Origin of the sequence: Allobosea sp. RAF48, assembly GCF_052114025.1 — a bacterium.
Classification (GTDB): domain Bacteria; phylum Pseudomonadota; class Alphaproteobacteria; order Rhizobiales; family Beijerinckiaceae; genus Allobosea.
The window spans coordinates 275756-333010 of the sequence record NZ_JBFRDZ010000001.1; the positions used below are offsets into that span (position 1 = coordinate 275756).

Annotated in this window: 53 protein-coding genes and 1 pseudogene (1 of these 54 running past the window's edge); 16 read left to right on the forward strand and 38 right to left on the reverse strand. The window is 66.0% G+C overall.

Annotated features, from left to right (window positions below):
• Positions 1 to 92 precede the first annotated feature (92 nt).
• From AB4Z10_RS01410 to AB4Z10_RS01430, 5 genes are all read right to left on the reverse strand, one after another.
• Positions 93 to 350 (reverse strand): transcriptional regulator, encoded by a 258-nt coding sequence (locus AB4Z10_RS01410; protein WP_441468574.1) that lies wholly within the window; start codon positions 348 to 350, stop codon positions 93 to 95.
• A 36-nt stretch (positions 351 to 386) separates the two neighbouring features.
• Positions 387 to 758 (reverse strand): DUF6481 family protein, encoded by a 372-nt coding sequence (locus tag AB4Z10_RS01415; RefSeq protein ID WP_441468575.1) that lies wholly within the window; start codon positions 756 to 758, stop codon positions 387 to 389.
• 14 nt (positions 759 to 772) lie between these two features.
• Positions 773 to 1036, reverse strand: coding sequence for a 30S ribosomal protein S21 (rpsU, locus tag AB4Z10_RS01420; protein ID WP_441468959.1), 264 nt, complete (start codon positions 1034 to 1036; stop codon positions 773 to 775).
• Positions 1037 to 1172: 136 nt separating this feature from the next.
• On the reverse strand, positions 1173 to 1382 hold the full coding sequence (locus AB4Z10_RS01425) for a cold-shock protein (protein ID WP_441468576.1): 210 nt from the start codon (positions 1380 to 1382) through the stop codon (positions 1173 to 1175).
• Positions 1383 to 2113: 731 nt separating this feature from the next.
• Entirely contained in the window at positions 2114 to 2629 is a 516-nt protein-coding gene (locus tag AB4Z10_RS01430; RefSeq protein WP_441468577.1) for a GNAT family N-acetyltransferase, read from the reverse strand.
• A 333-nt stretch (positions 2630 to 2962) separates the two neighbouring features.
• Between AB4Z10_RS01430 and AB4Z10_RS01435 the strand changes: the two genes are divergently transcribed.
• The 8 genes from AB4Z10_RS01435 to AB4Z10_RS01470 all read left to right on the forward strand — a co-directional run bounded on the left by AB4Z10_RS01435 (position 2963) and on the right by AB4Z10_RS01470 (position 14157).
• The gene (locus AB4Z10_RS01435; protein WP_441468578.1) at positions 2963 to 5353 is read left to right on the forward strand and encodes a phosphoketolase family protein; all 2391 of its coding nucleotides are present in this window, start codon (positions 2963 to 2965) and stop codon (positions 5351 to 5353) included.
• 343 nt (positions 5354 to 5696) lie between these two features.
• On the forward strand, positions 5697 to 6407 hold the full coding sequence (locus AB4Z10_RS01440; RefSeq protein ID WP_441468579.1) for a helix-turn-helix domain-containing protein: 711 nt from the start codon (positions 5697 to 5699) through the stop codon (positions 6405 to 6407).
• Between the two features lie 51 nt (positions 6408 to 6458).
• Positions 6459 to 8375, forward strand: a complete 1917-nt coding sequence (locus AB4Z10_RS01445; RefSeq protein ID WP_441468580.1) for a hybrid sensor histidine kinase/response regulator — start codon at positions 6459 to 6461, stop codon at positions 8373 to 8375.
• Positions 8376 to 8654: 279 nt separating this feature from the next.
• Positions 8655 to 9101, forward strand: a complete 447-nt coding sequence (locus tag AB4Z10_RS01450) for a host attachment protein (RefSeq protein ID WP_441468581.1) — start codon at positions 8655 to 8657, stop codon at positions 9099 to 9101.
• A gap of 135 nt (positions 9102 to 9236) precedes the next feature.
• The gene (locus AB4Z10_RS01455) at positions 9237 to 9398 is read left to right on the forward strand and encodes a PLP-dependent transferase (RefSeq protein ID WP_441468582.1); all 162 of its coding nucleotides are present in this window, start codon (positions 9237 to 9239) and stop codon (positions 9396 to 9398) included.
• A 684-nt stretch (positions 9399 to 10082) separates the two neighbouring features.
• Positions 10083 to 11096 (forward strand): PLP-dependent cysteine synthase family protein, encoded by a 1014-nt coding sequence (locus AB4Z10_RS01460; RefSeq protein WP_441468583.1) that lies wholly within the window; start codon positions 10083 to 10085, stop codon positions 11094 to 11096.
• A gap of 452 nt (positions 11097 to 11548) precedes the next feature.
• Positions 11549 to 13468, forward strand: coding sequence for a methyl-accepting chemotaxis protein (locus AB4Z10_RS01465; protein ID WP_441468584.1), 1920 nt, complete (start codon positions 11549 to 11551; stop codon positions 13466 to 13468).
• Positions 13469 to 13683: 215 nt separating this feature from the next.
• Entirely contained in the window at positions 13684 to 14157 is a 474-nt protein-coding gene (locus tag AB4Z10_RS01470; protein ID WP_441468960.1) for a VOC family protein, read from the forward strand.
• A 23-nt stretch (positions 14158 to 14180) separates the two neighbouring features.
• Here AB4Z10_RS01470 and dusA read toward each other — a convergent pair whose 3' ends face one another.
• From dusA to AB4Z10_RS01495, 5 genes are all read right to left on the reverse strand, one after another.
• The gene (gene dusA / locus AB4Z10_RS01475; RefSeq protein WP_441468585.1) at positions 14181 to 15179 is read right to left on the reverse strand and encodes a tRNA dihydrouridine(20/20a) synthase DusA; all 999 of its coding nucleotides are present in this window, start codon (positions 15177 to 15179) and stop codon (positions 14181 to 14183) included.
• Between the two features lie 156 nt (positions 15180 to 15335).
• On the reverse strand, positions 15336 to 16166 hold the full coding sequence (locus AB4Z10_RS01480; RefSeq protein ID WP_441468586.1) for an ABC transporter permease: 831 nt from the start codon (positions 16164 to 16166) through the stop codon (positions 15336 to 15338).
• Positions 16167 to 16170: 4 nt separating this feature from the next.
• Positions 16171 to 17061: an ABC transporter permease gene (locus AB4Z10_RS01485; protein ID WP_441468587.1), complete on the reverse strand. Its 891-nt coding sequence runs from the start codon at positions 17059 to 17061 to the stop codon at positions 16171 to 16173.
• Entirely contained in the window at positions 17058 to 18125 is a 1068-nt protein-coding gene (locus AB4Z10_RS01490; protein WP_441468961.1) for an ABC transporter ATP-binding protein, read from the reverse strand. Before AB4Z10_RS01490 ends, AB4Z10_RS01485 begins: the two co-directional genes overlap by 4 nt.
• 91 nt (positions 18126 to 18216) lie before the next feature.
• On the reverse strand, positions 18217 to 19407 hold the full coding sequence (locus tag AB4Z10_RS01495) for an extracellular solute-binding protein (protein ID WP_441468588.1): 1191 nt from the start codon (positions 19405 to 19407) through the stop codon (positions 18217 to 18219).
• 163 nt (positions 19408 to 19570) lie between these two features.
• On the opposite strand from AB4Z10_RS01495, the gene AB4Z10_RS01500 reads away from it, so the two are divergent.
• Both AB4Z10_RS01500 and uxuA read left to right on the forward strand, forming a co-directional pair.
• Positions 19571 to 20266, forward strand: a complete 696-nt coding sequence (locus AB4Z10_RS01500) for a GntR family transcriptional regulator (protein ID WP_441468589.1) — start codon at positions 19571 to 19573, stop codon at positions 20264 to 20266.
• Positions 20267 to 20313: 47 nt separating this feature from the next.
• A complete protein-coding gene (gene uxuA / locus AB4Z10_RS01505; RefSeq protein ID WP_441468590.1) occupies positions 20314 to 21510 on the forward strand; it encodes a mannonate dehydratase in 1197 nt (398 codons plus the stop codon).
• Positions 21511 to 21655: 145 nt separating this feature from the next.
• On the opposite strand, the gene AB4Z10_RS01510 is transcribed toward uxuA, so the two are convergent.
• The 6 genes from AB4Z10_RS01510 to AB4Z10_RS01535 all read right to left on the reverse strand — a co-directional run bounded on the left by AB4Z10_RS01510 (position 21656) and on the right by AB4Z10_RS01535 (position 26466).
• Positions 21656 to 22327 (reverse strand): urease accessory protein UreE, encoded by a 672-nt coding sequence (locus AB4Z10_RS01510; RefSeq protein ID WP_441468591.1) that lies wholly within the window; start codon positions 22325 to 22327, stop codon positions 21656 to 21658.
• A 108-nt stretch (positions 22328 to 22435) separates the two neighbouring features.
• Positions 22436 to 23473: an ABC transporter substrate-binding protein gene (locus tag AB4Z10_RS01515; protein WP_441468592.1), complete on the reverse strand. Its 1038-nt coding sequence runs from the start codon at positions 23471 to 23473 to the stop codon at positions 22436 to 22438.
• A gap of 164 nt (positions 23474 to 23637) precedes the next feature.
• A complete protein-coding gene (locus AB4Z10_RS01520) occupies positions 23638 to 24522 on the reverse strand; it encodes a DUF1003 domain-containing protein (RefSeq protein ID WP_441468593.1) in 885 nt (294 codons plus the stop codon).
• Positions 24523 to 24651: 129 nt separating this feature from the next.
• Positions 24652 to 24975: a hypothetical protein gene (locus AB4Z10_RS01525; RefSeq protein WP_441468594.1), complete on the reverse strand. Its 324-nt coding sequence runs from the start codon at positions 24973 to 24975 to the stop codon at positions 24652 to 24654.
• 140 nt (positions 24976 to 25115) lie between these two features.
• Positions 25116 to 26012, reverse strand: coding sequence for a PfkB family carbohydrate kinase (locus AB4Z10_RS01530; protein ID WP_441468595.1), 897 nt, complete (start codon positions 26010 to 26012; stop codon positions 25116 to 25118).
• A gap of 4 nt (positions 26013 to 26016) precedes the next feature.
• Positions 26017 to 26466, reverse strand: coding sequence for a VOC family protein (locus tag AB4Z10_RS01535; RefSeq protein ID WP_441468596.1), 450 nt, complete (start codon positions 26464 to 26466; stop codon positions 26017 to 26019).
• A 92-nt stretch (positions 26467 to 26558) separates the two neighbouring features.
• On the opposite strand from AB4Z10_RS01535, the gene AB4Z10_RS01540 reads away from it, so the two are divergent.
• From AB4Z10_RS01540 to AB4Z10_RS01550, 3 genes are all read left to right on the forward strand, one after another.
• Positions 26559 to 28004: a cation diffusion facilitator family transporter gene (locus tag AB4Z10_RS01540; RefSeq protein WP_441468597.1), complete on the forward strand. Its 1446-nt coding sequence runs from the start codon at positions 26559 to 26561 to the stop codon at positions 28002 to 28004.
• A 180-nt stretch (positions 28005 to 28184) separates the two neighbouring features.
• A complete protein-coding gene (gene pepN, locus AB4Z10_RS01545) occupies positions 28185 to 30827 on the forward strand; it encodes an aminopeptidase N (RefSeq protein ID WP_441468598.1) in 2643 nt (880 codons plus the stop codon).
• Between the two features lie 225 nt (positions 30828 to 31052).
• A complete protein-coding gene (locus AB4Z10_RS01550) occupies positions 31053 to 33350 on the forward strand; it encodes a PAS domain-containing sensor histidine kinase (protein WP_441468599.1) in 2298 nt (765 codons plus the stop codon).
• A gap of 3 nt (positions 33351 to 33353) precedes the next feature.
• On the opposite strand, the gene AB4Z10_RS01555 is transcribed toward AB4Z10_RS01550, so the two are convergent.
• The 4 genes and pseudogenes from AB4Z10_RS01555 to AB4Z10_RS01570 form a co-directional block, all read right to left on the reverse strand.
• Complete coding sequence (locus AB4Z10_RS01555; protein ID WP_441468600.1) at positions 33354 to 36308, reverse strand: bifunctional [glutamine synthetase] adenylyltransferase/[glutamine synthetase]-adenylyl-L-tyrosine phosphorylase; 2955 nt, start codon at positions 36306 to 36308, stop codon at positions 33354 to 33356.
• 15 nt (positions 36309 to 36323) lie between these two features.
• Positions 36324 to 37826, reverse strand: a complete 1503-nt coding sequence (locus AB4Z10_RS01560) for a HAMP domain-containing sensor histidine kinase (RefSeq protein WP_441468601.1) — start codon at positions 37824 to 37826, stop codon at positions 36324 to 36326.
• Positions 37810 to 38493, reverse strand: a complete 684-nt coding sequence (locus AB4Z10_RS01565; RefSeq protein ID WP_149130308.1) for a response regulator transcription factor — start codon at positions 38491 to 38493, stop codon at positions 37810 to 37812. Before AB4Z10_RS01565 ends, AB4Z10_RS01560 begins: the two co-directional genes overlap by 17 nt.
• A gap of 339 nt (positions 38494 to 38832) precedes the next feature.
• Positions 38833 to 39888, reverse strand: a pseudogene (locus AB4Z10_RS01570) (trypsin-like peptidase domain-containing protein); the annotation flags it as partial.
• Positions 39889 to 40177: 289 nt separating this feature from the next.
• Here AB4Z10_RS01570 and AB4Z10_RS01575 point away from each other — a divergent pair.
• Positions 40178 to 40693 carry a hypothetical protein gene (locus AB4Z10_RS01575; protein ID WP_441468602.1) on the forward strand — a complete coding sequence of 172 codons (516 nt, stop codon included), beginning with the start codon at positions 40178 to 40180 and terminating at the stop codon, positions 40691 to 40693.
• Here the strand turns inward: AB4Z10_RS01575 and AB4Z10_RS01580 are convergent.
• The 18 genes from AB4Z10_RS01580 to AB4Z10_RS01665 all read right to left on the reverse strand — a co-directional run bounded on the left by AB4Z10_RS01580 (position 40683) and on the right by AB4Z10_RS01665 (position 56129).
• A complete protein-coding gene (locus AB4Z10_RS01580; protein WP_441468603.1) occupies positions 40683 to 41159 on the reverse strand; it encodes a cytochrome c-type biogenesis protein in 477 nt (158 codons plus the stop codon). The genes AB4Z10_RS01575 and AB4Z10_RS01580 overlap by 11 nt on opposite strands.
• Positions 41160 to 41163: 4 nt before the next feature.
• Positions 41164 to 43143 (reverse strand): heme lyase CcmF/NrfE family subunit, encoded by a 1980-nt coding sequence (locus AB4Z10_RS01585; RefSeq protein ID WP_441468604.1) that lies wholly within the window; start codon positions 43141 to 43143, stop codon positions 41164 to 41166.
• Between the two features lie 7 nt (positions 43144 to 43150).
• Positions 43151 to 43621, reverse strand: coding sequence for a cytochrome c maturation protein CcmE (gene ccmE, locus AB4Z10_RS01590; RefSeq protein WP_441468962.1), 471 nt, complete (start codon positions 43619 to 43621; stop codon positions 43151 to 43153).
• Positions 43622 to 43662: 41 nt separating this feature from the next.
• Positions 43663 to 44763: a c-type cytochrome biogenesis protein CcmI gene (gene ccmI, locus AB4Z10_RS01595; protein WP_441468605.1), complete on the reverse strand. Its 1101-nt coding sequence runs from the start codon at positions 44761 to 44763 to the stop codon at positions 43663 to 43665.
• A gap of 71 nt (positions 44764 to 44834) precedes the next feature.
• Positions 44835 to 46211: a sensor histidine kinase gene (locus AB4Z10_RS01600; RefSeq protein ID WP_441468606.1), complete on the reverse strand. Its 1377-nt coding sequence runs from the start codon at positions 46209 to 46211 to the stop codon at positions 44835 to 44837.
• 9 nt (positions 46212 to 46220) lie between these two features.
• A complete protein-coding gene (locus AB4Z10_RS01605; protein ID WP_441468607.1) occupies positions 46221 to 46889 on the reverse strand; it encodes a response regulator transcription factor in 669 nt (222 codons plus the stop codon).
• 39 nt (positions 46890 to 46928) lie between these two features.
• Positions 46929 to 47252, reverse strand: a complete 324-nt coding sequence (locus tag AB4Z10_RS01610) for a PepSY domain-containing protein (protein ID WP_441468608.1) — start codon at positions 47250 to 47252, stop codon at positions 46929 to 46931.
• Positions 47253 to 47315: 63 nt separating this feature from the next.
• Complete coding sequence (locus AB4Z10_RS01615; RefSeq protein ID WP_441468609.1) at positions 47316 to 51233, reverse strand: baseplate multidomain protein megatron; 3918 nt, start codon at positions 51231 to 51233, stop codon at positions 47316 to 47318.
• Positions 51233 to 51664, reverse strand: a complete 432-nt coding sequence (locus tag AB4Z10_RS01620; RefSeq protein WP_441468610.1) for an NlpC/P60 family protein — start codon at positions 51662 to 51664, stop codon at positions 51233 to 51235. Before AB4Z10_RS01620 ends, AB4Z10_RS01615 begins: the two co-directional genes overlap by 1 nt.
• Complete coding sequence (locus AB4Z10_RS01625; protein WP_441468611.1) at positions 51661 to 52542, reverse strand: DUF2163 domain-containing protein; 882 nt, start codon at positions 52540 to 52542, stop codon at positions 51661 to 51663. The genes AB4Z10_RS01620 and AB4Z10_RS01625 overlap by 4 nt, the downstream gene beginning before the upstream one ends.
• A 9-nt stretch (positions 52543 to 52551) precedes the next feature.
• Positions 52552 to 53193 (reverse strand): phage distal tail protein, Rcc01695 family, encoded by a 642-nt coding sequence (locus AB4Z10_RS01630; protein WP_441468612.1) that lies wholly within the window; start codon positions 53191 to 53193, stop codon positions 52552 to 52554.
• 9 nt (positions 53194 to 53202) lie between these two features.
• Positions 53203 to 53796 (reverse strand): phage tail tape measure protein, encoded by a 594-nt coding sequence (locus AB4Z10_RS01635; protein ID WP_441468613.1) that lies wholly within the window; start codon positions 53794 to 53796, stop codon positions 53203 to 53205.
• A 36-nt stretch (positions 53797 to 53832) separates the two neighbouring features.
• Positions 53833 to 54030 carry a rcc01693 family protein gene (locus AB4Z10_RS01640; RefSeq protein ID WP_441468614.1) on the reverse strand — a complete coding sequence of 66 codons (198 nt, stop codon included), beginning with the start codon at positions 54028 to 54030 and terminating at the stop codon, positions 53833 to 53835.
• Positions 54027 to 54371 carry a gene transfer agent family protein gene (locus AB4Z10_RS01645; protein ID WP_441468615.1) on the reverse strand — a complete coding sequence of 115 codons (345 nt, stop codon included), beginning with the start codon at positions 54369 to 54371 and terminating at the stop codon, positions 54027 to 54029. Before AB4Z10_RS01645 ends, AB4Z10_RS01640 begins: the two co-directional genes overlap by 4 nt.
• 10 nt (positions 54372 to 54381) lie before the next feature.
• Positions 54382 to 54792 (reverse strand): phage major tail protein, TP901-1 family, encoded by a 411-nt coding sequence (locus AB4Z10_RS01650; protein ID WP_441468616.1) that lies wholly within the window; start codon positions 54790 to 54792, stop codon positions 54382 to 54384.
• A gap of 19 nt (positions 54793 to 54811) precedes the next feature.
• Positions 54812 to 55222 (reverse strand): DUF3168 domain-containing protein, encoded by a 411-nt coding sequence (locus AB4Z10_RS01655; RefSeq protein ID WP_441468617.1) that lies wholly within the window; start codon positions 55220 to 55222, stop codon positions 54812 to 54814.
• Positions 55219 to 55557, reverse strand: coding sequence for a phage head closure protein (locus AB4Z10_RS01660; RefSeq protein ID WP_441468618.1), 339 nt, complete (start codon positions 55555 to 55557; stop codon positions 55219 to 55221). The genes AB4Z10_RS01655 and AB4Z10_RS01660 overlap by 4 nt, the downstream gene beginning before the upstream one ends.
• A 2-nt stretch (positions 55558 to 55559) precedes the next feature.
• Positions 55560 to 56129: a head-tail connector protein gene (locus AB4Z10_RS01665; RefSeq protein ID WP_441468619.1), complete on the reverse strand. Its 570-nt coding sequence runs from the start codon at positions 56127 to 56129 to the stop codon at positions 55560 to 55562.
• 83 nt (positions 56130 to 56212) lie between these two features.
• Here AB4Z10_RS01665 and AB4Z10_RS01670 point away from each other — a divergent pair, with 83 nt between their 5' ends.
• The gene (locus tag AB4Z10_RS01670) at positions 56213 to 56989 is read left to right on the forward strand and encodes a S1 family peptidase (protein WP_441468620.1); all 777 of its coding nucleotides are present in this window, start codon (positions 56213 to 56215) and stop codon (positions 56987 to 56989) included.
• 59 nt (positions 56990 to 57048) lie between these two features.
• Positions 57049 to 57255 carry the 5' end (the start) of a S1 family peptidase gene (locus AB4Z10_RS01675; protein ID WP_441468621.1) on the forward strand. It continues 639 nt past the right edge of the window, so the window shows 207 of its 846 coding nt (coding positions 1-207); its start codon is at positions 57049 to 57051; the stop codon falls past the right edge of the window.

Genomic DNA, 57255 nt, shown 5'->3' on the forward strand with positions numbered 1-57255 from the left:
AGCAGACCGAACGCTCCAGCAGATCGGTGACACCCCATCGGTTGGATAGACTTGGCCGAACCGTCGTATCATAGCCACCTCCTGTTTCGCGATCAGGGAGAGGTCCGTTTCGTCCGAGCGCTGCCCTTTGCCTTCGGTTGCGTTGCAGCTTCGCGAGTTGCCTCGGCTTCGGCGGCCTCTTTGGCCAGTCGCAGCGCCCGCAATCTTGCAGTGCGCTCGCGGACGGCAGCCTGCTCGATACGCAGCGCTTCCAACACGGTTTCCGCTTCGGCGCGACGTTGCGCGGCCAGCGTGGCCCTGCTCTGTGCCCGCAACTGAGACTGTTCCGGCGAAATCCTGTTACCGGGCATCGGCGAACTCCTTCCCGAACGGACGATGCCGAAGCATCAGCGTCGTTTTCCTGCCGCGCGCTCCCGCATGTATTGAACAGCCTCGAGCAGAACCTTGCGGGGACGCTCCGCTTCGGCCCTCGCCAGTTCAGCCTGGCGGGCCGCTTGGCGAGCAAGCTCCTCCTGGCGCTTCTCTTCGGCGAAGCGCTCGCGTTCAGCCGCAGCCAGGCGCTCCATTTCGGCAAGTCTTGCGGTCTTCTCCGCCTCTCGCTCGGCTCGGGCTTTCGCCACGGCTTCGCGCTCGGTCCGGCGCTGGATCATGACCGGATCATCGGCCCCGGGACGCGCCCTGAAGTGCTCCAGCAGCGCCTTTTTGGCGTTGGCCGAACTGGCCTGGCGGTCGGCGAAATTCTGCGGATTGAAGCTCAAGCCTGAAACCTCGCTTATCGTGCCTGCGCGGGCTGGGCCGGACGAACTGGCCGCTCTGCGCGCTTCGGCGCCGGCAGCAATCCTTCGCGTTGCGCCTGCTTGCGTGCCGCCTTGCGAGCGCGGCGGATGGCTTCAGCCTTTTCGCGGGTGCGCCGCTCGGACGGCTTTTCGTAGGAGCGACGCGCCTTCATCTCGCGGAACACGCCCTCGCGCTGCATCTTCTTCTTGAGAACGCGGAGCGCCTGATCGACGTTGTTATCGCGGACGAGAACCTGCATTCGAACTTCCCTTCTGGTGAAAAAAAGGGCCGGGCTGATCCCGACCCTCCGTGGCCATTCGTCGCTCAATCGAGACGGCGCCGGTACATCCGCGGTCGCCGCATATCTCCATTGCCACGCCGAACGGCGTCTCGGCTCACTCGGCCTGCAGATTATCCGCAGAGACTTTTCCGGAGCGCTTGTCCTGCACCAGCTCGTAAGAGACCTTCTGGCCTTCCCGGAGCGTGCGCAGGCCTGCTCGCTCTACGGCGCTGATATGGACGAAGGCATCCTGCCCACCGTCCTCCGGCTGAATGAAGCCGAAACCCTTATCGGTGTTGAACCATTTGACAGTGCCGCTGGCCATGCTGACCTCCTGTAAAAGCGACCGCCCACACGCCACGGATGCAGCGCATGTCTCGATTTGAGCAGGAAATTCGTCAGCAGAGCGCCATGAGGCGCGGGGCCAATTCGTTCGGCCTAGATCGATTTTTCTAACATGGTACTTGCAGAGCGCATTGTCAAATGACGTAAAATTCTTCTCAGTATTTTTCGAAAATTATTGAGCGACTGAACCGGCAAGTGCCGCCGCTTGTGTAGCCAGCCTCGCGCCGGTCTCGTTCAGCGTGCTAGCCACCTTGAGATTACGCTGGGCTGGTTTCAGGTAGAGGCGAGGTGCGGCCTCAATTCCGCGCAAGCGCCCGCGCCGTCGAGAGCCACGATCAGCCATCGCTGCCACTCCAAGCTGAGCTTGTTGAAGGCGCTCGTCGCCCCTTTGGAATGGACCTTCGGTCCCTCATTGGAGTATCCCGCGCTTCTCCCGATGGATCGACGGAATTGGTCGACGGACGAATGCTGCATGGCGAGGTCATCTAAAGCAGGCGGGACTACCGCCGACGGCGCGGCGCTGCACGCCCCGGCGGCATCTTCCGGCATGGGTGCGAGGTCGTCTGCAATGCCGCCCCCATCCTGGAGACAGCTAACCGACACCCATAACTCTTGGACGAAACCTTGAAATCGATCGCTAAGACGGCATTACAAACACTACACCGGAGTGATATACTTTAATAAATATCAATAATTTATCGCTCGGTAATCCTATTTGAATCTCCTTCTTAGTATTACCAGCCGAAAATCATCCGGGCATTCATCGACCTCGAAACCCTGCTCACGTTCGATTTCGATCGCTTCATGATTTTGGCGGTCTTCGAGCGACTCGAGCACTTTCACTCCCTTCGCCTCGGCAAATTTGGAAACGTGTCTGAGCAATTCCCATCCCACACCCTTATGCTTGTGTTCGCTTCGGACTGAGATCGCCACTTCGCCTCTGTCCAAAGCAGCGTCACAAGCCAACATGCCTGTGGCGATGATCGTCTTTCCGTCTTCGGAAAAGGCTATGAAGGTCTCGGCCTGTCGATGATCGACCTGCAGCATGGCCGCCAGACGATCATGGCCAACCTCCCTGACCGTAGAGAGAAAGCGGAAGCGCAAATCTTCGGGCGTCACATGCTTGAAGAACTCCGCCAGCCCCGCTTCATCTTCGGGACGAGCAGGCCGGACATGAAACCTGAAGCCCGTTCTCGTGGTCAAACTCCGGTTGAGATCGTCGGTCATCATCCGATTCTCCTCCAATCGCCGCGCAATCGCGCGAGCTCCGATTCTCCTCCGAATTCCCTCCCCTGCTTCGTCCTCAGTGCACCATGCTTCGGCCGTAAGAACGTTGGACGGAGTGCCCGGGATTTCGGCGGACCGACAACCCGCTTCATGACCGCTTCCTGCGCGGGCCACGAACAGATCGACGCCATGATCGTTTTCAATCATCCTTGCTGTGGTCAGCTATTCAATACCCGCAGAATCTCTGAAGTTCTTTGCCGTAAATCAAAGTGCGCAGGACAGCGCGATAAAATCGGCCTCCCTTCCTGACGACCCGCTTCCGGGAGCGCAGCAATGATCTCGAGGGCTATCGATACGGTGGTGCAGACAGCTCTTCGCCCGGATGAGTTGGTCTTGATGCAATCCTGGTGGCGGGCCGCGAACTACCTCTCCGTGGCGCAGATTTATTTGCTGGACAATCCGCTGCTGCGGGAGCCGCTGCGGATCGAGCACGTCAAGCCACGGCTGCTCGGCCATTGGGGGACGACGCCAGGGCTGAACTTCATCTATCTCCATCTCAACCGCATCATCAGGGCGCGGGACCTCGATATCCTCTACATCGCCGGGCCTGGCCATGGTGCGCCGGGCGTGGTGGCGAGCACCTATCTCGAAGGAACCTATAGCGAGCTCTATCCGGACATATCGCAAGACGAGGAGGGCTTGCGGCGCTTCGTGCGGCAGTTCTCTTTCCCCGGCGGCATTCCGAGCCATGCCGCACCCGAAACGCCCGGTTCCATCCATGAGGGCGGCGAACTCGGTTACAGCCTCGCGCATGCCTTCGGAGCGGTGCTCGACAATCCCGACTTGATCGCCGCCTGCGTCATCGGCGACGGCGAGGCCGAGACGGGGCCGCTCGCCGCGTCCTGGCACTCAAACAAGTTCCTCAACCCGGCGGCGGACGGCGCTGTTTTGCCGATCCTGCATCTGAACGGCTACAAGATCGCCAATCCGACCCTACTGGCGCGCATCGCCTCGGACGAGCTCGACGCACTGCTGCGCGGCTACAGCTACGATCCGCTCTTCGTCGAGGGCGAGGAGCCGGAGGCAATGCACGCGGCGATGGCGGCAGCCCTCGACACGGCATTTGCCGGAATCGCGGCGATCCAAAAGGACGCGCGCGAAGGGTCTGGAAGCGGCTATCCGCGCTGGCCGGTGATCGTACTGCGCAGCCCCAAGGGCTGGACCGGGCCGAAGACCGTCGACGGCCTGAAGACCGAGGGATTCTGGCGCTCTCACCAGGTGCCGTTCAGCGACATGTCAAAGCCCGGGCGGCTGCAACTGCTCGACGACTGGCTGCGCAGTTACCGCCCCGAAGAGCTGTTCGACGAAGCCGGGCGGCTGCATGCCGCGATCGCTGCGCTGGCGCCCTCTGGCGAGAAGCGAATGAGCGCCAACCCGCATGCAAATGGCGGCGCGCTGCGCCGCCCCCTCAGGATACCCGACTACACCCGCCACGCCGTGCCCTTGGAAAATCCCGGAGACGGTAAGGCGGAGGCGACCCGCGTCATGGGCAGCTTCCTGCGCGACGTCATGAAGGCCAACGAAACCAGCCGGAACTTCCGGGTCTTCGGTCCGGACGAAACGGCGTCGAACCGCCTGCAGGCCCTCTTCGAGGTAACGGACAGAGCCTGGCAGGCGGCGACGATTCCCGAGGACGAGCATCTCGCACCGGGCGGGCGCGTGACGGAGGTCCTGAGCGAGCATCTCTGTCAGGGCTGGCTCGAAGGCTACCTCCTGACCGGCCGCCACGGCCTCTTCTCCTGCTACGAGGCCTTCATCCACATCGTCGATTCGATGTTCAACCAGCATGCGAAATGGCTGAAGACGGCCAAGGAAGTGCCTTGGCGGCGGCCGATCGCCTCTCTGAACTACCTTCTTACCTCTCATGTCTGGCAACAGGACCATAACGGCTTCAGCCATCAGGACCCCGGCTTCATCGATCACGTGGTGAACAAGAAGGCCGATATCGTGCGGGTTTATCTGCCGCCGGATGCCAATACGCTGCTCCACGTCACCGACCATTGCCTGCGGAGTTGGAACCGGATCAACGTCATCGTCGCCGGCAAGGCGCCCTCGCCGCAATGGCTCGACATGGATGCGGCGATCAAGCACTGCACCCAGGGCATCGGTATCTGGGACTGGGCCAGCAACGACCGTAACGGAGAGCCCGACGTGGTGATGGCCTGCGCAGGCGACGTGCCGACTCTGGAGACGCTGGCGGCGGTGACGCTGCTGCGCGACCATCTCCCCGATCTGAAAGTTCGGGTCGTCAACGTCGTCGACTTGATGACGCTGCAGCCGAAGACCCAGCATCCCCACGGGCTGACCGATCCCGATTTCGATGCACTGTTCACCACCGACAAGCCGGTGATCTTCGCCTATCACGGCTACCCCTGGCTCATCCACCGGCTCGCCTACAAACGGACGAACCACGCCAACATGCATGTGCGCGGCTATGAGGAGGAAGGCTCGACGACGACGACCTTCGACATGGTCGTGCGCAACCGGCTCGACCGCTTCCACCTTGTCGGCGATGTCATCGACCGGGTACCGGGGCTGGGATCGCGCGCCGCCTACGCCAAGCAGGCGATCCGCTACAAGCTGATCGAACATGGGCGCTACATCCGCGAGCACGGCATTGATATGCCAGAGGTGCGCGACTGGCGCTGGACCGCGACGGCGTGACTGATGACCTCCGCGCCTTCGGCAATGGATCATTGAAGCTGACTGGGATGGCGCCGGCGCAGCACGGTGCATAACGTTGCCGGGGCCTCTCGCGGATGAAACGGCCTCGCGATTGGCATCATCCGCGCCGATTTCCAATCCGACGATCCCGCCTGCAGCGTCGCCCCCCTGTCAGCAGGCATTGCGGGAGATCGGCTCAGCCATGGCGCGCCGTACCGGTTGGGCCACAAGCCGGATGTTACAATCGGTGACAATTTCCCACACATGCGAACAAGCAGACCGTAGCAGCGCCATGCGACGCCGCTTTCCTCCCTTCCGTGAGTTTGGTGCGGAGGACAGAGCTATGCTTGCTGCGAATGCGGTCTCTCAAATTCCTGCCCGGCTCCCGGTGGTCGCGAACGATCAATCGGCACCGGGTCTGCTGGGACTCTTCAGCCCGCGGCCGCTGGAAACATTCGGGCGTGGCGAGACGATCTTTCGGGACGGCGATCCGGCTACGCATGTCTTCAAGATCGTGGCCGGGATCGTCCGCATCGCAAAGATCCTCAGCGACGGCAGCCGCGTCATCACCGGCTTCTTCTACCCCGGCGACATCTTCGGCATTTCCCCCGATGAGCACTATCTCGGCGATGCCGAGGCCGTCAGCACAGTGAAACTGCGCCGGCTGAACCGGAATCGCTTTCGGCAGGCGGTCGATAGCTCCGAACAACTGCGCCCCCAATTCGTCAATTGGCTCTGCCGGGAGATGGCCAACGCACAGGCGAGAACGGTGTTGCTCGCCCGCAAGAATGCCGAAGAGCGCGTTTGCGATCTCCTGCTCGCGCTTGCGCGCCGAGCTGGCGACGAAAGCGAGCCCGCCAAGGTGATCGACATCCCGATGAGCCGCGTGGACATGGCAGATTACCTCGGCCTGACGATTGAAACGGTATCGAGGACGATGACGAACTTGATCAATCGAGGCGTCATTCGGTCATTCGCACGCTACCGTTTCGTCATTTGCAAGCCGGCGCTCCTGAGAAGCCTTGTCGATGGCAGCGACGAATACGATATCTGAACGGCACTTCTCCCGGCCGGCAGGCCATGCGACCGCATTGACGGGTGGCGGGTGACGGTAGCGCGCGGGCCAATTGCTATCAGCCAGCAAAGCCTGGACGAGATCGTTCAGGTTCTCGATGATGCGAACAGCGTCGTCTATGACTTCGACGGCAAGATTATCCGTTGGAGTGGAGGCTGCGAAGACCTCTACGGCTGGAGCGCGCAGGAAGCGCTAGATCAGGACGTCGGCCGCCTCCTCAAGACAGAATTTCCGCAACCCTTCGACGAAATCCTCACGGACCTGCGGCGTGACGGCACCTGGAAAGGCGAGCTGACGCAAAGTCACAGGGATGGACGCCCTATATTTGTGGTCAGCCGCTGGGTGGTTGTCACCAGGCAGGCTCCCGACGATCAGGTCGTCCTGGCGACGAATATCGACATCGGCAATCTGAAATATGCACAGGCCGACCTCGCCGCTCGCCAATCGCACCTGCTCTCGATCCTTGAGACCGTGCCGGAAGCGATGGTGGTGATCGACGAAGCCGGCATCATGATCTCGTTCAGCAAGGCCGCGGAGAGGCTATTTGGCTATTCCGCCGACGAAGTCTGCGGTCGGAACGTCAAGATTCTCATGCCCAATCCATATTGTGACCGGCATGACGGATGCATCGGCCGCTATCTGACGACGGGCGAGCGGCGCATCATCGGGGTCGGGCGCGTCGTAGCCGGAAAGCGCAAGGACGGCACGACCTTTCCGATGGAACTGGCGGTTGGGGAGGCCGCGGCTAACGGCAAGCGCATCTTTACCGGATTTATCCGCGATCTGACCAGTCGGCACCGGATGGAAGAGGAACTGCGCCAATCTCAGAAGATGGAGGCGATTGGGCAGCTCACCGGTGGAATCGCACATGATTTCAATAATCTGCTGACGGTCATCAGCGGCAACCTCGAGATGATCGAAAGACGCCTCGAAGACAGGCGGCTCCGGGATTTGTTGCGGGAGGCGCAGGACGCGGCCGATGACGGCGCCAAGCTTACCGGGCAGCTTCTCGCCTTCGGCAGGCGGCAAGCGCTCAACGCGAAGCTGACAGATATCGGACAGCTCGTCTCGAACTTCGCCGAGCTGCTCCGCAGAACGCTTGGCGAAACGATCGATTTGCAGACCGTCGTCACAGGCCAAGCGCTCTTGGCACTTGTCGATACGACGCAACTGCAGAACGCCCTGCTGAACCTCGTGCTGAATGCGCGTGATGCCATGCCGCGCGGCGGCCGGCTCAAGGTCGAGGTTTCGCGCATCCGTCTCGATGCCGACTATGCCCGGATGTATCCGCAGACGCGCCTTGGAAACTACGTGCTCGTCAGCGTCTCCGATACCGGCGCCGGGATGAGCGAAGAGGTCAAACAACGAGCATTCGAGCCGTTCTTCACGACGAAAGGTGTCGGCGCCGGCACCGGGCTCGGTCTGAGCATGGTCTATGGCTTCGCCATGCAATCCGGCGGCCATGTCCGGCTCGACAGCGAGCCCGGCGGGGGAACGACCATACGGCTGTTTCTTCCGACAGCCAGTCCGGATGTCACTGCCGGCCGTAGCGATGCCGATCCGTCCGCCCCCGCGGCCAAGCCACGCGCGGCGGAATGCATTCTTGTGGTTGAGGACGATGCGCGCGTAAGGCGGGTCGTCGTTGCCCGCCTCGAAGAGGAAGGATATCGCGTCATCCAGGCTGTCGATGGCAACAGCGCGCTTTCCCTGATCGCTTCCCACCCCGAAGTCCGGCTGCTCTTCACCGATATCATCATGCCCGGCGGAATGTCCGGCGATGAACTCGCCAGAGAAGCGCGTCTCCTGCGCCCTGAGCTGAAGATCCTCTTCACCTCCGGATATGCGGAGCCCAGACTCGCCGGACGGGAATTGGCCGAAGGGAGCTGGCTGAAGAAGCCATATACATCAAAGGAACTGGCAGCGCGCTTGCGCATGCTCCTCGATTGAAAGTCTCCTGATCGAGAACATGAAGACGAATACAGTAGGGACCAGCAGCAAGGTCGCGAAGATTGCATGGACCACCGCCGTCATCCTCGACAAGGTGACAAGGATCCAGTTCGCGGATCGGGAGCCGGCATCCTGCGGGCACCCGATCCCCCGGCCGCAGTTTGAGACGGTCAATTTCGCTGCAGACGCTGTTTGTTGCGCTGGATCAATGTGAGACGGGGCATCAGGGGGAAAGCTTGGATCGAGCGACGTCAGCGTACCCAACCGGGAGGACGAGCCATGAACCTACGCATTCCCCATAACGGCTGGGTGGTCGTGTGTGACGCTCGCAAGGCGATGTTTCTCCGAAACGAAGGAGATGCAAACATGCCCAAGCTGAAGGTCGAGCAGGTCAAGCAAGCTGCCGTCAATCCACCTAGCTCCGAGCAGGGCACGGATCGACCCGGTCGTATGCAAAATGCCATTGCGCCCACCAGCGCAACCGAGGGAACCGATTGGCATGAACTGGCTGAGAAGCAGTTCGCGCGCGACACGGTCGCGGCCCTCAAGCTCGTGAATCGAGCCGGCCGCCCGGGTGACATCGTGCTCGTGGCGCCGCCGCGTATACTCGCGGTAATCAGGCAAAATCTCGACGATGACTTGCGCTCCCGCATCCTCGCAGAAGTCGACAAGGATCTGACGAAGCATCCGACCCACGAAATTGGAAGGTTGCTGACGGGCGCATAGAATCGACGGCCCCTCAGGCGCCAGACGAATTTGTTCTGCCGCATTTCATTGCATGGGCAGCCCAGTCAGCGAATACGACCGCGATGCTGGGATCTTTCGGCGCGGTCAACTCGGCACCACCCGCATGCAACCCGGATGGCCGAGCAGGGTGCGGAGATCTTCAGGGGCGAGCGGCCCGGCTATGTTTATGGTCGCTCCAAGAACCCGACCCAGACCATCCTCGAGGAACGGATGGCGAGCCTGGAAGGCGCCGAGGCCGGCATGACCATGCCATCGTCAGCCGGGAGGACCGATTGAAGCAAGGCATCGGCGACGGGCTCCTGCGTCGTTCGATTGGGCTGGAGAGCGCGGACGACATCCTCGACGATCTCACCGGAGCGCCCGACGCGCTCTAGGCCGACGCGATTCCGGCGGCCCCGAGCCGAGGCCCACCGCTTCGAAGCGAGCAAATTTCATCCATCACGTTCGCCACTCTCGAAAATACAAAACACTCAACCACTCTCAATAGAGGTAAATATACTTATTTTATAATCTGCATTGATTGCGCGACATGCGCGGATACCAATGTCATTGGCGAACCTTCTTGCTGAACAACATTCGCTGGAATTGTACCATGCCTGAGCTGATCGTGCGATCGCGTCCCTCAACCCGAAGGCGGAGGCTCTGCTCGAAGGTCTCATCGCCGAGTATGATGGCCGATACGATATCAACAGCAGGCCGGGCGGGGCGCGTTCGGAAATCCTGCGCTATCCACCAGAGGCTTTCGCCCCGCCGCTCGGGGGATTTCCTGCTGCTGGGTGAAGGCCGGGCAGGAAGCCAAGATTGCGGCACGCTGGCTGCACACCGCGCCGCGGCAGCCCGAGGCGCAGATGGCACGCTCCCGCTCTGCCGCTCGAGACCGGCCCCAGGGAGTCTGCCTGCGGACCGTCTCTTGAAGGCTGAGCGCGTCGCGACGGCCTCATCCCCTCCCGAAAGCACATCATGGCACCGAGAAACGATCATTTCGCAGCTCTGGTCGGCAACACCCCGTTGCTCGCGCTAGGGCGCTTTGCCGAAGCGCTGAAGCTCGGCTCGCGCATCCTTGCCAAGATCGAGTATCTGAACCCCGCCGGTAGCATCAAGGACCGGACGGCCTGGGGCATCATCCGGGAGGCTGAAGAGAGCGGCGACCTGAAGCCGGGCCAGCGCATCGTCGATCTCACCAGCGGGAACACCGGCATCGGCCTTGCTGCCCTGGCAGCGGCGCGTGGCTATCGCTCGAAATTCTACCTTCGGAACACGATCAGCGAAGACAAGATCAAGCTCCTTCAGCACTACGGCGCCGAAGTCGTCCTGATCGACAACAGCGAATTCCTCGAGGCGGGCGCGATCCACACGATCATCGACCGGGTGCGGCGCGAGAACCCCGGCGCCTACTACACCAACCAGCGGGCAAACCCGGCCAATCCGCGCGTCCACTTCGAAACGACCGGCCCCGAGATCTGGCGCGAGACGAAGGGCGAGGTCGACATCTTCGTGGCAGCGGTCGGCACCGGCGGCACGATCTCCGGAACGGGTCGCTTCCTGAAGGCGCAGAAGCCCGGCGTGAAGGTCGTCGTGGTCGAGCCCGGCCCGGCCTCGGTTCCCTCCCCAGAAGTGCCCTATCCCGACAGCATCGAGGGCGTCCACAAGGTGACCGACGTCGACGCCGGCTACCTGCCGGAGAACTTCGACGCTGCCGTGGTCGACGAGGTGATCGTGACCGAGACGGCCCAGGCCCGCGAACTCGCCCGGAGATTGGCGCAGGAGGAAGGCATCCTCGCCGGAACGTCGTCGGGCGCCGTGCTGTTCGCAGCCTCGGCGCTCGCCCGGCGCCCCGAGAACCTCGGCAAGACGATCGTCACCATCATTKCCGATAGCGGCGAACGCTATCTCAGCCCGCCCAAACTCGGCCCCAGCGCCGCGCAGAAGCAAGCAGGCTCCTCATCGTGTCTGGATGTCGCCGCGACCGCCTGAGACAGCTTCTGGTAGATTTGATGGCGATTTAGCAATATCGGAACGATTCAAGACACTGAGAAGGCCAAGCAAAATGCCGGACCCGCTCCGTACTTCGTGTTCGCGAAATCTTGCAGATGATCGCTGCCAAGCGTGAAGGCGCGACTCTGACGGAGCTTTAACGCCACTTTTTTCAGCGGTATTCTGCGCTTGCAGCGCTGCACCTCGTCCCGCGCCCTTTTTGTAGCACCGGGCGTCGGAGTTCGAGCGAATTATCGGCCCCAAGCCGCTGCAGCCGTTCGAACCGCCTAGGATGGCGACTCTCGAGGCACACGGAGCCTTAATGCGAGAGTTACCATTCTCCGCCACATTCAACGGACCCGGGCGTCGCGCCTTGGGTCTCAATTGGACAAAAGTTCGCGCCAGTGAAGACGGATGCTGCAAGGCCGGCTGGCCAGTTCCTGGCGCCCGACATGCGCGAAACCATCGGGAGACGCGCCCGCCTGACGGCATGGAGCGGCATGGTCGCGGCCGCCATCATTGCCGTGACTGCCGGCTTTGCGCTCTGGCAGGGCCGCCAGACTGCAATCGACATATCGCGGCAGCAACTCAGTACACTCGCGGCGCTGCTCTCCGAACAGACTCACCAGACGCTCGCGACTGCGGATCTGGCGTTGCGCGGCTGGTCCGAAGCCGGCAGTGGGGCCGATATCGCCTCGCCGGACGATTTTCGCGCGAAGTTCGGCACGCGCCAGCATTTCGAAGCCTTGATTGAGCGCTCCCGCGCTATCCCGCAGATCGCAGCGGTGACGATCGTCGACATCCAAGGCGAAGTCGTCAACTCGACACGGTCCTTCCCGCCGCCCCCAGCCAGCCTGAAGGACAGGGAATCGTTCCTGGCCCGTATGGCCGATCCTGCGCTTGCGCTGCATTTGGCCGCGCCCGCCCCCGGCGCAGCAGGAAGGACGATGGACCTGTCCCGCAAGATCAAGAACAGGAGCGGGGCCGTGGTCGGCCTCGCCATGATCGAAATCGAGACGGGCTTCGTAAATGCCCTCTACGACAAAGCGCGGATCGATGCGCTCGTCCATGTCGCGTTGTTTCGCCGCGATGGTGTTTTGCTTGCCAGCCTGCCGAACAATGACGACGCCGGCGCTCCCCCGCTCACCGGCCGTTCCGCCCTGTTCCGCGACCTGCCCGAGGCGGCCGAATCCGCCGGCGCCATGTTCGTCGGAACCCACATTGCCGGCCCCCAAGACAGCGAGGAGGGGCTGATTTCGGTGCAGGCTGTTCGCGATTACCCGCTCCAGATCAGTATCGCGGCGCCCGGAGAGCTGGTCTTTCATTACTGGAGGAAACGCGCGCTGATCCTCGGCGGCATCGTCGCCTTCTTCGTCGTCATGATCGGCCTCCTGACCTTCTGGATCGCCAAACTGCTGCGGCAGCACGGCGTCATGCTTTCCGAGCTTGCGGCTTCCGAAAAGGCCGCCTCCGACCAGATGCAGGAGCTGCAGATCCGCGATGCACGCGAGGCGTTGCTGCGGCGCGACGCCGCCATGAAATCCCGCGTGACGGCCTTCGACGCGCAATTGTGCAGCTCGCTCGACCGGCTCGGCCAGATGATCGAAAGTGTGGCGAGCCTGTCCGAGAGCATGACGGCGGCGGCCGGGCACGCCCGCGAAGGCAGCGAGCGGGCCGAGGTCGCTTCCAGCCGTGCCGCCGACCATGTCGCCAGCGTGGCTGCGGATGCCGAGAGCATTTCCAGCGCCGGACACGAGATCGCGGCGCGCGTGGCGGCCTCGGTCAGCACCGCCGCCGACGTGATCGCAGAAGCCGACCGGACCGACCTCGCCATCGCGCAACTGGCGGAAGCGACGAACCAGATCGACAACGTCTCGGCGCTGATCAGAGAGATCGCCAGCCAAACCAATCTGTTGGCGCTCAACGCCACGATCGAGGCCGCCCGCGCCGGCCAGGCCGGCCGTGGCTTTTCGGTCGTTGCCTCCGAGGTCAAGTCGCTGTCCGCGCAGACGAGCGGCGCGACCAGCGAGATCGGTCGCCAGATCGAGGCGATCCAGTTGGCGAGCCAGCGCTGCATCGAGGCGCTCCAGAGCATCCGGAACCGGATGCTGGACGCGCAGACGATCGGCCAGGGCGTCTCCGACGGGATAGCCAGGCAGAGCCGCTCGACCGCCCAGATCGCGGCCACCATCCGGGCGGCGGCAGACGATGCGCAGGGTGTTCTATCCAGCGCCAGTGCCGTGCGCCAGGCGGCCGACTTGTCCAACACCAGCGCAATCGACGTGATGGCACTGGCTCGCGACCTCGACGGCGAAGCACGCAGGATCAGAAGCAAGGTCAGCGAGTTCTTCGGGACGCTCGACGCCGCTTAGCCGTGCCCCGCCCCCTGCCGTACTGACTACCCTCACTTATGTCTTGGGGCGGCAGGAGGATCGCAATGGCGCGACAGCCGGAAACATGCCGGGCGGAACGTCGGCGCGGCCGGCGCATTTCGTGTTGGTGATGCGCCGGCCTCGGCGGAGCCAGCCGCCCACCGGAGCAGCCGGGAGCCTGTGGCACTTCAGCAAAGGAAGGAAAAGTGATGGCGATTGCCAAGAACACGATCTGCCTCTGGTACGACAAGGACGCCGAGGCCGCGGCCCGCTTCTATGCCGAGACCTTTCCCGACAGTGCGGTCGACGCAGTCTTCCGTGCGCCCACGGACTTTCCGTCCGGCAAGGCCGGCGACGTGCTTACCGTCACCTTCACGGTCCTCGGCACCCCCTGCCTCGGCCTCAATGGCGGCCCCACCTTCAAGCACAGCGAAGCCTTCTCGTTCCAGATCGCGACGGACGACCAGCAGGAGACCGACCGCTACTGGAACGCCATCGTCGGCAATGGCGGACAGGAGAGCGCCTGCGGCTGGTGCAAGGACAAGTGGGGCATCTCCTGGCAGATCACGCCGCGCGTGCTGAGCGAGGCGCTGGCTGTCGGCGGCGAGGAAGCGAAGCGCGCCTTTACCGCGATGATGGAGATGCGGAAAATCGATGTCGCCGCAATAGCGGCGGCACGGCGCGGCTAAGGAAGAATCCGCTCCAGCGGCTATCAGGCCGCTGCGGCAGCCTCGTGGCGCGAGACATGCGCCGCCGCGGTGCGCAGATCGCCCAGCGTCGCATCCGCTCCGACACAGCGCTCGGCGAGATGGCGACGGAAGAGTCGCGCGCCCGGCCGGCCCGGAAACAGTCCGACGAGATGGCGGGTGAAGGCATGTAGCCGCCCGCCCCGTTCCAGATGCGCGGCGATGTGCGGCTCCAGCGCTTCCAGCATGGCGAAGGCATCGGGCACCGGCGCATCCGAACCGAAGAGCAGCGGATCGACCTGCAACAGGACCTCCGGGTTCTGATAGGCCTCGCGGCCGATCATCACGCCGTCGACTTTCTCCRGATGCCGCAGCCATTCGGAGGGCGCCTTGATGCCGCCGTTGATGGCGATCGGCAGGTCGGGGTTGGCCGCCTTCAGGCGATAGGCGCGCTCATAGTCGAGCGGCGGGATCTCGCGGTTCTCCTTGGGCGAGAGACCCTGCAGCCACGCCTTGCGGGCATGGACGATCAGCGCCTCGACGCCTGCCGCCCGCACCGAAGCAGTGAGCGCATCGAGGGCGATCTCCGGGTCCTGATCGTCGACGCCGATGCGGCATTTCACTGTGACGGGAATGGAAACCGCCGCCTTCATCGCCGCGACGCAATCGCCGACCAGCACCGGCTCGCGCATCAGGCAGGCGCCGAAGGCCCCGCCCTGCACGCGGTCCGACGGGCAGCCGCAGTTCAGGTTGATCTCGTCATAGCCGAAATCGGCACCGATCTTCGCCGCTTCGGCCAGCAGCTTCGGATCATTGCCGCCGAGCTGCAGCGCGACCGGGTGTTCTGTCTCATCGAAGCCGATCAGGCGCTGGCGGTCGCCGCGGATCACCGCCTGCGCCGTCACCATCTCGGTGTAGAGCAGCGCATGGCGCGACATCAGGCGATGGACGATCCGGCAGGCGGAATCTGTCCAGTCCATCATGGGCGCCACGGAGAAGCGCATTCCGGGAAGCAGCAAGCTCATGGCCGCTCCCTATAGCATCGGGCCCGAAAAGTGGAATCCACTTTTCGGAGGCATCCGATGCGACAACAATGGAATATCGCCGTTATCGCGTCCGATGGGACGCGATAACGGCGATCTATGCATTCGGCCCGGTTTTGCACGCCCGAGCCGCCGCCCTCACTTCTTGGCGCGGGCGACGATCTGCGTCGGGTTGACGAAGCGCAGCGCGATGATCAGCCAGATCAGCGTCGTGATCATGTAGATCACCGCCATAGCGTCGATCGACTGCACCGCGCGCACGCCGGCGGCGAAGACCGCATAGTAGAGCGCGACGACGAGCGTCTGGCTGGTCGGACCGGCCGTCAGGAAGGTCAGCTCGAACATGGCGAGCGTCCTGACCAGCACCAGCAGCAGCGCAGCGAGGATGCCGGGCATCAGCAGCGGCAGCAGCACATGCACGAAGAGCTTGAAGGTGTTGGCGCCGAAGACGCGCGCCGCCGACTCGATCTTGGTGTCGATCTGCTCGATGAAGGGTATCATCACCAGGATGACGAAGGGCACAGTCGGCACCAGGTTCGCCAGCACCACGCCCGACATCTGGCCGGCGAAGCCGGTCTGGTAGAGCACGGTTGCAAGCGGGATGCCGAAGGTGATCGGCGGCACCAGCAGCGGCAGCAGGAAGAGCAGCATCACGAGCCTCTTGCCCGGGAAATCCCGCCGCGCCAGCGCATAAGCCGCCGGCACGCCGATCAATCCGGAAAGCGCGACCACCAGGAAGACGATCTGGAAGGTGACGAGCAGCACGTCGTGGAGCTGGAACTCCGCCCAGGCGGCCGAATACCAGCGCGTCGTCCATCCGGCCGGCAGCCAGGTGCCGAGCCAGCGCGTGGCGAAGGAAGACGTCACCACCGTCGCGATCATCGCGAAGAGGTTGACGATGAAGAAGCCGATCAGCGTCCAGTTGGCGGCCGCCCAGAGCTTCGTCGAGAGACGGGTATCCTTGACCATCGGATCAGCCCTTTCCGCCGCCGGCAGGGCCGCGATAGAGCAGGCCGCGCGCCGCCAGCACCACGACGACGATGGCGAGCTGCACGAGCCCCATGATCATCGCGACGGCTGACGCCATCGAGTAATCGTATTCCTCGAAGGCCGCCTGATAGGCCGCGATCGAGATCACGCGGGTTGGCCCCGCCGGCGCGCCGAGCAGCACCGCCGAGGGGAAGACCGAGAAGGCCTGCACGAAGCTCAGGCAGAAGGTGATGGCGAGACCCGGCAGCAGCAGCGGCATGAGAATGTGCTTGAAACGCTCCCAAGGGCCGGCGCCCAGCGTCGCGCCCGCCTGCTCCAGCGCCGGATCGATGCCGGAGAGGTAGGACAGCGTCAGCAGGAAGGTGAAGGGGAAGCCGGTGATGACCAGCGACAGCATCACGCCCCAGTAGTTATGAAGCAGCTTCACCGGCGTCGAGATGAGGCCAAGCGTCATCAGCGTGCGGTTGAACCAGCCTTGCGGTCCCAGATAGTTCAGCAACCCCTGGGCGACCAGCACGGTGCCCAGCGTGATCGGGATCACCAGGATGGTCGTCAGCAGCCGCTGATTCTGCATCAGCCGCACACGGAAGGCGATCGGGATCGCCAGCAGGAGCGTCGCGACCGTCACCGGCAGAGCGAGCCAGAGCGTCGTCGCGATCGTGCCGTAGAGGAAAGGATCGGAGAAGAAGCGCTGGTAGTTGGCGAAGACGCCGCCGGCCTTCGGCTCGAAGGAGAGCACGAGCCCGTAAAGGAACGGGTAGATGAACAGCGCCAGCAGGAACAGGATCGCCGGCACGACGAGCAGGGTCAGCCCGTCGAAGCCGCGCGCGGCCAGCCTCTGCTTCAGCGGAATGGAGGAGACGTCCGTGCTCACGCGGCGCCTCCATAGACGAGGACGCGGTCGGGATCGGCCGCGAGCGTGACAGTCTCGCCCGGCGACAGCTTGTCATGGGCCAGGAAGGACAGGTCGGTGCCGTCAGCCATGCGGGCAAAGCCGACGAACTCGCGGCCGCGGAACTCGGTCGAGATGACCTGGGCCTTGAGGCCCGACTGGCCGGCTGCCACGGGGTGCAGATCCTCCGGGCGGATAGCCAGAGTGCCGTCGGCACCGGCCGAGACCGCCGCGCGGGCACGGCCGGAGAGCTGCGCATCGCCGACTGCAACGGTCGCCCTGCCCTCGCCGGCCGAGACGACCTTGCCCTTCACCTTGTTGCGGAAGCCCATGAACTCGGCGACGTCGAGATGGTCGGGCCGCGAGAACAGATCCTCCGGCGTGCCGACCTGGCGAACCTGCCCGTCACGCAGCACGACGATGCGGTCGGCGAGCGAGAGCGCCTCCTCCTGGTCGTGGGTGACGTAGATCGTGGTGGCGCCGAGCGTATTGTGGATGCGACGGATCTCGGCGCGCATCTCGAGGCGCAGCTTGGCGTCGAGGTTGGAAAGCGGCTCGTCCATCAGCACGAGCGGCGGCTCGACGACGATGGCGCGGGCAATGGCGACGCGCTGCTGCTGGCCGCCCGAAAGCTGGCCCGGCAGCTTCTCGGTCTGGCCCTGAAGCCGCACCAGCGCAGCAGCCTCGGCCACACGCTTGTCGATCTCGGCCTTGGACACACCGCGCATCTTGAGGCCGAAGCCGATGTTCTTGTTCACCGTCATGTGCGGGAACAGGGCATAGTTCTGAAAGACCATGCCGAAGCCGCGCTCTTCCGGCCGCAGCGGGTCGATCCGCTTGTCGTCGAGCCAGATGCCGCCGCCCGTCGCGGGCAGCAGGCCGGCGATCAGGTTCAAGGTCGTCGACTTGCCGCAGCCCGAAGGTCCGAGCAAAGCGATGAACTCGCCCTTGCCGATCGTCAGCGAGACGTCCTTGAGCGCGTTGTGGGTGCCGAAGTCACGGCTCAGGCGATCGAGCCGAAGCTCGCGGAACGAAGCTGCGTTGATGGTCATGGCTTCCGGAATCTTGAGAATGGTGTCGAAGGATGCCGGGCGGTGGGCTTCGGAGCGTTGCCGAAGCCCACCGCCGCAACCGGTCTTACTTCTTCTTGGCGCCGCCGACCTGCTCGTCCCAGATACGGAAGGCGACGACCATCTTCTCCGGATCGAGCGGCGTTTCCATCGGGTTGTCGGCGATCAGCTTCTCGTATTCGGGACGACCGAACTCCGCGATGGCCTTTTGGCTGGAGGCGGGCGCCATCGAGAGCGGCACGTCCTTCACGGCCGGACCCGGATAGAAGTAGCCTTCGTCATAGGTGAAGGCCTGCTGCGCGGGCGTCAGCATGTGGCGGACCAGATCGAGCAGAACGGCGAGCTTCTCGTCGGAAACGCCCTTGGGGATCATCATATACTGGGCGTCGGTGACCCAGTGGAAACCCTTGAGCGCCTGGATCTTGGCCTCCTTCGGCACGATGCCCAGCACGCGCGGATTGATGTCCCAGCCGGTCGTGCTGACGATGATGTCGCGCGAGCCGTCGCCGAGCTCCTTCATCGTCGCGCCGGTGCCGCCCGGATAGTACTCGATGTTCTCGCCGAGCTCCTTCAGATAGGCCCAGGTCTTGTCCCAGCCCTTCTCCGGATCCTTCGGGTCCTTGTCGCCGAGGATATAGGGCAGGCCCATGATCCAGGTGCGGCCCGGGCCGGAATTGGCCGGGCGGGCATAGAGGAAGCGGTTCTTGTTCTGCTTCGTCCAGGCCAGCAGCTCCTCGGCCGTGGTCGGCACGTTCTTGACCTTGTCCGGCATGTATTCGAGCAGCGGGCCGGAGGGGTAATAGACCATCGCCATGGCCTGACCCTGCCCGAGATTGTGCATGGCCAGCGCCGGCTTCAGGAGCACGTCGTCGGGCTTCGGCAGTTCGGCGGCGAAGCGCGGGAACAGCTCGATCCAGAGCTTCTGGTCGATGCCCGCGGAGAGCACGTCGAGACCGCCGATGACGAAGTCGATGTCGGAACGGCCGGCGTTCTGCTGGGCCTTCAGCTTGGCCGGCAGCTCGGGCGCCGGAGCCTTGGTGAAGACCATCCGCGAGACGGCCTTGGGGTTTGCCTTGGCGTAATTCTCAAGCGGCGTCTGAACCAGCGCCAAGGCGCCGCCGACGTCGATGATGCTGATCGTGAGCGGCGATGCCGGCAGCTTGAGTTGCTGCGCGAAGACGCCCGGCGCCTGCATCGCTGCGCCGAGACCGGCAACGCCACCAATGAAATGACGCCGGTTGATGCTGTCCTGAGCCATGATTTCTCCTCCAGATGCGGATGCCCGCTTCTTCAGCTTTTTTATGTTCTGACGGTCCGGCCGCCGCCATCCGGAACCCGCCCCTTGCCCCGCGGAACCTGCCAAGTTGACGCGGCCCCCGGTTGATCGGTATCCTAGTATACTAGTCGTCAAGAGCTTGGCAATGGCCCACCCTGCAGCCCGTCATAGCACGGATCAGATCTACAGCGTGCTACGCACCGACATCATCAGCGGCGCGCTGAAGCCCCGCGAATCGATGTCCGAGGCGCGCATGGCGCTGCGCTTCGGCGTCAGCCGCACTCCGGTGCGGGAAGCGTTCAAGCGTTTGGTCGACGAAGGCTTCCTGGTCGCGGTACCGCAGGTCGGCACCTTCGTCGCGCCGATCGACCTCGCCGCCGTCCATGACAGCCAGTTCGTCCGCGAGACGCTCGAATGCCGCACCGTGGTGCTCGCCGCCCAGCGCATCGGCGACGCCGACCGCTACCGGCTCGAAGCCCAGATCGAGGAGCAGGCGGAGGCCGTGCGGCGGCAGGACCGGTCCGAGATCTTCCGCCTCGACGAGGTGTTCCACGCCGAAATCTCGCGCATCGCCGGCCACCGCGCCGTCTGGAGCATGATCGAGGGCGTGAAGGCACAGATGGACCGGGTGCGTTGCCTCTCCCTCGAAACACCGTCCTGGTCCGAGGTGATCCTGCACGAGCACAGGATCATCGCCGCCTGTGTCATGAAACATGACGCAAACGGCGCCGAGGCCGCGATGCGCGCGCATCTGCGCACCGTCTTCGCGACGATCGACACGATCGCAAAGGACCATGCGGACGCGTTCGACGATTCCCGCCTCGCCCACGACGGCTCCTGAGGCCCGTCTTCCCCGGTAAAGCGACTTTTCTCGAAGGATTACAGACAATGGAACAATGCTGGCGCTGGTTCGGGCCGGACGATGTCGTGACTCTGGCCCAGGCCAAGCAGGCCGGGGCGACCGGCATCGTGAACTCTCTGCACCAGATCCCTTATGGCGTGGTCTGGAGCGTCGAGGAGATCGAGAAGCGCCAGGCGATCATCCGTTCCGACAAAAGCTTCGGCCTGGAGTGGAAGGTGGTCGAAAGCCTGCCTATCCATGAGAGCGTCAAGATAGGCGAGGGCGACCTCGAAACCGTCTTCGAGAACTACCGCCAGTCGATGCGCAACCTCGCGGCCTGCGGGCTCGAGGTGATCTGCTACAATTTCATGCCGGTGCTGGACTGGACCCGCACAGAACTCGCCCACAAGCTGCCCGGCGGGGGCACGGCGCTGCGCTTCAACCTGCATGAATATGTCGCGCTCGACCATTTCATGCTGAAGCGCAAGGGGGCCGACGAAGGGCACTCCGCCGAGGTGATGGACAAGGCCAAGGCCTGGTTCGACGGCTCGACGCAAGCCGACCGCGACCGGCTGCTCTCCAGCGTGATGGCCGGGCTACCCGGCGCCTTCGACCGCTACGACCTGCCCGGCCTTGCCGGCATCCTCGAGCGCTACAGCGGCATGACGCATGAGAAGCTCAGGGCCAATCTCAAGCGCTTCCTCGAAGCGATCATCCCGACGGCCGAGGAAGTCGGCATCCGGATGTGCATCCACCCGGACGATCCGCCGCGCTCGCTCTTCGGGCTGCCGCGGATCTGCTCGACCGAGGACGATATCGCCTTCATCCTGGGCTCGGTCGACTCGCCCGCGAACGGGCTGACCCTGTGCTCGGGCTCGCTCGGGGCCAATCCGAAGAACGACGTGCCGGGGATCGCGCGCCGCTTCGCCGACAAGATCTGGTTCGCGCATTTGCGCAACGTCGCCAAGGACCCGGACGGCTCCTTCATGGAGGCCGAACATCTCGGCGGCGATACCGACATGGTCGCGCTGGTCGATGCGCTGATGGCCGAGGAGCAGCGCCGCAAGGTTGCCGGTCACCCGCATTGGCAGATCCCGATGCGTCCGGACCACGGCCACGAGCTGCTCGACGATGTCGGCAAGGGCAGCTTCCCGGGTTATCCGGCGGTCGGGCGCCTGCGCGGGCTGGCCGAACTGCGCGGCGTGATGACCGCGCTGGCGCAGGTCAAGGGCTACGCCGCCTGAGACGCGAAAGGCGGGCTGGAGCCCGCCTTGGCAATAACTCGGGGCAGTCCCAAGCCGTCATTCTCGGGCGAAGCAGAGCGAGGACCCGAGAATCTCGATCCGGAGATGCTCGGGTCAAGCCCGAGCATGACGCGGCATTCCTGCGTCAGTGGTCGTGGGAATGGCCCTTGTGGCCATGCGCCGCGCCATGGCCGTGACCGTGGTCGTGGTCGTGATCATGGCCGCAGCCGCAACCCTCGCCATGCGCATGATGGTGGTGCTCGTGCCCATGTTCATGGTTGTGAGCGTGCTGGTCGTGCTGATGATGCCCATGGCCGTGGTCATGCCCATGATCGTGATTGTGGTGATCATGGTCGTGCCCGCAGGCGCAGTCATCGCCGTGAGCGTGATGGTGAACCTCCTGCTCCGGCTGGAACGGGCGCTCGACTTCCGCCATCGAACAGCCCTGGCCGCGCACCAGCTCGGCCAAAGCGGGATGGCTGGGGACATAAAGCGCGTCGGCCGTCATTTCCGCCGGGACGTGATGTCCGCCGAGATGCCAGGCGAGGCGCACCAGCCGCAGCGGGTTCTCGGCACGGACCTCCAATAGGCTTTCCGGAGCGGCCTTGACCTGCACGAGGCGGCCATCCTCCAGCTTCAGCGCGTCGCCGTCGTTCAGCGTCGCCGGCTTGTCGAGATCGATCGCGAATTCGAGCCCGCCTACAGCCGTCATGGCGACACCGTTGCTGTTGCGGTCCTGATATCCAAGGCTGAGCGTATCGACGACGCGCTCAGCGCGGACGGCGGCCTTGCGAAGGACGGAAGTGGCGCGAAGCATATGCGGCGATCCCATGGCTGGGGCTGGAGCGCGAGGCTCCAAGCCCGGACCGGAGCTTAGTAGCATAAACCGAGGGGCGCGCTACCAAGCTCTCGGGATCGTGGCAGGTCAGCGCGGCAGCGCCTTGACCTCGGCGTCGAACTTCTTGAGCAGGCGCGAACGCTCCGCCGGGGAGCCCCAGCGCGGCGTGTCGTAGTCGATCAGCTTCATCTCGGCGAATTTCGGCGCATCCGGCGAGAGCAGCGCATTCTTGTTCGACGGGATCGAGTTGATCTTCAGCTTCGCATTGATGTTCTGCGCATCGGGCGAGAGCGTGAAATCGACGAATTTGCGCGCGGCCTCGGGGTTCTTGCCACCCTTGATGATCGAAACCGAGCCGGTTTCATAGCCGGTCCCCTCGCAGGGGGCGACGGTTTCGATCGGCGCGCCCTGCAGCTTCTGCGTCAACATGTCATGGATGAAGGCGATGCCGACCGCCGTCTCGCCGAGCGCGGCAGCCTTCACCGGCGCGATGCCGGATTTGGTGTACTGGCTGATGTTCTTGTGCAGGCTCTTGAGGAACTCGAAGCCCTTGTCCTCGCCGAGGCGCTGCACCGTCGTCGCCAGGAAGACATAGGCCGTTCCGGAGGAGCTGGGATCTGCGATCTGGACCTCGTCGTGCAGCTTCGGATCGAGCAGGTCGGCCCAGCATTTCGGCGCGGCGACGCCCTTCTTCTTCAGCACCTCAGTGTTGTAGCCGATGCCGAGAGCGCCGAGATAGATGCCGTTGGTGMGGAACTTCGACTGCTCGGCATGGCGCTGCGCCCAGTCATGCAGCTCCGGAAGCTTCGGCGACTTGTACTCGTCCAGGAGCCCTTCGTCCGCCGCCTGCAGGTGCGGCTCTCCCGGCCCGCCCCACCAGACGTCGCCACGCGGATTGTTCGCCTCGGCCTTGACCTGAGCATAGACTTCGCCGGTGCTCTTGCGGACCATCGAGACCTTGATCCCGGTCGCCTTCTCGAACATCGCCGCGCCTTCGCGGCACTGCTCCTCGAGGATCGAGCAATAAACCGTGACCTGCCCCTGTGCGAAGGCCGGCAGGGCAGCGACCGAAAGCGTGAGGCCTGCGAACAAGGCACCAGCGGGCGCGAAACGCGAAGCGAACACTATTTTCCTCCCATCGGATTCGTTTGCCGACGAAGAAATCGGTCGTGCAATGGGGAGTCAAGCGAAAGCGCCGGCTACTTGTCGCGCGGGCTCACGATTCGATCAGCACCCGCCAGGCCAAGCTCAATTCGCACGGAGCCCACGCCATCAAAACGCCGCGAGCTCTAGCCGTCGCCCTCCGGTTTGGCCGGTGAGGAGGCAGCAGTCGATCCGGCAGGCCCCTCCCCCGAGATCGCCCGCTTCTTCTTCGCCGCCGGCTTCTTGCGCCGCTTCGGCTTGGCCTTCGGAAGCTGCGTATCCTGCAGTATCTCGAGCTGGACCTGCTGGATCTCGGCGAGGCGCTGCCATTGCCGCGTGATTAGATGGTCCATCTTCTCATGCAGGTGCCGGATTTCGAGCTCGGCCTTCAGGTTGACCTGATAGTCGTTGAGCGAGCGCAGCCGGTCCTTCGTCTCCTGCCGCTTCTGGCTCATCATGATGATCGGCGCCTGCACTGCCGCGATGCAGGACAGGACGAGATTGAGCAGAATGAAGGGATAGGGGTCGAAGGCCTTGCCCTCCCCGATCGCGGCATTGATCGCCATCCAGATGACGAGCACGACGCCGAAGCTGATCAGGAAGGCCCAGGAACCGCCAAAGCTCGCGAGATTGTCGGACAGGCGCTCGCCCAGCGTGCGATGCTCCTCGAAATCGTCCTCGACATTCTCGGCGATGGTCTCCTGCCGGGCGATGCTCTCGGCCACCTCCCGATCGAGGTCGGAATATTCGCCGTGCTCCTCGCGCAGGATCTCCTCGACATAGCGCGTCCGATAACGCGCCAGCTCCTTCAGGCTGATGAGCGCATGGTCTGAAAGATCCGGGAAGTCGGCGCGGATGTGATCAACGAGCGCCGGGCGCAACGTACCGATCTCGACGAGGTTCCTGCGGGCCATCTCCTGGCCGCTGATGGCGCAGATGCCGCGCTTCTTGCTGAGCGGGCTGTGGGAAGCCGGCGGCTCGATCACGGGGACCGGCGGCACGGCTGGAATTTCGCTCTCCAGATCCGTCATGCGTGCATCATGCCTCTTCCCCGTCGCGGCCCTTGGCGCCGCGTCCGGTCATTTGCTACGGGCGCCTTTGCGACCCAGAAACGCCCGAAGGAGCGGACTCCTCCGGGCTGCTCTCAGCCGGTATCAGACTCAGGCCTTCACCTTCTCGTCATCCTCGGCATCTTCCGCCGAATCGTCGTCCTCGTCATCCTCGGTGGCCTCTTCGTCTTCCTCGTCCTCTTCGTCGGTATCGAGGTCGAGATATTCGTAACCGAAGACGATCTCCCCGGTCTCGGGATCGAAGGCGCTGACCGAGGAATCCTCGAAGGCTTCGATCAGCATCTCGGCATCATCGGGCCCATCGACGTCGAAACGGCGCACCGCTTCCTCGCCAGCGGCCTTGAGAACGAGTTCGATCGACCAGCCCCGCCCGGTGGTGTCGTAGATGCATTTCAGACCCTGGATCGCCAGCATGGTGCTCTCTCCTGAGATTGATCCGATGCGCGGCTGCGCATCGGTCAGATGCCCGAGCTGCGTGACGGGCACGCGACGCCCCGAGGGCGTCGCCGGGCGAACAGCAGCTCGGGCGCAGAAGCGCCCACCGGCAATCGGGTTTATCGCGACGCCTGGGCCAAGAAGAGCTCGACCTCGTCGCGACGGGGCGCACCACTGCGGCCGCCGAAGCGCGTGCACTTGATGGCGGCCGCGGCGGAGGCGAATCGGATCGCCGCGGCTTCCGGCTGCCCCTCCGCAAGCGCCAGGGCGAAAGCGCCGTGCCAGACATCCCCCGCCCCCAGAGTATCCACGGTTTCGACGGGAAAGGCGGGGCTGTGACGAACCTCGCCCCGCTCGACATGGAGCACGCCCTCCTTGCCGAGCGTCACCGCCAGCCAGCTGGGGACGCCCGCAGCCACCTTGGCGAGCCCGGCTCGCGGATCCTCCTCACCGGAGAGCTCGCGCAATGCCTGCTGGCTGAAGGCGACGTGGCTCGCCGTTCCGACGAGATCGGGATGAGGCGGCCTGCGGTCGCCATCGAGCACGCCGGGAACACCGGCGGCGCGAGCAAGCTTCAGCGCCGCCAGCGCCCCCTCGCCCCAGCGCGTGTCGGCGAGGACGGCGTCGGCCCCCTCCGGCAAGCGCGGCGGCAACCAGTCGACATCCTCCGGCATTGCCGGGTCGGAATGGGAGATCACCATGCGCTCGCCTTCGGCATCGACAAGGATCGCGGAGACCGGCGAGGTCAGGCCGGCGACGCGGCGGGCGAAGCTGGCATCGACACCCTCTGCCTTCAGATCCGCGACGATCTGGTCGCCGGTCAGGTCGTCGGCAAGGCGCGTCGCCAGCCAGCAGGCGCCGCCTAGCCGCGCAATCGCGACGGAGGCGTTGCCGGCGCAGCCGCCGCCGACCACGGCGAGCCCGCGTGAGCGGTATTTCTCGCCGCGGGTCGGCATGGTCTCGACGCTGTAGACATAGTCGAGCGTGGCGATCCCGAGGCAGAAGACGCCGGCCAAGATCTCACCAGGCCCCGGTGTTCGGCATGCTGGCCCAGGGCTCGGCCACAGGCTTCGGATCGCCCTTCTGGAGCAGCTCGATCGAGATGTTGTCGGGCGAGCGGATGAAGGCCATGTTGCCGTCGCGCGGCGGCCGGTTGATGGTGACGCCGGCCTTCATCAGCTTCTCGCAGGTCGCGTAGATATCGTCGACCTCATAGGCGAGATGGCCGAAATTGCGCCCGCCGGTATAGGCTTCAGGGTCCCAGTTATAGGTCAGCTCGAGCGTCGGGCGGCCGCGGGAGGCGCCGGCCTTGGCCTCGGCCAGATCGTCCGACGCGGCGAGGAAGACCAGGGTGAAACGGCCCTTCTCGTTCTCGATGCGGCGGGTTTCGACCAGCCCGAACTTGTTGACGTAGAAATCAAGCGCCTGATCGAGATCGGTCACGCGGACCATGGTGTGGAGATATCGCATCGTTCATCCTCGTTGTGCGGGAACAGGGTTGATCCTTTCCCTAATTCGGGCAAGAGCTGCCGCGTTCCAAGGTACGCCAAGCAGGACGAGCCATGACGACAACGCAAGACGGCCCGGTGACGGCGCCGCCTGAGCGCGCCACGCCCGCCCAGATCGCACAGATCAAGCAGCGCGCCGCGATCCTCTCGGTGATGGCGACCATCCTGCTCACGGCAGCGAAAATCGTCGGCGCCATCATTTCCGGCTCGCTCGCCCTGCTGACCGACGCGCTTCAGGGGCTGGTCGATGTCGGCTCGACGCTGTTCACCTGGTTCGCCGTGCGCGCCTCGGACAAGCCCGCCGACGACGAGCACCACTACGGGCATGGCAAGGTCGAGGCGCTGGCGGCGCTGGTCGAGACCGCGATCTTGTTCACGCTGGCCGGCGCGATCCTGTGGGAGGCCGGCAGCCGGCTGTGGAACAACCTGATCGAGCATGTCGCGGTGACGCCGCTGGTCATCGGCGTGATGCTGCTCTCGATGACGGTCGATGCCATTCGCTGGCGCTCGCTCACCCGGGTTGCCAAGGAGACCGGCAGCGAGGCGCTCGCCGGTGAAGCCACACATTTCTCGGCCGACTTCGTCGGCTCGGCGCTCGTGCTCGCCGGCCTCATCGGCGTCTGGTACGGCTTCGAGCGCGCCGACACGGCGGCCGCCTTCGCCATCGCTGCCTACACCGCCTTCTCGGCCTTTAGGCTGGCCCGCCGCGTCCTCGACACGCTGATGGACGCCGCCCCCGAAGGAGTCGGCGAAAAGCTGCGCGAGGCCGCGCGGCGCGTGCCGGGGGTGGTCGGGATCAACTGGCTCCGGGTCCGGCCCGCTGGCGGGCGCGTCCATGGCGAGATCGGCATCAGCGTCTCGCGGACGCTGCCGCTCGAGCGCGTCACCGCGATCAAGGCCGAACTTGGCGGAGCGCTGCTGAAAGCCGAGCCGGATTCTGAAATCACGATCACCGCCGATCCCGTGCAGGTCGACGACGAGACGGTGCTCGAACGCGTGCTCCTGATCGCGCTCAAGCTGAAGATCCCGGTGCACCACGTCACCGTCCACAGCATCGGCGACAAGCTCTCGGTCAGCCTCGACATGGAGGTCGATGCCAATCTGCCCCTTGGCGAGGCGCACGAGATCGCGACCCGGCTCGAAAATGCGATCCGGGCCGAATTCGGCGGAGAGACGGAGGTCGAGACCCATATCGAGCCGATGGAGACCGGCCAACCCCACGGCCACAACGCCGCCTGGGAGACGGTCGAGGACATCGGCAAGGCTCTCGCCGGCGAGGCCGCGAAGCTCGACGGCCCGATCCACGACATCCACAGCGTGCGCGTGCGCCAGACCGCCAAGGGGCTGGTGGTGAACTATCACTGCCGCGTCGACCCGACCCTGAACGTGGCGGCCGTGCATGACGCCGTCGACGCAATCGAGCGGGCCGTGCGGATCGCGCGCCCCCAGGTCTGCCGGCTGGTCAGCCATGCCGAGCCGGCGGTTTCGCCAGTCGTGTGAGCGCTCCCGCCGTCATTCTCGGGCACAGCGAAGCGCAGACCCGAGAATCTCCGGCCGGAAGATGCATCGGAATCTCTTTCGTCACGAGATGCTCGGGTCCAGCCCGAGCATGACGGCATGTTTCCATCCCAGGCCGGCATGCTCTAGAAACGCTCCCTGACCTTCGCCATCAGGGTTTCCATGCGCAACGACGATGCTCCGCTGATCCGTCTCGAGGATTACCGTCCCTCCGACTGGCTGATCGACACGGTCGATCTCGATATCAGCCTGCAACCGCAGAAGACGCGCGTGCGCGCCCTGCTCGCTTTGCGCCCCAATCCGGAAGGACAGCCCGGCGCACCGCTCAAGCTCGACGGCGACGAGCTGACGCTGAAATCGCTCGCCCTCGACGGCAAGCCGCTCGATGCTTCCGCCTATACAGTGACGCCGCAGGCGCTGACGATCCCGAGCCCGCCGCATGATTTCACGCTCACGATCGAGACCGAGGTCGATCCTTCCGCCAACACGAAGCTGATGGGGCTCTACCGCTCGTCGAAGGTCTATTGCACCCAGTGCGAGGCGGACGGCTTCCGCCGCATCACCTATTTCCTCGATCGGCCCGACGTGATGAGCGTCTACACGGTCAGGCTGGAGGCGGCGAAGGCCGAGGCGCCGGTGCTGCTCTCCAACGGCAACCTCATCGCCACCGGCGAGGTGCCGGGCACCGACCGGCATTTCGCGATGTGGCACGACCCGCATCCGAAGCCGGCCTATCTCTTTGCGCTGGTTGGCGGTGCGCTCGACCATGTCCGGCAGGACTACGTCACCGCCGACGGCCACAAGGTCGAGCTCGCCGTCTATGTCGAGCCGGGCAAGGCGGGACGGGCCGGCTGGGCGCTGGATTCGCTGGTGCGCTGCATGCGCTGGGACGAGAAGGTCTTCGGCCGCAACTACGATCTCGACGTGTTCAACGTCGTCGCCGTGTCGGACTTCAACATGGGCGCGATGGAGAACAAGGGCCTGAACATCTTCAACGACAAATACGTCCTGGCCGACCCGCAGACCGCGACCGACGGCGACTATGCCTCGATCGAGGCGATCATCGCGCATGAGTACTTCCACAACTGGACCGGCAACCGCATCACCTGCCGCGACTGGTTCCAGCTCTGCCTGAAGGAAGGGCTGACCGTCTTCCGCGACCAGGAATTCTCCTCCGACGAGCGCTCGCGCCCGGTGAAGCGCATCGCCGATGTCCGCACCCTGCGCTCGACCCAGTTCTCCGAGGATGCCGGCCCCCTCGCCCATCCGGTGCGGCCGCGCGCCTACAAGGAGATCAACAACTTCTACACGCCGACCGTCTACGAGAAGGGCGCGGAGGTCATCCGCATGCTGAAGGTCCTGATCGGCGACGACGCCTTCCGGCGCGGCATGGACCTCTATTTCGAGCGCTGCGACGGCACGGCAGCGACGATCGAGGAGTTCCTCGCCTGCTTTGCGGAAAGCTCCGGCAAGGACCTCAGCCATTTCGCGCGCTGGTATGAGCAGGCCGGCACGCCTACCATCGTCGCCTCGGGCCGCTACGACGCGGCTGCCCGGCGCTATACGCTCGACCTCGCCCAGAGCACGCCGCAGACGCCCGGCCAGAACGACAAGCAACCGGTGGTCCTGCCGATCAAGCTCGGCCTTGTCGGGGCCGGGGGCGATCTGCCGCTGCAGACGCAATCGAACGCCTATGCCGGCGACGGCCTCGTCATCCTCGACAGCGCCGCGCTCTCCGTCACCTTCGACAACGTCTCCGAGCCGCCGATCCCGTCGCTGCTGCGCGGCTTCTCCGCGCCCGCGCGGCTGGAACTCGACCTCTCCGACGGCGATCTCGCGCGGCTGTTCTCGGCAGACAGCGATTCCTTCAATCGCTGGCAGGCTCTGCAGACCGTCGCCACCCGCGCCCTCGTCGCCGCCGGCAAGCCTGGCGCGGATCGCAGCGCGCTGACCGCGACGGCCGGCGAGCTCGGCCAGGCGCTCGACGGCTTCCTCAAAGCCGAAGCGCTTGCGGATCCCGCCTTTGCCGCGCAGGTGCTGCGCCTGCCGGCACCGGCCGACATCGCGCGCGAGATCGGCCGCGACGTCGATCCGGACGCGATCTTCAAAGCCCATCGCAGCCTATCGGCCGCGATCGGAACGTCCCTTCTCCCGCAGTTGTCTGGCTTGCGGGAGGCGCTGGCGACAAAGGGCCCCTACAAGGCTGATGCCGCCTCCGCCGGGCATCGCGCGCTTCGCAACGAGCTGCTCGGGCTCGCCGCACTTGCCACCCCGGCCGAGGGCGCCGGCCTGTGCGAGGAGCAATTCGCTACCGCCGACAACCTGACCGACCGGCTTGCGGCACTGGCAGCGATGACACTGATCCCCGGAGAGCGGCGCGAAGCCCTGATCGCCCGCTTCGCCGCAGCCTATGCAGGCGAGCCGCTCGTCCTCGACAAATGGCTGATGGCGCAGGCGCTGATCCCCGAGCCCGAGACGCTGGAACGGGTTAAGCAACTGATGCAGCATCCCGCCTTCTCGCTCGGCAATCCGAACCGGGTGCGGGCGCTGATCGGCGGCTTCGCAGCCAATCTCACCCAGTTCAACCGCGCCGACGGCGAGGGCTACGACTTCGTCTGCGACATCGTCATCGCGCTGGACAAGACCAACCCGCAGGTCGCCTCGCGCCTGCTCGGCTCGTTCAAGAGCTGGCGCATGCTGGAGCCCGGCCGCAAGCGGCTGGCACAGGAGGCGTTGAGCACCGTCGCACGGATGCCGAACCTGTCGCGGGATGTCGCCGACATCGCCGAAAGGGCCCTCGCGTGACCCATATTCCCAAAGGTTAACGCCGACCTGTCCAATTTATTAACGTTTCATTACCCGCACAGGATTCATTGGATAAACAGCACAACCTAAAGGAGAATTCGAAGCAACTGACTCAACTCAGGGCTAGACAAAATCGGCCTCTCGGATTCAACTGACGGTGATTCGCGGGGATGCGGCACGTCTCCCGATCTTACTGACGGTAAAGTTTTCCGAAGGGGGACGGGCATGTCGCGTGCCAACGCGGATTGCGCATCCGTGCGCGCCGATACGATTCTGGGTGTAGCGAGGTCGCTGACCCATCCGTTGTATCAGCGCTTCGAGGGTTTCGAGCCCGCGCTCCGGACCGCCATCCCCGTCCTCGTCGGGCTCTTCCTCGTCATCCTCGGCGCCGGCGCGATCATGCAGACCTCTGCGATGCGCGACGACGCGCTGATCGATGCCGCCGGAGACATGGATCTGGTTTCCGCGCTGGTCGCCCGGGAGCTCGACACGGCGACGCTCGCCGGCAAAGAGCCGGCGGCGGTTCTCGCCGGCCTCACAGCCCGCCACCTCGCCGCTCATGGCCGCATCGTCCATGTCAGCGGCGCCGACGGGCGCGTGATCGCCAGCGAGCCGGTGATCGGCCAGACGCAGCGCACGCTCACCGACTTCCTTGGCCAGACCCAGCCGCTCACCGTCTTCGGGGACCGCGCCGGCGTGATGCGCATCACCCTGCCCAACGGCACCGACGTCTTCGCCAGCGTGCGCAACCTCGCCGCCCCGCTCGGCCAGGTCGCCGTGCTGCAACCGGTCTCGCGCGCCCTCTCCGTCTGGCAGATCCGCCGCTCCGGCCTCGCCATTCTGTTCGGCGCGGCGGGGCTCGTCCTCGGCGTCATCACGCTGGCCTTCATGCTGCAGTCGAAGCGCGCCCGTGCCGCCGACGAGGATTGCGACTGCGTGCGCGAACGCATCGACACCGCCCTCAACCGCGGCCATTGCGGCCTCTGGGATTGGGATCTCGCCCGCGGCCGCATCTACTGGTCGGATTCGATGTATGCCCTGCTCGGCTACGACCGCGCCGGCGAATACATGTCCTTCGGCGAGGTCAGCAGCTTCATCCATCACGATGACGTCGACCTCTATGCCATCGCCGATGCGGTGAGCCGCGGCGAGGCCAGCCATCTCGATCAGGAATTCCGGGTTCGCGCCATCTCGGGCGAGTGGATCTGGCTCAAGGCCCGCGCCGAGCTCGTCATCGACCGCCGCACCCGCTCGCGCCACCTCGTCGGCATCGTCGTCGACATCTCCGAGCAACGCCGCATGGCCGAGCGCACCGCAACCGCCGATGCCCGCCTGCGCGACGCGGTCGAGGCGATCTCGGAGGCTTTCGTTCTGTGGGATGCCGACAACCGGCTGATCCTCTGCAACGCCAAGTACCAACAGCTCCACCAGCTCCCCGCCGATGCCCTGCAATCCGGCATGAGCTATGACGAGATCATGGCGCGCTCCGCCCAGCCGCAGATCGACCAGGAGCCGATGCGCGTCCAGCGCGGCGCCGCCGGCGCCACCTCCTACGAGGCGCGGCTCTCCGACGGGCGCTGGCTCCAGATCAACGGCCGGCGCACCAAGGACGGCGGCTCGGTCTCCGTCGGCACGGACATCACCAAGCTGAAGCAGCAGGAAGAGCGGCTGACCCAGTCCGAGCACCAGCTCATGACCCATGTCACGGACCTCAAGGCCTCACGCCAGAAGCTCGAAACCCAGGCCCAGCAGCTTGCGGATCTCGCCGAACGCTATCTCGAGCAGAAGGCCGGTGCCGAAAGCGCCAACCGCGCCAAATCCGAATTCCTCGCCAATATGAGCCATGAGCTGCGCACGCCGCTCAATGCCATCATCGGCTTCTCCGAGATCATGGAGAACGGGCTGTTCGGTCCGCTCGGCGAGAAATACACCGACTACGTCCGCGACATCCGCTCCAGCGGCGGCTACCTGCTCGGCATCATCGACGACATTCTCGACATGTCGCGCATCGAATCCGGCAAGATGCGGCTGGAGAAGTCGGAGATCGCCATCGGCCCGGTGCTGGATCAGGCCCTGCTCAAGGTGCAGCCGGAGATCGAGCGCAAGCAGCTCATCGTCAATCTCGAAGGCCCGCTCGACACCCATCTCGAGGCCGATCCGCACGCGCTCTACCAGATCCTCAGCAACCTGCTCGACAACGCCGCCAAGTTCACGCCGGAAGGCGGCCGGATCGCGGTGCGTACCCGCCATGTGCCCGGCGCGCTCAACATCTTCATCGAGGACACCGGCATCGGCATCCCGAAGGAGAAGATCGACCGCGTCGGCCGGCCCTTCGAGCAGGTCGAGGGCGATCTGGTGCGCAGCTACAAGGGCTCGGGCCTGGGTCTCGCCATCGCGCGCTCGCTGGCCGAGCTGCATGGCGGCTCGCTCAGGCTGCGCTCGGCGATGGGCGCCGGGACGATCGTCATGGTCCACCTGCCGCTCGACGGCGGTGCCGAGCGCGTCACCGCGCAGGCGGCGTAAGGCTCAGCCAGCCTTCGCCTGCGACAGGATGCGGGTGAAGATCGCCCGCACGCCGGAGCGGACCTCGTCGAGCTCCGCCTTCAACACCTTGGCGTCGGGTCTTCCGACAGCCGTCGCGATCCGCCGCAGCACGCGAGGCGGCACCGCCTTGGGATCGAAGGCTTCCTCGACGGTGAAGCGTTGCCAGAGCTGGACGTCGCCGATCAGGCGGTGCGCCTCCAGAAGCGCCGAGGCATCCGCTTCCGAAAGCAGACCGGCGGCGCGCGCGGCGACGAAGACCGAAGCCGTATCGTTGACGATCAGCCCGGGATGGTCGCTGGCATAGGCCAGCAGCAGGAATTGGGCGAGGAAGTCGAGATCGGTCAGCCCGCCGGCCGCCAGCTTCAGATCCCAGGCATCTTTTTCTCCCTTCTCCCTGGCGATCAGGGCCCGCATCTCGGCCACGGCAGCCGCAACCTTGGCGGGCTCGCGCTTGCGGGAGAGGATCGCGCGGATCGAGGCTTCCGCCCGCTTCGCCAGCCCGGCGTCACCTGCGACGACGCGAGCACGGGTGAGCGCCATCTCCTCCCAGATCTCCGCCTCGCCCGCGTGATAGGCCTCGAAGCCCGCAAACTGCGTGGCCGCGGGGCTCTTGTTCCCGGTCGGGCGCAGGCGCATGTCGACCTGAAAAAGCGTGCCGCGCCGCGTCGGCACCGTCAGCGCCGCAACGAGGCGCTGGGTGAAGCGGATATGCCACGTCACCGGGTCGAGGCTCTTGGCGCCGTCGCTCGGCGCCGCATCATCGGGCCGGTCGTAGAGCAGGATGAGATCGAGGTCGGATGACGGCGTGAGCTCGCCAGCGCCGAGCCGCCCGAGGCCGAGCACGACGGTCTCGGCCCCTTCGATCGCGCCGTGATCGGCCGTGAAGGAAGATCGCGTATTGGCAAAGGCAACGCGCAGGCAGGCTTCGGCCACGGCGCAATAAGCCTGTCCCGCCCCCTCGGCCGCGTAGACGCCCGAAAGCAGGCGCGCGCCGACGAGGAAATTCTCCTGTCGGGCGGCGTCGCGCAGCCGGTCGAGCCCGTCCTCGACGCTGGGCGGCGGCGAGCCGACATGAGCCCGGATACGGCGCTCCAGGGTGTCGACGTCGAGGACCGCCTGCCCGAAAGCCGGGTCGATGACGCCGTCGAGCACATGCGGGTGCAGGGCTGCGACCTTGGCCAGGCGCGGCGCACTGCCGAGGATCTCGGTGAAGAGCGTCAGCAGGGAATCATGCGAGCGCAGCAGCGTCAGCAATTCGACTGCCGCAGGCATGCGAACGAACGCATTGTCGAGATGGGCGAGCGCGCCGTCGGGATCGGCAGTGCGGCCAAGCGCGACGAGCAGCGCGGGGGTCAATTCCGTCAACACCTCGCGGGCGCGAGCACTGGTGACCGCAGCGCGGCGGCCGAAATGCCACCCGCGCACCGTCTCCGCCGCCGTCATGCCATCCCGGAAGCCGAGCCTGCCGAGTGTTTGGACCGTCTCGGGATCAGGCTCGGAGCCGGTGAAGCTGAGCGTCCCGGCTTCCGAGGCGAGGCTGGGCCCCTCCTCGAACAGCAGGGCATAGTGACCCTCGACACGCCGGGCATGGGCCGTCAGCGCCTTGCCGAAGGCGGCGGCGTTGGCATAGCCGCAGAAGCGGGCGAAGGCGTCGAGGTCTCCCGCCGGCTTGGGCAGGGTCTGCGTCTGCTCGTCGTCGCGCATCTGCAGGCGGTGCTCGATCGTGCGCAGCCAGCGATAGGATTCGGAAAGCTCGTCGCGAGCCGCCGGCGTGATCCAGCCTTCGTTCGTCAGCTCCTTGAGCATATCGAGCGTGCGCGGCCCCCGCAGCGCCGGGCGACGGCCGCCGAAGACGAGTTGCTGCGTCTGGACGAAGAACTCGATCTCGCGGATGCCGCCGCGGCCGAGCTTCACATTGTGACCGGCGACCGCGATGGTCTCGTGGCCCTTCACCGTCTGGATCTGGCGCTTCATCGCATGGATGTCGGCGATGGTCGCGAAATCGAAATATTTGCGCCAGATGAAGGGGGCGAGATCCTTGATGAAGCGCTGGCCGAGCTCGGTATCGCCGGCGATCGGGCGCGCCTTGATCATGGCGGCGCGTTCCCAGTTCTGGCCGACCGTCTCGTAGTAGGAATAGGCTGATGGCAGCGCGATCGCGACATGGGTCGAGGCCGGGTCGGGTCGCAGCCGCAGGTCGACGCGGAAGACGTAGCCGTCCGGCGTGCGCTCCTGAATGATGCGGGCGATCTGCTGGGTGAGTTTGACGAAGAAGCTCGACGGTTCGCTGACGCCAGCCGCCTCCGCCGCCTCGGGATCGAAGAAGACGACGATGTCGATATCGGACGAGTAGTTCAGTTCCCCAGCGCCGTGCTTGCCGAGCGCCAGCACGACGAGGCCAGAGCCGGGCCCCGGATTGACCGGATCGGCCAGGTTGATCCGCCCGAGATCGGCGGCCTGGCGCAGCACATGGTTGGTCGCGAGGCGCACGGCCATGTCGGCGGTCGCGGTCAGCGCTGCCGTCACGGTCTCGACATTCCAGACGCCGCCGATGTCGGCAAGCGCGATCAGGAGCGCCATGGCGCGGCGGAAGCGGCGCAGCTCGCGCATCAGGTCCGAGGTCTCGCACCCGGCCGCGGCGAAGGCTTCGATCCGGGCGAGCAGCGCGTCGCGGCGCGCCTCCGGCGCCTGCACCAGGCAGGCGAGCAGCGCCTCCGGATCGAAACGCATGACCTGGGAGAGGAACGGAGAATGCGCCAGCACGCCCGCAACCAGCGCAGCGCTGCGCGGATGCTCGGCCAGATGAGCCTTGAGCGCCTCTGCCGCCGCCTCGTCATGCAGCCGCTCGATCAGCTCGCGCGCCAGCAGCGCCTCGGCCTTGGCGCGTGCCGGCAAGACCGGCGCCGCATCCAGCCTGTCACAGAGCCGCTCAGCCATCACACACCTTCCTCCTCAGGAGGACGGCACGCCAGCAGGGTTTGCGACGGCTGTCGAGCTTTGAGCCTCGGGAGCCGGCTGCGTTTCCACAGACTTGGACTCGGCCATCGGCAGGGTGATGACGACGCGCAGCCCGGGAGCGTTGTCTTCAAGGCTGAGGTGGCCGCCATGCAGACGCACAACACCGGATGCCAGCGACAGGCCCAGCCCGAAGCCGGGCTTGCTGCGGCTGGTGTCGAGGCGCACGAAGCGGTCGAGCGCGCGGCCGCGGTCGGCTTCCGGGATGCCTGGCCCGTGATCGGCCACGGAAAGTTCGATCTCGGCTCCGTTGCGCCTCGCGGCGATGGTCACGGTACCGTCCCCGCCCTGTTCGGGGCCGCCGTATTTCAGGGCGTTGTCGATCAGATTGGCGATGGCCTGCCCGACCAGCTCGCGGTTTCCGACGATCCGCAGATCCGGTTCGACCTCTCCGACGAGCGCGAGCCCGGCTTCCTCGGCGAGCGGCTCATAGAGTTCCGCCATTCCCGAGACGATCTCCGAAAGATCGAGCTCGGCCATGTTCTCGCTGACGCGGCCGGCCTCCAGCCGTGCCAGCATCAGCAAGGCGTTGAAGACGCGGATCAGGTTGTCCGCTTCCTCGATTGCCCCGTCGAGCGAAGCGCGCAGCTCATCGGGAGACTTGGCGCTGCGCAGCGCCTCCTCGGCCCGGTTGCGCAGGCGGGTCAGCGGTGTCTTGAGGTCATGGGCGATGTTGTCGGTCACCTGCTGCATGCCCGCCATCAGCTCCCCGATACGGTCCAGCATGGCGTTGAGGTTCAGCGCGAGGCGATCAAGCTCATCGCCCGTGCCGGTAATGGCGAGGCGCCCCTTCAGGTCACCTTCCATGATGCCATGCGCAGTCTCGCTCATGCCGTCGATGCGCTTCAGCACGCGGCGCGCCACAAACCAGCTTGCAAAACAGCCGAGAATGAAGACCAGCGCCGCCGACCAGCCGGCGGCACGGCGGATCACGGCGCCAAGCCGATCACGCTCCTCCAGATCGCGGCCGACGAGGAGGCGGAACCCGGCCGGCAGCATGAAGACGCGCACGAGCGCATGGCTCGGCGTATCGACCGTTTCGCTGGAGCGAGCGTATTCGATCTCGCTCTCGCCGGTGCGATCGAGCGTACCAGGCGGGATAGCCTCGACATTGCCGGCGATGCGCTCGCCCACCGGCGTCGTGACGAGATAGAGCGAGGCGCCGGGTCCGCGCGAGCGGCGCTCGATGATGTTGACCAGCCGGCGGATGCCGCCCTGGCGCTGCTGCTCGGCCAAGCCCTGGATCTCGGCATCGATGGTCGAGCGGATCTGGTCGGTCAGCAGGCGCTGCGCGTTCCAGGCGACATAGCCGAGCACGAAGGCGGCGAAGAGTGCGAAGATGACGAGATAGGCCGCCGTCAGCTTGAAGGCCGTCGTGCGGAACAGGGTCGGCAAGAACTTCTGGCGCCGTCGTGCGGGAGCATCAGCGGGCGTTGTCACGGACCATGTATCCCGCGCCGCGGATGGTGTGGATCATCGGCTGCTCGAAGCCCTTGTCGACCTTGGCGCGCAGGCGGCTGACATGCACGTCGATGACATTGGTCTGGGGGTCGAAGTGATAGTCCCAGACGTTCTCGAGCAGCATGGTGCGCGTAACGACCTGCCCGGCATGCTTCATCAGATATTCGAGCAGGCGGAACTCGCGCGGCTGGAGGACGATCTCCTGCCCCTCGCGAGTGACGCGATGAGCGAGTCGATCGAGCACCAGCTCGCCGACGCGGTAGGTGGTCGGCTCCGAGGCGGGCGCACCACGGCGGCGCGCCAGCACCTCGACGCGGGCCAGCAGCTCGGAGAAGGCATAGGGCTTGGGCAGATAGTCATCGCCGCCGGCGCGCAGCCCCTTCACCCGGTCGTCGACCTGGGCCAGCGCCGACAGGATGAGCGCCGGCGTCTCATCCTTCTGTTCGCGCAAGGAGCGGATCAGGGAAAGCCCGTCGAGGCGGGGCAGCATGCGGTCGACGACCAGCACGTCGTAGCCGCCGCCCTCGGCCATGGCATAGCCCTGCAGGCCGTCCGCGGCATGGTCGGCGACGTGGCCGACCTCGCGGAACGCCTTGGTCAGATAGGCCGCAGCCTCGGCATCATCTTCGACGATCAGGAGTCGCATGGGTCGAACCTAGCTCAGAGCAAACGCCGATCCAAACGGACCGGCCTTCGCTCTGTATTTTTGCTTATCGCTTTTTCTTCAGGCGAGCCGGTTTTCACTTCACTCGCAAGTGCTTCGAAAACAAAAAACGGCAGGCCGGAGGATACGCATCCGGCCTGCCGCCGCGACGGCTTGTCCCTCGGCTGGGGCGACAGAAAACCGAAGAGACCTGCCTGCTTCGCTGGGGCCCCGCGCCGGTCGGCTTGCTGCACAATCCGACCGGACTACGCGGTTTCCCCAAATCCTAGAGGCGGCTTTACCGGGCAGGTTGCTTCAACCTGCCTGGATCCCGCTCTACGCCGCGGGCTGGCGGCCAACCTCGAAGGTCACGTCACGGGACTTGCCTTCGCGGAACAGGGTGATCGTGGCCTTGGAGCCAGGGGCGAAAGTCGCGATCTTGCGGGAGAGGTCGCGTGCGTCCTTGATCACCTCGCCATTGACCGCAGTGATGGTGTCGCCGCGGCGGATACCGGCCTTGGCGGCGGGGCCATTGCCCTGCGCCTCGGCGACCAGCGCGCCCTTCGCTTCCTTCAGGCCGATGGCATCGGCCATCTCGCCCGTGACCGGCTGGATCTGCACGCCGATGAAGCCGCGCGCCACCGTGCCATCCTTCTTCAGCGAGTCCACCACCTGCTTGACGGTGGAGGCCGGGATCGCGAAGGCGATGCCGACATTGCCGCCGGAAGGCGAGTAGATCGCGGTGTTCACACCGACGACTTCGCCGTTCTGGTTGAAGGTCGGGCCGCCCGAGTTGCCGCGGTTGATCGGCGCGTCGATCTGGATGAAGTCGTCATAGGGACCCGAGCCGATGTCGCGCCCCTGGGCCGAGACGATGCCGGCCGTGACCGTGCCGCCGAGGCCGAAGGGGTTGCCGATCGCCAGCACCCAATCGCCGATGCGCGCCTTGCCGTCGGAGAGCTTCACATAGGCGTAGTCACCGGCGTCCTTGACCTTCAACAGGGCGAGATCGGTGCGCGGATCGGTGCCGACGACCTTGGCGTCCAGCGTCTTGCCGGAGTCGGTGACGAGCTGGACCTCCACGGCGTTCTCGACGACGTGGTTGTTGGTCACGACATAGCCGTCCTGGCTGACGAAGAAGCCCGAGCCCTGGGCCATGCCCTGGCGCGGCTGCGGCTTGTTCGGACGGTCGTTCTCGCCGGGCTCGCGGAAGAAGCGGCGCAGCTGCGGCGGCAGATCGTCCAGGTTCTGCTCGTCGCTGGCCGCTGCGGCCTGCGTCTTGACGCGGACGGAGACGACCGCGGGCTTCACCTTGTCGACGAGATCGGCAAAGGAAGGCAGCGCGCTCTGCGTGCCCGAGAGCTGGATCGGCTGTGCAATAGCGTTGTGATTCTGCATCAGGGCGCTGTCGGCGATGCCGGCGGCCAGGCCGATGCCCAGGATAGCGGTGCCGGCGAGAAGGGCGCCGCGCTTGAGGATGGACTTACGGGTCTCGTTCTGTGTCGTCATAATTTGAACCTCGTGAGCGTCAGGGTTTTCTCCCCTGTTCGTGACGAGGACCATGATGCCGGCCGCCTTACGCGGTTTTGGCCTGAACATGACGGTTTCGTAAGATTCAATTGCAAGACCGCGCGCACCGTCTTGACGGCCGCCGGCCCGGCGGTGCCCCCTGTCTCTGGGATGGGGGATGCCGATGCGTATCAGCTGGGGAATTTCGTTTGTCGCGGCCTGCCTCGGTGGGCCGGCCCTCGCGCAGCAGGGCTCAGCCTATAGCGCCGGACTGCGGGTGGCGCAGGCGCGGGGATATGAAAACGCCGACTGCTACGCCCGCGTCTTCGCGAAGCATGCGGTCGTCGTCGAGAAGCCGAACGGCCGGCGCGGTTGGTACGCAGCCTCGACCCCCGCCTACAATGCGGAACAGCGCTCCCGCTGCGGCATCGACCGGCTGCAGGATATGGCGGCGCGGCAAACGGCCCGAGGCGGCGGGACCGGGCATTCCCCAGCCATTGCCCAACGTATTGGCCTCGGCCTGGCCGCCCGCCACGGCTATTCAGGCAGCAGTGCAGCCTGCTTTGCTCGTATCTATGCCGTTTATGCTTCCCCGCAGCCGTCCCAGAACGGACGAGTCATGTATGGCGTATCCGGGGCCAGCGAGCATGTCTTTGCGCAGGAGCTGATGCGTTCCTGCAGGCTCACCTACTAGGGCTGTCCTCCGACTCGACCAAGGCCGCAACCTTGGCCTCTTCCTCGGCCGAGAGCCGCACGGGTTCCACGGCCGGAGCCGGGCGTCGACGGGCCAGGCGCCAGACAAAGATGAAGGCGAAGAGCAGAATTGCAAAAGGCGCCGCCCAGAGCAAAGCCGTGTGCGCATTGAACGGCGGTCGCAGCAGCACAAAATCGCCGTAGCGGGCGACGACGAAATCGACCACCGCCTTGTCGGTGTCGCCGGCGACGAGCCTTTCCCGGACGAGGATGCGCAGGTCGCGCGCCAGCGGCGCGTCGGAATCGTCGATCGACTGATTCTGGCAGACGAGACAGCGCAGACCACCGGAAATGGCGCGCGCGCGCTGCTCCTGCGCTGGGTTCGGCAGCACTTCGTCGGGCTGCACAGCCAATGCAGCCGTGACCGCAAACAATGCGATGCCGATGGCGAGGATGATCCGGCGCATCGGCCTACTCCGCCGGCTGCGGTGCCGCCACGGCCGGCGCGGCACGCTTCGGAGCCGCCAGCCGGAAGCGCCGGTCAGTGAGCGAAAGGCAGCCACCCATGGCCATGATGATCGAGCCGATCCAGATCAGCAGGATCAGCGGCTTGTCGTAGAGCCGCACGGCGACACCGCCATCCTGCGCCTCGCCGAGGCTGACATAGGCCTGGCTCAGCCCGTCGGTCCGAATTCCCGCTTCCGTCGTCGGCATTCCCCGGGCCGTATAGACGCGCTTGGACGCCTCAAGCGGCGCGAGCTCCCGATCACCCGAAAAGAGCTGGAAGCGGGCGACTTCGGCGCGGAAATTCGGCCCGGTCCGGGGCGTGACACCCTCCAGCACGACCGTATAGCGCCCGCTCGTCAGCCGCTCGCCCGGCTTGAGGACCGTGATCGCCTCGCTGCTCCAGGCGGCAGCCGCGATGCCGATGATGCTCACTCCGATGCCGGCATGCGCCAGCGCCGTGCCCCAGGCAGAGCGCGGCAGGCCCTTGGCGCGCGACAGCACCGCCTTCCAGCCGCTGGCTCGCGTGACGATACGTTCGCCTAGATCGACGGCCGCGCCGAGGATCAGGAAGACGCCGAGCCCGACGCCGAGGGGCGCCAGAACCGGCCCGCCACGGGTGAAGGCGATCACGGCGAGTGAGGTCAGCACCGCGACCCCGAAGGCGGCAGCATTGCGCTGCGCGGCGCCGAGCAGATCACCGCGCTTCCAGGCGAGCGACTGGCCGATCGGCAGGACCAGCAGCAACGGCACCATCACCGGGATGAAGGTCGCGTTGTAGAAGGGCGCGCCGACCGAGATCTTGTCGCCGGTCAGCATCTCCAGGACGAGCGGATAGAGCGTGCCGACGAAAACGGTGGCGCAGGCCGTGGCGAGGAAGATGTTGTTGACGACCAGCGCCCCCTCCCGGGAGATCGGCGCGAACAGCCCGCCCTGCCGCAGCAGAGGTGCGCGCCAGGCGAAGAGTGCGAGCGAGCCGCCGACGAAGAAGACCAGGATGAAGAGGATGAACAGGCCCCGCGCCGGATCGCTGGCGAAGGAGTGCACCGAGGTCAGCACGCCGGAACGAACGATGAAGGTGCCGAGCAGCGAGAGCGAGAAGGTCAGGATCGCGAGCAGGATCGTCCAGACCTTGAGCGCGTCGCGCTTCTCCATCACCACGGTCGAATGGATCAGGGCCGTGCCGGCGAGCCAAGGCATGAAGGAGGCGTTCTCGACCGGGTCCCAGAACCACCAGCCGCCCCAGCCCAATTCGTAATAGGCCCAGTAGGAGCCCATCGCGATGCCCAGCGTCAGGAAGGTCCAGGCCAGCAGCGTCCAGGGCCTGACGGCCCGCGCCCACATCGCGTCGATCCGTCCGTCGATCAGGGCGGCGACGGCGAAGGCGTAGGTGATCGAGAAGCCGACATAGCCGATATAGAGCAGCGGCGGATGGATCGCGAGCCCGAGGTCCTGCAGGATCGGGTTGAGATCCTGCCCTTCCGCCGGGGCCTGCATCAGGCGCTGGAACGGGTTCGAGGTCAGCAGCAGAAAGGCGAGGAAGGCCACGGCCACCAGCCCCTGCACGGCCAGCGTCCCGGCCCGCAGCCGCGGCGGCAGCGAGTTGCGCGACAGCGCGACCAGCGCCCCGAACAGGGTCAGGATCAGCACCCAGAGCAGCATCGAGCCCTCGTGGTTGCCCCAGACCGAGGTGAGTTTATAGATCAGCGGCTGCGTCGAATGGGAGTTCGCGACGACGTTCGCCACCGAGAAATCCGAGCGGACATAGGATGCGACCAATGCCGCGAACGACAGCGCGACCAGCGCGAAGCTGATCAGCGCCGCGCTGCTGCCGACCGACGCCAGCGCCCTGTCATGCCGCACGACGCCCCAGAACGGCACCAGCGTCTGGATGACGGAGACGCCGAGCGCGAGCGCCAGCGCGTAATGACCGATCTCGACGATCATGACCGGCTCATGGCTTGGCCGCTGGCGCGGCGGGTGCGCCGGGGCCGCCGGGCTGCCAGTGCCCCTGCTTCTTCAGCGTGTCGGCAACCTCGCGCGGCATATAGGTCTCGTCATGCTTGGCCAGCACCGAATCCGCCTTGAAGCGCCCTGCCCCTTCGAAGACGCCCTCGGTGACGACGCCCTGCCCCTCGCGGAACAGATCCGGCAGCAACCCGTCATAGCTGACCTTCATGGCGGTCTTGCTGTCGGTGATCGCGAAGGAGACGCGCTGGCCCGGCCCGCGCTGGACGGAGCCCGTCTCGACAAGGCCGCCGAGGCGCATGCGGGTGCCGGGAGCTACGCCCTTCTCGACGATCTCCGTCGGGCCGTAAAAGAACACGATCGTGTCGCGCATGGCGAAGAGCACGAGCCCGGCCGCGAAGAACAGCACGGCGCCGGCCGCCGCGATCAGCGCAAGGCGGCGCTGCTTCCGGGTCAGGCGGCGCTTGGCCGGCATGGGGCGGGTGGGCTGGGCGACACTCACGGCTTGGCTTCCTTCAAGGCCAATTCATCGGCCAGGGCATCGATGGCCGCAAGTGCTGCCTGATCCTGCGACAGCCGCTCGCGCGCCGTCTTCACCGCCTGCACCGCGGCGTCCCGATCGCCGAGGACGGCGCGGGCGCGGATCAGGCGGCTCCATTCGGGCAGCGTTCCGCCGCCACCGGCCAGCCGCGCGGCCAGGCCGTCCACCATGCCCTTGATCGCCTGCTGACGTTCGGCCTCCGGCAAAGCCGCGACCGCCTTGCGCCCGGCATCGGCCTGCATCTGCTCGATACGGGCGCGCACGGCAGCGGCCCATTCCACTTGCGGGGGCGCATCGGCGAGGAGCTGCTGCAGAGCGGACAACGCGCCTTCCCCATCGCCGTCCTGCTCCTTGCCGACGGCGAGATAGTAGCGCGCCCGCGCGTTGCTCGGGTCGAGCTTGACCGCTTCCGCCAAGGCTTCCCGCGCAGCCGCCGTCACGATGCCACCGGCTTCGAGAATGCGGGCCTCGCCGAGCCCGGCGAGCAGATCGGTGTCGGGCTTGCCGTAGCGAACTGTCGCCGCGAAAGCCTTGACTGCCTCGTCGTAGCGTCCCTGTCTCAGATAGATCGGCGCGATCAGGGACCAGCCTTTGGCGTCGGTCGGATTGGCCGCAAGATGGGCCTCCATACGCGCCAGGACAACGGCGAAATCCTGCTGCGGCCCGGCCTTCTCGAGCCGCGCGGCCAGCGGCTGGTCGGAGAAGCCCGGCGAGCCGTAGAGCCCGTAGACCAGCAAGGCGAGTAGCGGCACGACCGACAGCATCAGGGCCGAGCTGGCACGGCGGCGCCGCAGGGACGGCTCGGTCTCGCCCGAAGGGCCCACCTCGTCGTTGGCGGCCCGCAGCAGGCGGCGCGCCGCCTCGGCACGCGTCGCTTCCGCTTCCGACTCGGCGATCAGCTTGCGGCCGAGATCGCGGTCGATCTCCTTGAGCTGCGCGCGATAGAGGCTCTTGGCATCCGCTATATCGGCGAAATCCTGAAGCTGGCCGTGACTGAGCGGCCGGAGCAAGGCGAAGATCGCCGCTCCCGTCATTGCCGCAAAGATCGTCCAGATCATCATAGGGTGTTCTTAGCGAATCGGCCGGTCGAGTTCATGGCGACAAAGGGTCACGCGGGCTTGGATTTGATCTAGATCGAAGGCAAGACGAGCCGCGCGCGCAACCCGCCCAACGGCGAACGCTGCAGCGTCAGCTCGCCGCCATAGAGCTTGGCGAGATCGACGACAATCGACAATCCGAGGCCGGACCCCGGTGTCGCCTCGTCGAGCCGGCGGCCGCGCTTCAGCACTTCCGCCATGGCACCATGCGGGAGGCCTGGACCATCGTCGTCGATCAGCAACGCCATCTTCTCATTGTCATCGGCCTTGCCACTCTCCAGCGAGACCTCGACTTTCGACGACGCCCATTTGAAGGCATTGTCGAGCAGGTTTCCGAGCATTTCCTCGAAATCCTGCTTCTCGCCGCGGAAGCGCAGCGTCTTCGGAACGGCGTGCGAGCCGGCGATCTCCCTGTCCTGGGAGATCTTCATGAATGTCCGCAGGAGCGCTTCAAGCGACGGAACCACCTCGGTGACGCCGCCCAACGCGCCGGACAGCGCAGCGGCCCGCGCCCGATCGAGATAATACTGGACCTGATCCCGCATGATCGCGGTCTGTGTCCGAACGGTCTGCGGGAGTTGCCCTTCGCCCGAACCTGCCTCGTTCATCATGACGCTGAGCGGCGTCTTGAGGGCATGAGCGAGGTTGCCGACCTGCGTGCGGGCGCGATCGAGAATCTCGTGATTGGCGTCGATCAACTGATTGAGTTCGCTCGCGAGCGGCGCGAGGTCGGGCGGGTACTGGCCCGCGATGCGCGGGCTCTCGCCCGTCCTTACCGAACCGACGGCGGTCCGCAGGCGCACCAGCGGCCGCAGGCCGAACCGGACCTGGACTAGCGTCGAGGCGACAAGCGCAAGGCCGAGCAGCAGGAAGGTCATCGCCAGCGCGAAGCGGAAATCCTGGATATCGCCTTCGATCTCATCGGCCGGCGCGGCGACGGCAACGGTGAAGCGACCGTCCTCGCCGACATCGATCTCGCGCTCGAGAATGCGCAGCTGGCGATCGTCCGGGCCGGAAACATAGCTCTCCCGCAGACCGCGGCTGTTGGGCGCGATCGACTGGTCGAGGAGCTTCGGCAGCTGGCCACCGACCAGTGACCGTGACGCGCGCACATTGGGCCGCTCGCCATCGAGGCGGGTGATTTGCCAGTACCAGCCGGTCAGCGGCAGGTCGAAGCGCGGCTCGCCGAGATCACCGACCGTCTGGCGCTCCGTTTCGGGCGGCGCGGCGAGATCGGCGACGAGTTGCTTGATATAGACCGAGAGCCGCTCGTCGAAGCCGCGCTCGGCCGAGCGGCGGTAGAAGGTGGTCAGGCCGACACCGGCCAGGACCAGGATGAGGACGCAGCAAAACGCCGCCGAGAGAAAGAGCCGCGCTCCCAGCGAATAACGATGGGATTTGAGGACCATCTCCCGCGATCAGACCTTTTCCGGAGCAGCGGCGATGTAGCCGAGGCCCCGGACGGTCTCGATGACGTCGACCCCGAGCTTCTTGCGCAAGCGGCCGACAAAAACCTCGATCGTGTTGGAATCGCGATCGAAATCCTGGTCGTAGAGGTGCTCGACCAATTCGGTGCGCGAAACGACCCGCCCCTGATGGTGCATCAGGTAGGAGAGCAGCCGATACTCGTGCGAGGTCAGCTTCACCGGGTTGCCATCGACCACCACGCGGCTTGCCCGCGTATCGAGCCGAACCGGTCCGCAGACGAGTTCCGATGTGGCATGGCCGGCCGCGCGGCGCAGCAAGGCGCGGACGCGTGCCAGAAGCTCCTCGACATGGAACGGCTTGACGACATAGTCGTCCGCGCCGGCATCGAAGCCCCCAACCTTGTCGCTCCAGCGGTCGCGCGCCGTCAGGATCAGCACCGGCATGGTCTTGCCAGCCCGGCGCCAGCCCTGCAGCACCGCGACACCATCGACCTTCGGCAGGCCGAGATCGAGAATGACGGCGTCATAGGGCTCGGTCTCGCCGAGATAGAGCCCCTCCTCGCCGTCGAAAGCCTTGTCGACGGCGTAGCCGGCGTTCTCCAGAGCGGTCACGATCTGGCGGTTGAGGTCCTTGTCGTCCTCGACGACGAGCAGTCTCACGGTGGGTTCGCTCCAGTTTGTGCAGATGCCGGCAAGCAGTCAGCGGATGGTGGCAATCTTGCCGGATTGTCCTTCCAGCGTCACGCGTGCAACGCGCCCGTCGCGTTTCAGCGTCGTGACGACATAGACGAAATCGTCGCCCTGCCGACAGAGCCTGATGCGGACAACTTCGCCTGGAGCCGCATGGCGGGCATGGCGCGAGGCTTCGGCCGGCTGCATCACCCGGCCGTCGGCAACAGCATCGCGCGTTTCATCCGAGGAAAGGCAGGACATCGGCGTCGCATCGTCGATGCGGATGATCGGCATCGGCGGCGAGGTCATGAGCGCGAAAGCGAGGATCGGTTCGACCGGCATCATCGACATGGGCTAATCCCATCCGCGTGAATGGGCCATGAATGCATCACCCCGACCACAACCTAGACTAAATCACGCGATGGCGATCCGTCCACGCCATTCGCGCCCTCGCCCCACGGTTGTGCTGAGCTGGGCCAAAGACAATGAAAGTTCCTCCTGCTGCGAACCGAAATGCGCGAGCTCCTGCGCAGCCGGATAGAGCCACTCGGGCGCATTCACGATTTCGGCATGGATGGGCAGCTCGCCGTCGAGAACGCGGATTTCGTAGCGCTCGCCCTCCTCGCCGATGGGAACCTCGGCCAGATCCCACGAATCACCGTCGCTGCGGGTCCGCCGCACCCAGCTCAGACGGATGCCGGCTCCCGAACGACGAGCCTTCGCCCGGACCGGGGACAGCGGCAGCAGCGCGTCGCTTCTCACCTCTGCCGTGACCTGCGTCATCGTCGGGTCGCCGACATCGTGGCGCGCCGGGCCAATGCGGTAGCGTTGCTGCTTGCCGATATCGGACAGATCCGTCGTCAGCGTCACAGCCGCCCCATCGAGAACGACGACACGGGCTCCGGGCGGCAGATGGCGAGAAGCAGCCGCTTCCGATCCAGCCATTCCGCGGACGAAACGCGAGAGGCGGAAGCGCTGCGGACCGATGAGATCGACCTGCGCCACCGTGACGATCTCGATCTCGCCGTCCTCGCCAATCAGAGCCAACGCGTTGGCGCCGGCGAGCGCTGCATCCGACGACACGGACGACATGACGCCGCCGCGCAACAGAACCTCGAGCGCGGCACGCCGATCGGTTCGCCAGAGCGGCCCTGGCGGGAGCTCGGTCAGCGTTTCGCCAATGATCGAGGGAGCCTCGACGAAGCCGCCGAGATCGAACAAGCCGGCCTCGTCGGCGCTCCAGATCGCCAGCGCCCCCGGCCAGGGCGATGCGAAAGCCGCGAGCGAGAGCAATGCCGGTGGCTGTGCCGCAACGATCGGCAAAGCGAGCGGAACCACAAGAGGCCGGCCGGGCAAGGCCGGCGGCGTCCGCGGAGGGCGAGGCCCGCCCTTCGCGCCTGCGCTCGCGTAGATCGCGGGTTCGACGGCACGCGCGCTGATCTGCCGGATCGTGCCATCGGCGATACGCGTGATCCGGAACAGGCGGCGGCCCGCATCGACCGGCACGGAGACGACGTCCCCCGGCTCCAGGTCGAGGCAACGCGGCGACAGCTCGCATTCCAGCGTCTCGCGCCCGGCCCAGGCCTCCTGCAGGCGCTGGTCGGCCAGGCGCTGGGCCTCGGCGGGGCGGGTTACGACGGCCGTCTCGACCGCAACCTCCCGTCGCGCCGCGCCAGCAAGGCGGCGTGAGCGGCTTCCGGCTTTGCGATAGTCGCTTTCGCTGTCGCTGAAGCCGAGGCGCAGCTCCAGCGGCAGCTCAGTCTCCTGGGTGCGGCGCAGCGTGAAGGGCTCTCCGTCGCGATCCGCAACGAAATCGTCATGGCCGAGCAGCCGCGAGACCTTGCCACCCCGCCCCTCGAAGCGCATGCGGCCCGCGCCCATCACCGCATCGAAACCGAAGGTCTGAGCGAGCGGTTCAAGCGCCTGGCGCGCGGAAAGCGGCCGGTCGAGCACATAGCCGTCCACGAAGCCGTCGACAGCCATGCCGTCTGTAGGCGGCAGGCCGAAATCGGCGAGCAGCCTGGTGATGAGACGATCGACGGGGGTACCTTCCAGGCGGCCGTTCAGCCAGTGCCCCGTCTCGAAATTGACGCCGTCCGCCCAGATGCCGCCAAGATCGGGAAATGCGGGAAACGGCCGGGCGTCCCAGTTCCAGACGACAATATGTGCCGGGTCGACCATGCGGATGCCGCTGACCGGATGAACCGGATTGCGCGCGGGATCGAAGCCGAGGCGGTCCGGATCGAAACCGGAGATGATCGCTTCCAGCCCGCGCGCCTGCACCAGATCGTCGCGCGCACCGCTGGAGAAGGGCGGGAAGCCGCCTTCGGCTGAACGGGTATCGGGAAAGACATTGGGCGCGTTGGCGCCCTTGTCCACCGCCGGGATGCCGATCTCGGTCAGCCAGATCGACTTCGCGCCCGGCACGAAAGGCGTGGCAGTGGTCTCGGCACCGCCCGAGCGCCGGATATGCGCGTTGTTCCACCAGCCATGGAGGTCCTTGGGCCGGAACAGCCAAGGCTTTCCGTAGGCACCGTCGGTGATGGGCAACCTCGCCTGCGCGGCGCGGCCATCTTCATCGGCATAGCACCAGTCGAAGGCTTCGCCCGCGGTCAGCCGGTCGCGGAGATAGGCGAGATCAGCAGGCCCGCGCGCAATGGCAGCATCGGCGTGTTCCCCGGAATCACGCCAGTCCGAGAGCGGCGGATAGTAGTCGATGCCAACAGCGGCGATCGCCGGCGAGGCCCAGAGCGGATCGAGCGGAAAGTCGACGTGCTGGCCGCCGTCACGGACATCGGCACCATATTCCGTCCAGTCGGCGGCATAGGTCAGGGTTGCCGTGGGCAGAATGGTCTTGACGTCCTCAGCGATCCCAACGAGGTGGTCGGCCATCGGATAGCCGGACGCGCCACGCAGATGCGTCAGCCCGACCAGTTCGGAACCGATCACGAAGCCTTCGACGCCACCTGCGGCCTGCGCCAGCATCGCGCAGTGCATGATCTGGCGGCGATACGACCACTCGTCGGGCTTGGCGCAGGCGATGACGCTGCCCGCGAGCGCCATGTCGGCTGGGCCGACCGTGCCGACGAATGCGGCGATCTGCGACGCAGCCGCGGCTGTGCCTTCCACGCTCCCCGGGCGGCCCTGCGCCGGATCACAGGTGATCCGTCCGCGCCAGGGGTAGCGCGGCTGGCTCCCCCCGCCTGACCAGGGATCCGACAGCACATTTCCCACGGGGACGTCCATCATCAGGAAGGGATAGAGGACGACTTCGAGCCCGTAATCGAAGCGCAGGCGCTGGATCAGAGCTATGATGCTCTCGTCGGAGGGAGTGCCGCCGAAAGCCGGGCGGCCGTCGATCTGGCTGACAGCGCGCGCCGAAGCGCGCGTCAGCCCCGCGACGGACCATTCGGCGCCGACTGTCGGCTTGTGCGGGATCTCGACGCGCGGCGCGACGCTGCAGGAACCGGCGCGCAGATCGTCGCCGAACCATGACACCACGAGCGAAACGGAGCGCAGGTTCGGGCAGAGCGCAAGGAGATGGCCGAGCGCGGTATCGACGTCCGACCCGCCATAGAGCTGGTGGCGTGTCAGCCCCTCGCTGACGCCCGGCTCGGGCTCGTGGCTGACAGGCCGCGTATCATAGACGAACTCGCCAGCTCCCGGGATCAGCGAGACGGCGCGGATCATGCCGCCCAACCCCTCGACAGCGCGGACAACCTCGAAATCGAACTGGGGCACGCGGTTGCCGTAATCCGCGAGCGGGAAACGCTCAAAGACGACATAGGCGAGGCCGCGATAGGCCGGGGCGTCGCCCGCCTCCTTCGCGGCGATGAGCGGATCGGGCTCTTGCGTTTCGTGCCCGTGATGGACGCGCATCGCGACGGTGCTGACGTCGAGCTCACGACCATCGACCCAGATGCGCCTGATGAAGGCGATCGCCCCCTCGCAAAGGCCGATCGCGAGGTTGGCGTGGTAGCTATAGGTCGTCTCATAGGTCTTTTTCGAGCGGCCGCCCTTGCCACCGCTCTTGCCGCGGTTGACCGAGACCGTGACCTCCTCCTCGAAGCGCGTCGCCCAGATGAGCTGGCCGCCGAGGCGTGCCCGGCCATAGACCCGCGGAATCGATGCCCCCTCGGTCGCAGCGAGCCCGTTCACCTCCTTCAGGCGCGGCCCTTCGACGACCTTGTTGCCGCCCGCGCTGCCGAGCCAGGCCTGATCGATCGTCGCGCCGGCAAGACCGCCGAGCGCCTGGCCTATCGCGCCGCCGAACGGTCCGCCCAGCGCGGTGCCGAGCGCCGCACCTGCGACCTGGAGGAGAAGCGTCGCCATCAGTCGGTCACTCCGGGGAAGGAAAAGGCATGGCTGAGATGGCGCCGCCACCAGGGCGTGAAGGCGACCTCGGCAACGGCCGCCCCGTCATGGGCATGGATGATGCGATCAGGCTCGCTCAGGATGGCGCAGTGCTTGGCCGGCAGATGCTCACGCCAGCGGAAGAGCAGCACGTCACCCCGTCGTTCGGCCGTGATCGCGACCGGCGCGAGATGGCGCAGTGCCGCGCTCGCCAGCGTCTCCTGCCGCAGGCTTTCGGCCCAGTACGGCGTGTAGGGCGGCGGCGCCTCGGGTTCATCGCCAAGCAGATCGCGCCAGATCCCTCGGACGAGGCCGAGACAATCGCAGCCGACGCCGCGCAGCGAGGCCTGATGGTGATAGGGCGTGCCAAGCCACAGACGCGCCGCCTCGACGATCTCGTCGCGCCTCATCGGAACAGGCTCCCGCCGTCGAGCGCTCCGTCTCCGGGGCGGACGCCGCCGATGATGAAATCCGTCGTCGGCATGTGCGGAAAGCCGCGGAAATTGACGCCGTTGCCGAATTTCGCCCGGCAGGTGGCGAAGCTCTTGTCGCAGCCCGGCGCGACGCTGAAATCGTCGCCGGCCAGGATCGCCGCGGCCGGTGCCTGCCAGAGCTGGAAGACAGCGCGATCACCCTCGATGCCGTGCCGCTTCACCTCCGTGGCGAAGCCGGCATTGGCTCCGCCGGTGAAGACGAGCCGCCCGCCGGTGAAATGGCCATCCGGGTAGGAAGCAAGCCCTTCGGCGGCGAGCGCCAGGCGGCCATCGCTCGCAGTGACTTCAGCAGAAACCGGCGCCAGTGCGACGCCGCAGCGCGCATCGCCGAGATCCGCCGAGCAGGAGCGAAGGTAAAGGCGCCCGCGCTCCTCATCGAAGGCCTTGGCGAAACCGCGCACCTCGGCCGTGAAGCTGTGCTCGCCGCGCCTGACTTCGCCGACGAAACCCTCCTCGAGCAGCAGCCTCTGCTCGGGCACGGCCCAATTGACCAGCCAGATGCGGACTCGCGCATCGTCATAGAGCCCCCGCGCAAGGTCGGCCTCGTTCAGGCCCGATGCCGCGAAGGCGCCGGCGACATCGCCGCCGCCGATGGCGAAGCCGAGCTCGGCCGTCGCCTCCGCGGCCTCCAGCCCGGTCGCCGCCGCATAGGTCAGACCGTCGAAGGCAAGCGCCCGGTCATGGTCGGTAAAGCCGAGTACGAGCCCGTCGCGGCGCGTCAGGCTCCAGCAGCGGCACAAGGTGGTTGCCCCGCTCTCGATATGGGCGGCCAGAGCGGCAGGGATATCGCGCATGGTGCAGCCTCAGGGCAGTATCTCGACGACGGGGATGCGCGGGATCTCGCCAGCCTCGAACGCCGAGAGATCGACGTCGATCGCATCGATGTCGAAGCGCACGGGCACGTCGAAGGCGAAGCCCGCCGTCACCGTCGCATCCGGTGGTGGGACCGAGCCCGGCACAAAGGTGACGCGCCCGGTGGCGGTGTCGCAGGCGAAGTTCGCCGTCGGCTGTTCGACGCCATCGAGCGCGATCCGGACGGTTCCTTCGCATGGCTTGGCGATGTCGCGACGATAGGCTGACGGGCCGGAGCCATAGGACTTGCAAAGCTGGAAGACGCTCGTGGCGCCATCTCCGACCCCGATGGCTTGATCCGTCGCGGCGGGCTCCCGCGAAGGCGACGAGCTCTTCCAGTCGAGCTGATCGCGCCAGCGGAAGCCATAAAGCCGGCCCCTCCGCTCCTCGAAGAAGCTGACGACGGCAGCCAGGGCGTCGAAGCTGCGCACACCGAGCCCGGCGTCATAGCGGCGTCGGGAATGAGCCCAGCGGCTGTTGCGCACTTCGCGGCCCGAGGCGAGCGTAACGATCTGCGTCTGACGTTCAGGCCCGCCCCGCGCGCCACGCGCCACATCTGTCGGGAAACGGACTTCGTGAAAATCGGTCATCACGCTCTCCGCTCAGAGCGCGCGGCTGCCGCGCGCGACGGCACGGGCGATCGCGGCCGAGACCTGCGCTTCCGAACGGCGGAAGCTCTCGGCGTCAGGCGTTGAGACCTGAACGACGACGTTGAGCGGGCGCGCCGAGCCGCCGGCCGCGGCACGCACGCCGAGCCGGCCGTCCGGGCCGCGCAACAAGGGCATGATGGCCTCGGCACCGCGCTCGCCCATCAGGCCGAGCCCGCGCCCCGTCGGGAAATAGGAAGGGGAGGCAACGATGCCGCCTTCCGCGAAAGCTTTGACGGGAACGCTCCCACCGGAAGAGCCAACGCCCCCGCTGAACAGGCCCGTAAGACTTTCCACACCCGTGCCGAGTAGTTTCGACAGGCCGGTCTGGAGGGGCTTCAGAGCCGTCTTGAGCAGGCTGTCGGTCATCGAACGGCCGACGCTGCGCAGCACGTCCTCGAAGCGCTTGCCCTCTACGACGCCACGAGAGAAGGCATTTACGATCGATTTACCAAAGCTTTCCGAAGACCTGTTCAGAGATTGAGTCAGCGTATCCATCGTCCGCAGATCGGACGGGCGGACGGAATCGGCGCCATCTTCGCTGGCCATGATCATCCTCTTCAGAAATTGATTCAGGACTTGCCGTCAGCTGTCTGGATAGGCAGCCATGAGTGCCGACAAAGCCGCGCGATCAGTGGCACTGGTCGCCACACCGCGATGCGCGTTCAGAGCGGCTGCGATCTCGCGCGGCGTCGCCGCCCAGAACTGGTCTGGCGGCCAGGCAAGTCGCCCGAGCCCGAAAGCCATGACGTCGTTCCAGGGAAAGGCCGCCGGCGGTTTCACCCCGCCGGCGGCTGCGGAGGGCGGCCGGCGTCCTCCTCCCCGAAAGTGGCTTCGAGCAGGGCGATCGCGGCCTTGATCGCTCCGCTCAGCCCGCCGTCGAAGGACAGGCCTGCCACGTCCTCGTCCCGGATTGCCCTGCCCGCTCCCCGCAAGCCGGCTGCGATGATGCGGATAATGTCGCGGGATGAGAGCCGGCCATCCACGAAGCGCTCACCGAGAGCCGGCAGGCTGTCGACTGCAAAGGCGTGCTCGAGCTCGGCGAGCGCACCCAACGTCAGCCTCATCGGTAGGGCATCCCCCGCAACCATGAGCGTCGTCTCGCCACGATGACGATTGACCATCGTCCCCTCCTCAGAGTGCCGTGAAGGCGAGCGAGCCGGCGGATTCCAGCGAGAGATCAAACGTGACCTCTCCGGCGTGGTCGCCGCGATATTCGAGGCTCGTCAGCTGAAAGGGACCTCCGATCGTGCCGAAATCCGGCACGACGACTTGCCAGTCCCGGATGACGCCGTCGAAAAAGCTCTGCCGGACGAGGGCATCCGAGGCCTCGTCCTTGAAGATGCCGGAACCGCTGATGCTGGCACGGCGCACTCCCGCCCCCGCCAGCAATTCGCGCCAGCGCCCAGCCGATTCCGAATGAGTCACGTCGACGGTCTCGGCGTTGAACGCGATCTGCCTCGCCCTCAACCCCGCCACAGTGACGAAAGCGCCGGCGCCATCCGCCGCCTTCAGCAGCAGGTCCTTGCCTTTCTGTGCCGCCATGCGGCTTCTCCTTCCGATGTCAGAGTGTTTCGGTGACCGCGCGGAAGCGGATCGTCACATGGCCGAGCCCGCTGCGCGGTTCGCGGGCGAGCCGGCTCGACAGCCAACCCAGATTGACGAGAGAGTGCCCTTCCAGAGCGAGCTCGGCGTCGTCGAGCCCACCGACGATCAGCCCTGCCGCTTCCAAGGCCTGCCGCGAGGAAGCGCTCTGCGCCGCCCACACGACGAGTGCGAGTTCCTGCTCGCAGCCGCGCTCGCTGCCGGTGGACCAGTTGCGGGCCTCGACATCGCCATGGACGACATAGAGACCGCGCGTCGCGCGCGGCGCCTCATCATGGATGCGCCCGGGACCGATCAGCGCCGTCAGCGCCGCATCGGCCGTCAAGCGAGCCTGAATCGCCGCCCGCAGAGCCAGGACCGCGTCGCTCATGGCTTCACCTCCTCCACGAGGCAGATGAGGCGCCGACGCGAACCGTCGGGATCGGAAACGGTTCGAATGTCGAAGATCCGGTCGCCGTCCCGCAGCCGCTTGCCCGCATCGAGATCGCCGCGCCAGCGCAGCGTCACGCGGTGGGTCGCAACCTGCTCCGGGCGCCCCTGGCGCCACTGCTCGGTGCCCGAGAGCCATTCGACCTGCGCCCAGAAGGCGGCGACCGCCTCGAAGACTTGGGTTGATCCTCCCAGCTCATCCGGCGTGGAGGCCGGCGCCTCCAGAATAAGCCGACGCCTCAGCCGGCCGATCGCAGCTCGAACAGCATTCGCCATGTTCAGAGCCTTCCACGGCGGAATGGGGCCACCAGCGCGGCGATCGTGCTCGGCAATGCCTGGGCGTCCCGGCTGGCAACGTCGCCCCGCTCCTCGAACCAGCGGGCGGCCAACCTCAGCACCGCCTGGCGCAGCGGGGCGGGAACGGCGGCGGCCGTCGCCCCGTAGCCGGCAACGATGTCGATCTCGATCGCGCCGTGATTGCGGCCGATCTCCGGCAGTTCCCCGGTCGCGCGGATCAGCGGAGGGTCGGCATTTCTGTCCAGGGTGAGCGCCGCCTCGGAGACCGGTTGCGGGGCCCCGAGCACATCGTAGACCCGTGCCGCCTCGATCCGGGCGATCGGTGACAGCGGCAGCCTGATCTCGCCATTGCCGGGCCAGCGATCGAGAACGATGCGCCAGGGCTGCTCGATCAAGCAACGGCCCGCCGCCGCCTCGATCATCAGCCGTGCGGCCGTGATCAGTGTAGCGAGCAGATCATCCTCGTTGCTATGGTCCAGGCGCAGGAAGAGCCGGGTCTCGTTGAGCGTGACCGGTTCCGCCGTCGGCGGAGCCAGGGCGAGCGGCGTCATGTTCATCCCCTTCATAGGATCGTCTGGACGGTTCAATTGCGGAGCGCGGCGCGCTATCAGCGTTCCGTCGGAAAGGAGCACTCATGCGCATCGCGAATTGGATCGTCGCCGCCTTGCTCGGCAGCGCGGTCTGCGGGCTCGGCCCCCTGCCCGCGCAGGCCGTGGTCGGCGGCCGCGAAGGCGGACCAGCCGCCGACTCGACCTTGATGGTCCTCAACGCCCGCGGCGGTGTGTGCAGCGGGATCGTGCTATCGGCGCGCGCCATTCTCACGGCCGCTCATTGCGCCGCCGGTGGAACGGAACTACGCATTCATTGGCGCGAGGCGGGAGAGCCCGTTCTGATCGCGCCTGCGACAGTCAGCTTGCATCCCGAGTTCGATGCCGGTGCGATCCGCAGCCGGCGGCGCTCGATCGACCTCGCTCTCATCCGGCTGGCCGAGCCTCTGCCGGCGCGTTTCGCCCCGGCGGAGCTGATCGACGGGCCGCTGCCTCCAGCGGGAAGCTCCGTGACGCTCGCCGGTTACGGGGTCGCCCGCGAAGGCGAGGCCCGCAGCACGGGTACATACCGATCCGCCACGCTGGCAGCCATCGAGCCCTATGGCCCGAGCCGCATCCTGCTCTGGGCGGCGGATCCGGCCGGTGCCGGCAAGCAGCCGGGCGCCAGCGCCTGCCAGGGTGATTCCGGCGGACCGATCTTTGCCGATGGCGGCATCAGCGCCGTGACCAGCTGGTCCACCGGTCCGAAAGGCCGCAATTGCGGGCTCCTCACCCAGGGCATCCTGGTCGCGCCGCAGCGGCACTGGATCGACGCGACACTGTCCCGATGGGGAGAAGCGGCACGCTGGTCGAGGGGCCGGTGAAAACGCTGGACTGCGCCGCGCCACCTCCTAGATTGATCAGCCGTCCACTGGTTCACGTCATGATCCTGCGCTCGCTTGCCGCTCTCGCGTTTTCCCTTCTGGCTGCCGCAACGGCGCAGCCCGCCCTGGCTGTCGTCGGAGGCACCGACTCGCGCGATGCCCATGGCGCCCGCGCCTGGACCGTGCGGGTCGAGACCAGCCGCGGCGAGCTCTGCTCGGGCGCTGTAATCGCGCCTGAGATCGTGCTGACGGCCGCGCACTGCCTG

Coding starts and splice junctions, on each gene's coding strand:
- AB4Z10_RS01410 (WP_441468574.1), bottom strand. CDS start 350: ATGCCCGGTAACAGGATTTCGCCGGAACAGTCTCAGTTGCGGGCACAG.
- rpsU (WP_441468959.1), bottom strand. CDS start 1,036: ATGCAGGTTCTCGTCCGCGATAACAACGTCGATCAGGCGCTCCGCGTT.
- AB4Z10_RS01425 (WP_441468576.1), bottom strand. CDS start 1,382: ATGGCCAGCGGCACTGTCAAATGGTTCAACACCGATAAGGGTTTCGGC.
- AB4Z10_RS01430 (WP_441468577.1), bottom strand. CDS start 2,629: ATGACCGACGATCTCAACCGGAGTTTGACCACGAGAACGGGCTTCAGG.
- AB4Z10_RS01435 (WP_441468578.1), top strand. CDS start 2,963: ATGATCTCGAGGGCTATCGATACGGTGGTGCAGACAGCTCTTCGCCCG.
- AB4Z10_RS01440 (WP_441468579.1), top strand. CDS start 5,697: ATGCTTGCTGCGAATGCGGTCTCTCAAATTCCTGCCCGGCTCCCGGTG.
- AB4Z10_RS01450 (WP_441468581.1), top strand. CDS start 8,655: ATGAACCTACGCATTCCCCATAACGGCTGGGTGGTCGTGTGTGACGCT.
- AB4Z10_RS01455 (WP_441468582.1), top strand. CDS start 9,237: ATGGCCGAGCAGGGTGCGGAGATCTTCAGGGGCGAGCGGCCCGGCTAT.
- AB4Z10_RS01465 (WP_441468584.1), top strand. CDS start 11,549: ATGCGCGAAACCATCGGGAGACGCGCCCGCCTGACGGCATGGAGCGGC.
- AB4Z10_RS01480 (WP_441468586.1), bottom strand. CDS start 16,166: ATGGTCAAGGATACCCGTCTCTCGACGAAGCTCTGGGCGGCCGCCAAC.
- AB4Z10_RS01495 (WP_441468588.1), bottom strand. CDS start 19,407: ATGGCTCAGGACAGCATCAACCGGCGTCATTTCATTGGTGGCGTTGCC.
- AB4Z10_RS01500 (WP_441468589.1), top strand. CDS start 19,571: ATGGCCCACCCTGCAGCCCGTCATAGCACGGATCAGATCTACAGCGTG.
- uxuA (WP_441468590.1), top strand. CDS start 20,314: ATGGAACAATGCTGGCGCTGGTTCGGGCCGGACGATGTCGTGACTCTG.
- AB4Z10_RS01510 (WP_441468591.1), bottom strand. CDS start 22,327: ATGCTTCGCGCCACTTCCGTCCTTCGCAAGGCCGCCGTCCGCGCTGAG.
- AB4Z10_RS01520 (WP_441468593.1), bottom strand. CDS start 24,522: ATGACGGATCTGGAGAGCGAAATTCCAGCCGTGCCGCCGGTCCCCGTG.
- AB4Z10_RS01525 (WP_441468594.1), bottom strand. CDS start 24,975: ATGCTGGCGATCCAGGGTCTGAAATGCATCTACGACACCACCGGGCGG.
- AB4Z10_RS01535 (WP_441468596.1), bottom strand. CDS start 26,466: ATGCGATATCTCCACACCATGGTCCGCGTGACCGATCTCGATCAGGCG.
- AB4Z10_RS01540 (WP_441468597.1), top strand. CDS start 26,559: ATGACGACAACGCAAGACGGCCCGGTGACGGCGCCGCCTGAGCGCGCC.
- pepN (WP_441468598.1), top strand. CDS start 28,185: ATGCGCAACGACGATGCTCCGCTGATCCGTCTCGAGGATTACCGTCCC.
- AB4Z10_RS01550 (WP_441468599.1), top strand. CDS start 31,053: ATGTCGCGTGCCAACGCGGATTGCGCATCCGTGCGCGCCGATACGATT.
- AB4Z10_RS01555 (WP_441468600.1), bottom strand. CDS start 36,308: ATGGCTGAGCGGCTCTGTGACAGGCTGGATGCGGCGCCGGTCTTGCCG.
- AB4Z10_RS01565 (WP_149130308.1), bottom strand. CDS start 38,493: ATGCGACTCCTGATCGTCGAAGATGATGCCGAGGCTGCGGCCTATCTG.
- AB4Z10_RS01575 (WP_441468602.1), top strand. CDS start 40,178: ATGCCGATGCGTATCAGCTGGGGAATTTCGTTTGTCGCGGCCTGCCTC.
- AB4Z10_RS01580 (WP_441468603.1), bottom strand. CDS start 41,159: ATGCGCCGGATCATCCTCGCCATCGGCATCGCATTGTTTGCGGTCACG.
- AB4Z10_RS01585 (WP_441468604.1), bottom strand. CDS start 43,143: ATGATCGTCGAGATCGGTCATTACGCGCTGGCGCTCGCGCTCGGCGTC.
- ccmI (WP_441468605.1), bottom strand. CDS start 44,763: ATGATCTGGACGATCTTTGCGGCAATGACGGGAGCGGCGATCTTCGCC.
- AB4Z10_RS01600 (WP_441468606.1), bottom strand. CDS start 46,211: ATGGTCCTCAAATCCCATCGTTATTCGCTGGGAGCGCGGCTCTTTCTC.
- AB4Z10_RS01610 (WP_441468608.1), bottom strand. CDS start 47,252: ATGTCGATGATGCCGGTCGAACCGATCCTCGCTTTCGCGCTCATGACC.
- AB4Z10_RS01615 (WP_441468609.1), bottom strand. CDS start 51,233: ATGGCGACGCTTCTCCTCCAGGTCGCAGGTGCGGCGCTCGGCACCGCG.
- AB4Z10_RS01620 (WP_441468610.1), bottom strand. CDS start 51,664: ATGAGGCGCGACGAGATCGTCGAGGCGGCGCGTCTGTGGCTTGGCACG.
- AB4Z10_RS01625 (WP_441468611.1), bottom strand. CDS start 52,542: ATGCGCGATATCCCTGCCGCTCTGGCCGCCCATATCGAGAGCGGGGCA.
- AB4Z10_RS01635 (WP_441468613.1), bottom strand. CDS start 53,796: ATGGCCAGCGAAGATGGCGCCGATTCCGTCCGCCCGTCCGATCTGCGG.
- AB4Z10_RS01645 (WP_441468615.1), bottom strand. CDS start 54,371: ATGGTCAATCGTCATCGTGGCGAGACGACGCTCATGGTTGCGGGGGAT.
- AB4Z10_RS01650 (WP_441468616.1), bottom strand. CDS start 54,792: ATGGCGGCACAGAAAGGCAAGGACCTGCTGCTGAAGGCGGCGGATGGC.
- AB4Z10_RS01655 (WP_441468617.1), bottom strand. CDS start 55,222: ATGAGCGACGCGGTCCTGGCTCTGCGGGCGGCGATTCAGGCTCGCTTG.
- AB4Z10_RS01660 (WP_441468618.1), bottom strand. CDS start 55,557: ATGGCGAATGCTGTTCGAGCTGCGATCGGCCGGCTGAGGCGTCGGCTT.
- AB4Z10_RS01665 (WP_441468619.1), bottom strand. CDS start 56,129: ATGACGCCGCTCGCCCTGGCTCCGCCGACGGCGGAACCGGTCACGCTC.
- AB4Z10_RS01670 (WP_441468620.1), top strand. CDS start 56,213: ATGCGCATCGCGAATTGGATCGTCGCCGCCTTGCTCGGCAGCGCGGTC.